This window comes from Amycolatopsis orientalis DSM 43388 (assembly GCF_000411975.1).
Taxonomy (GTDB): domain Bacteria; phylum Actinomycetota; class Actinomycetes; order Mycobacteriales; family Pseudonocardiaceae; genus Amycolatopsis; species Amycolatopsis orientalis_D.
Map to the genome: position 1 here is coordinate 1 of NZ_ASXG01000193.1, position 51,601 is coordinate 51,601.

At 70.4% G+C, this 51,601-nt stretch carries 46 protein-coding genes and 1 rRNA gene; 17 read left to right on the plus strand and 30 right to left on the minus strand.

Features of this window, described 5'->3' with window-relative positions:
- The 13 genes from L942_RS39270 to L942_RS39330 all read right to left on the minus strand — a co-directional run.
- Positions 1 to 61 (minus strand): 16S ribosomal RNA (locus tag L942_RS39270); the annotation flags it as partial.
- 364 nt (positions 62 to 425) lie between these two features.
- Positions 426 to 1,700 (minus strand): tyrosine--tRNA ligase, encoded by a 1,275-nt coding sequence (tyrS, locus tag L942_RS39275; protein ID WP_037370307.1) that lies wholly within the window; start codon positions 1,698 to 1,700, stop codon positions 426 to 428.
- A 32-nt stretch (positions 1,701 to 1,732) separates the two neighbouring features.
- Positions 1,733 to 2,368 (minus strand): DNA-3-methyladenine glycosylase, encoded by a 636-nt coding sequence (locus L942_RS39280; RefSeq protein ID WP_037370309.1) that lies wholly within the window; start codon positions 2,366 to 2,368, stop codon positions 1,733 to 1,735.
- A 44-nt stretch (positions 2,369 to 2,412) separates the two neighbouring features.
- On the minus strand, positions 2,413 to 3,828 hold the full coding sequence (gene argH / locus L942_RS39285; protein ID WP_037370312.1) for an argininosuccinate lyase: 1,416 nt from the start codon (positions 3,826 to 3,828) through the stop codon (positions 2,413 to 2,415).
- Positions 3,829 to 3,852: 24 nt separating this feature from the next.
- Positions 3,853 to 4,851 carry an argininosuccinate synthase domain-containing protein gene (locus tag L942_RS39290; protein ID WP_037370316.1) on the minus strand — a complete coding sequence of 333 codons (999 nt, stop codon included), beginning with the start codon at positions 4,849 to 4,851 and terminating at the stop codon, positions 3,853 to 3,855.
- Positions 4,848 to 5,348, minus strand: a complete 501-nt coding sequence (locus tag L942_RS39295) for an arginine repressor (RefSeq protein WP_009079593.1) — start codon at positions 5,346 to 5,348, stop codon at positions 4,848 to 4,850. Before L942_RS39295 ends, L942_RS39290 begins: the two co-directional genes overlap by 4 nt.
- Complete coding sequence (gene argF, locus L942_RS39300) at positions 5,345 to 6,271, minus strand: ornithine carbamoyltransferase (RefSeq protein ID WP_037370318.1); 927 nt, start codon at positions 6,269 to 6,271, stop codon at positions 5,345 to 5,347. Before argF ends, L942_RS39295 begins: the two co-directional genes overlap by 4 nt.
- On the minus strand, positions 6,271 to 7,476 hold the full coding sequence (locus L942_RS39305; protein ID WP_037370320.1) for an acetylornithine transaminase: 1,206 nt from the start codon (positions 7,474 to 7,476) through the stop codon (positions 6,271 to 6,273). The genes argF and L942_RS39305 overlap by 1 nt, the downstream gene beginning before the upstream one ends.
- On the minus strand, positions 7,473 to 8,411 hold the full coding sequence (gene argB, locus L942_RS39310) for an acetylglutamate kinase (RefSeq protein ID WP_037370323.1): 939 nt from the start codon (positions 8,409 to 8,411) through the stop codon (positions 7,473 to 7,475). Before argB ends, L942_RS39305 begins: the two co-directional genes overlap by 4 nt.
- The gene (gene argJ / locus L942_RS39315; RefSeq protein ID WP_037370326.1) at positions 8,408 to 9,568 is read right to left on the minus strand and encodes a bifunctional glutamate N-acetyltransferase/amino-acid acetyltransferase ArgJ; all 1,161 of its coding nucleotides are present in this window, start codon (positions 9,566 to 9,568) and stop codon (positions 8,408 to 8,410) included. Before argJ ends, argB begins: the two co-directional genes overlap by 4 nt.
- Positions 9,565 to 10,593, minus strand: coding sequence for an N-acetyl-gamma-glutamyl-phosphate reductase (gene argC / locus L942_RS39320; protein WP_037370328.1), 1,029 nt, complete (start codon positions 10,591 to 10,593; stop codon positions 9,565 to 9,567). The genes argJ and argC overlap by 4 nt, the downstream gene beginning before the upstream one ends.
- A 1,034-nt stretch (positions 10,594 to 11,627) precedes the next feature.
- The gene (locus tag L942_RS39325; RefSeq protein ID WP_037370331.1) at positions 11,628 to 12,104 is read right to left on the minus strand and encodes a hypothetical protein; all 477 of its coding nucleotides are present in this window, start codon (positions 12,102 to 12,104) and stop codon (positions 11,628 to 11,630) included.
- Positions 12,105 to 12,298: 194 nt separating this feature from the next.
- Entirely contained in the window at positions 12,299 to 13,900 is a 1,602-nt protein-coding gene (locus L942_RS39330; RefSeq protein WP_037370334.1) for an alpha/beta hydrolase, read from the minus strand.
- 130 nt (positions 13,901 to 14,030) lie between these two features.
- Here L942_RS39330 and L942_RS39335 point away from each other — a divergent pair, with 130 nt between their 5' ends.
- Complete coding sequence (locus L942_RS39335; protein WP_037370336.1) at positions 14,031 to 14,720, plus strand: DNA alkylation repair protein; 690 nt, start codon at positions 14,031 to 14,033, stop codon at positions 14,718 to 14,720.
- Between the two features lie 109 nt (positions 14,721 to 14,829).
- Here L942_RS39335 and pheT read toward each other — a convergent pair whose 3' ends face one another.
- The 7 genes from pheT to infC all read right to left on the minus strand — a co-directional run bounded on the left by pheT (position 14,830) and on the right by infC (position 22,394).
- Positions 14,830 to 17,400 (minus strand): phenylalanine--tRNA ligase subunit beta, encoded by a 2,571-nt coding sequence (gene pheT / locus L942_RS39340; protein ID WP_037370339.1) that lies wholly within the window; start codon positions 17,398 to 17,400, stop codon positions 14,830 to 14,832.
- The gene (gene pheS / locus L942_RS39345) at positions 17,400 to 18,455 is read right to left on the minus strand and encodes a phenylalanine--tRNA ligase subunit alpha (RefSeq protein ID WP_037370342.1); all 1,056 of its coding nucleotides are present in this window, start codon (positions 18,453 to 18,455) and stop codon (positions 17,400 to 17,402) included. Before pheS ends, pheT begins: the two co-directional genes overlap by 1 nt.
- A 1,249-nt stretch (positions 18,456 to 19,704) precedes the next feature.
- On the minus strand, positions 19,705 to 20,325 hold the full coding sequence (locus L942_RS39350) for a hypothetical protein (RefSeq protein ID WP_235079646.1): 621 nt from the start codon (positions 20,323 to 20,325) through the stop codon (positions 19,705 to 19,707).
- A 2-nt stretch (positions 20,326 to 20,327) separates the two neighbouring features.
- Entirely contained in the window at positions 20,328 to 21,116 is a 789-nt protein-coding gene (locus L942_RS39355) for a TrmH family RNA methyltransferase (protein ID WP_440201368.1), read from the minus strand.
- Between the two features lie 8 nt (positions 21,117 to 21,124).
- Positions 21,125 to 21,502, minus strand: a complete 378-nt coding sequence (rplT, locus tag L942_RS39360) for a 50S ribosomal protein L20 (RefSeq protein ID WP_009079612.1) — start codon at positions 21,500 to 21,502, stop codon at positions 21,125 to 21,127.
- A gap of 63 nt (positions 21,503 to 21,565) precedes the next feature.
- Positions 21,566 to 21,760: a 50S ribosomal protein L35 gene (gene rpmI / locus L942_RS39365; RefSeq protein ID WP_037370352.1), complete on the minus strand. Its 195-nt coding sequence runs from the start codon at positions 21,758 to 21,760 to the stop codon at positions 21,566 to 21,568.
- A gap of 79 nt (positions 21,761 to 21,839) precedes the next feature.
- The gene (infC, locus tag L942_RS39370; protein WP_182895384.1) at positions 21,840 to 22,394 is read right to left on the minus strand and encodes a translation initiation factor IF-3; all 555 of its coding nucleotides are present in this window, start codon (positions 22,392 to 22,394) and stop codon (positions 21,840 to 21,842) included.
- Positions 22,395 to 22,677: 283 nt separating this feature from the next.
- Between infC and L942_RS39375 the strand changes: the two genes are divergently transcribed.
- The 3 genes from L942_RS39375 to L942_RS39385 all read left to right on the plus strand — a co-directional run bounded on the left by L942_RS39375 (position 22,678) and on the right by L942_RS39385 (position 24,985).
- Positions 22,678 to 23,037, plus strand: coding sequence for a DUF1844 domain-containing protein (locus tag L942_RS39375; protein WP_037370356.1), 360 nt, complete (start codon positions 22,678 to 22,680; stop codon positions 23,035 to 23,037).
- Between the two features lie 305 nt (positions 23,038 to 23,342).
- Entirely contained in the window at positions 23,343 to 23,990 is a 648-nt protein-coding gene (locus L942_RS39380) for a GntR family transcriptional regulator (protein WP_369094769.1), read from the plus strand.
- Positions 23,987 to 24,985, plus strand: coding sequence for a 1-aminocyclopropane-1-carboxylate deaminase (locus L942_RS39385; protein ID WP_037370358.1), 999 nt, complete (start codon positions 23,987 to 23,989; stop codon positions 24,983 to 24,985). Before L942_RS39380 ends, L942_RS39385 begins: the two co-directional genes overlap by 4 nt.
- A 36-nt stretch (positions 24,986 to 25,021) precedes the next feature.
- Here L942_RS39385 and L942_RS39390 read toward each other — a convergent pair whose 3' ends face one another.
- Genes L942_RS39390 through L942_RS39400 form a run of 3 tightly spaced genes read right to left on the minus strand, consistent with a single transcriptional unit; the run spans position 25,022 to position 27,101 of the window.
- The gene (locus tag L942_RS39390) at positions 25,022 to 25,405 is read right to left on the minus strand and encodes a RidA family protein (RefSeq protein WP_037370359.1); all 384 of its coding nucleotides are present in this window, start codon (positions 25,403 to 25,405) and stop codon (positions 25,022 to 25,024) included.
- Entirely contained in the window at positions 25,405 to 26,163 is a 759-nt protein-coding gene (locus tag L942_RS39395; protein ID WP_037370361.1) for an IclR family transcriptional regulator, read from the minus strand. Before L942_RS39395 ends, L942_RS39390 begins: the two co-directional genes overlap by 1 nt.
- The gene (locus tag L942_RS39400) at positions 26,160 to 27,101 is read right to left on the minus strand and encodes a sugar kinase (RefSeq protein WP_235079647.1); all 942 of its coding nucleotides are present in this window, start codon (positions 27,099 to 27,101) and stop codon (positions 26,160 to 26,162) included. Before L942_RS39400 ends, L942_RS39395 begins: the two co-directional genes overlap by 4 nt.
- A 162-nt stretch (positions 27,102 to 27,263) precedes the next feature.
- Between L942_RS39400 and L942_RS39405 the strand changes: the two genes are divergently transcribed.
- The 8 genes from L942_RS39405 to L942_RS39440 all read left to right on the plus strand — a co-directional run bounded on the left by L942_RS39405 (position 27,264) and on the right by L942_RS39440 (position 37,226).
- Complete coding sequence (locus L942_RS39405) at positions 27,264 to 28,562, plus strand: amino acid deaminase (protein WP_037370363.1); 1,299 nt, start codon at positions 27,264 to 27,266, stop codon at positions 28,560 to 28,562.
- Positions 28,562 to 30,157, plus strand: coding sequence for an N-acyl-D-amino-acid deacylase family protein (locus L942_RS39410; RefSeq protein WP_037370365.1), 1,596 nt, complete (start codon positions 28,562 to 28,564; stop codon positions 30,155 to 30,157). The genes L942_RS39405 and L942_RS39410 overlap by 1 nt, the downstream gene beginning before the upstream one ends.
- Positions 30,154 to 31,545, plus strand: coding sequence for a GntP family permease (locus L942_RS39415; RefSeq protein WP_037370367.1), 1,392 nt, complete (start codon positions 30,154 to 30,156; stop codon positions 31,543 to 31,545). The genes L942_RS39410 and L942_RS39415 overlap by 4 nt, the downstream gene beginning before the upstream one ends.
- A 31-nt stretch (positions 31,546 to 31,576) precedes the next feature.
- Positions 31,577 to 32,710 (plus strand): lactonase family protein, encoded by a 1,134-nt coding sequence (locus L942_RS39420; protein WP_037370369.1) that lies wholly within the window; start codon positions 31,577 to 31,579, stop codon positions 32,708 to 32,710.
- A gap of 75 nt (positions 32,711 to 32,785) precedes the next feature.
- Positions 32,786 to 34,069: an extracellular solute-binding protein gene (locus L942_RS39425; protein WP_037370370.1), complete on the plus strand. Its 1,284-nt coding sequence runs from the start codon at positions 32,786 to 32,788 to the stop codon at positions 34,067 to 34,069.
- A 3-nt stretch (positions 34,070 to 34,072) separates the two neighbouring features.
- A complete protein-coding gene (locus L942_RS39430; RefSeq protein WP_037370371.1) occupies positions 34,073 to 34,993 on the plus strand; it encodes a carbohydrate ABC transporter permease in 921 nt (306 codons plus the stop codon).
- On the plus strand, positions 34,984 to 35,838 hold the full coding sequence (locus tag L942_RS39435; protein ID WP_037370372.1) for a carbohydrate ABC transporter permease: 855 nt from the start codon (positions 34,984 to 34,986) through the stop codon (positions 35,836 to 35,838). Before L942_RS39430 ends, L942_RS39435 begins: the two co-directional genes overlap by 10 nt.
- A gap of 2 nt (positions 35,839 to 35,840) precedes the next feature.
- Entirely contained in the window at positions 35,841 to 37,226 is a 1,386-nt protein-coding gene (locus L942_RS39440; protein WP_106965202.1) for a beta-N-acetylhexosaminidase, read from the plus strand.
- 69 nt (positions 37,227 to 37,295) lie between these two features.
- Here L942_RS39440 and L942_RS39445 read toward each other — a convergent pair whose 3' ends face one another.
- The 3 genes from L942_RS39445 to L942_RS39455 all read right to left on the minus strand — a co-directional run bounded on the left by L942_RS39445 (position 37,296) and on the right by L942_RS39455 (position 40,417).
- The gene (locus L942_RS39445) at positions 37,296 to 38,063 is read right to left on the minus strand and encodes an SDR family oxidoreductase (RefSeq protein ID WP_037370373.1); all 768 of its coding nucleotides are present in this window, start codon (positions 38,061 to 38,063) and stop codon (positions 37,296 to 37,298) included.
- An 84-nt stretch (positions 38,064 to 38,147) separates the two neighbouring features.
- The gene (locus tag L942_RS39450; RefSeq protein ID WP_037370374.1) at positions 38,148 to 38,816 is read right to left on the minus strand and encodes a response regulator; all 669 of its coding nucleotides are present in this window, start codon (positions 38,814 to 38,816) and stop codon (positions 38,148 to 38,150) included.
- The gene (locus L942_RS39455; protein ID WP_037370386.1) at positions 38,813 to 40,417 is read right to left on the minus strand and encodes a sensor histidine kinase; all 1,605 of its coding nucleotides are present in this window, start codon (positions 40,415 to 40,417) and stop codon (positions 38,813 to 38,815) included. Before L942_RS39455 ends, L942_RS39450 begins: the two co-directional genes overlap by 4 nt.
- A 163-nt stretch (positions 40,418 to 40,580) precedes the next feature.
- Here L942_RS39455 and L942_RS39460 point away from each other — a divergent pair, with 163 nt between their 5' ends.
- Positions 40,581 to 41,924, plus strand: coding sequence for a cation:dicarboxylate symporter family transporter (locus tag L942_RS39460; protein ID WP_037370375.1), 1,344 nt, complete (start codon positions 40,581 to 40,583; stop codon positions 41,922 to 41,924).
- A gap of 113 nt (positions 41,925 to 42,037) precedes the next feature.
- Here the strand turns inward: L942_RS39460 and L942_RS39465 are convergent, their stop codons facing one another.
- Entirely contained in the window at positions 42,038 to 42,439 is a 402-nt protein-coding gene (locus tag L942_RS39465) for a winged helix-turn-helix transcriptional regulator (RefSeq protein WP_037370376.1), read from the minus strand.
- Between the two features lie 116 nt (positions 42,440 to 42,555).
- Here L942_RS39465 and L942_RS39470 point away from each other — a divergent pair, with 116 nt between their 5' ends.
- Positions 42,556 to 43,992, plus strand: coding sequence for an MFS transporter (locus L942_RS39470; protein ID WP_037370387.1), 1,437 nt, complete (start codon positions 42,556 to 42,558; stop codon positions 43,990 to 43,992).
- A 17-nt stretch (positions 43,993 to 44,009) separates the two neighbouring features.
- Here L942_RS39470 and L942_RS39475 read toward each other — a convergent pair whose 3' ends face one another.
- Entirely contained in the window at positions 44,010 to 44,471 is a 462-nt protein-coding gene (locus L942_RS39475) for an SRPBCC family protein (RefSeq protein WP_037370377.1), read from the minus strand.
- Positions 44,472 to 44,582: 111 nt separating this feature from the next.
- Between L942_RS39475 and L942_RS39480 the strand changes: the two genes are divergently transcribed.
- Entirely contained in the window at positions 44,583 to 45,209 is a 627-nt protein-coding gene (locus L942_RS39480; protein ID WP_037370378.1) for a fibronectin type III domain-containing protein, read from the plus strand.
- A 70-nt stretch (positions 45,210 to 45,279) separates the two neighbouring features.
- Here L942_RS39480 and uvrA read toward each other — a convergent pair whose 3' ends face one another.
- Complete coding sequence (gene uvrA / locus L942_RS39485) at positions 45,280 to 48,141, minus strand: excinuclease ABC subunit UvrA (protein ID WP_037370379.1); 2,862 nt, start codon at positions 48,139 to 48,141, stop codon at positions 45,280 to 45,282.
- Positions 48,142 to 48,481: 340 nt separating this feature from the next.
- Here uvrA and L942_RS44035 point away from each other — a divergent pair, with 340 nt between their 5' ends.
- Entirely contained in the window at positions 48,482 to 49,177 is a 696-nt protein-coding gene (locus tag L942_RS44035) for an RNase H family protein (RefSeq protein ID WP_051166550.1), read from the plus strand.
- A gap of 471 nt (positions 49,178 to 49,648) precedes the next feature.
- Here the strand turns inward: L942_RS44035 and L942_RS39500 are convergent, their stop codons facing one another.
- Positions 49,649 to 50,479 carry a YwqG family protein gene (locus tag L942_RS39500; RefSeq protein ID WP_037370381.1) on the minus strand — a complete coding sequence of 277 codons (831 nt, stop codon included), beginning with the start codon at positions 50,477 to 50,479 and terminating at the stop codon, positions 49,649 to 49,651.
- A gap of 78 nt (positions 50,480 to 50,557) precedes the next feature.
- On the opposite strand from L942_RS39500, the gene L942_RS39505 reads away from it, so the two are divergent.
- Positions 50,558 to 51,235: an MBL fold metallo-hydrolase gene (locus L942_RS39505; RefSeq protein WP_037370391.1), complete on the plus strand. Its 678-nt coding sequence runs from the start codon at positions 50,558 to 50,560 to the stop codon at positions 51,233 to 51,235.
- Positions 51,236 to 51,601 lie beyond the last annotated feature (366 nt).

Genomic DNA, 51,601 nt, shown 5'->3' on the forward strand with positions numbered 1-51,601 from the left:
CTTGCATGTGTTAAGCACGCCGCCAGCGTTCGTCCTGAGCCAGGATCAAACTCTCCAACAATGTCTTCAAGTTCGATCGAGACTACTCTCAATCAATCATTCTCAAAGGAAACCCCGACGAGGGGGTTTCAAATAAGCTCTACTGGCTTAGTTCACTAGCACACTGTTGAGTTCTCAAGCAACACACCCCGCGACACACCCGACCCCCGCAAGGGCGAGCCTGACCGAAGCGGTCATTCCTAGCAGTTTTTGGTGGGACACCCACTCAATCACCCTAGAGGCGAGAGCTTGGTTCGTGTCCCGGCGGCCGCCCGATCTCCCTGGCGACTTGAAGAACTTTACACGCCCTCCCAGGGCCCGAAACAGGGGGGTCCCTTAACTGCGTTCCCGCAGGTCAGAGCCCCTGTTTCGGGCCTGGGCGGAGATCAGCCCCCGACGCGGACGCCGGCCACCGTGCGCTTGCCCTTGCGGACCACGAGCCAGCGGCCGTGGAGCGCGTCGGAAGCCGCGGGCTTCCACTCCTCGTCGGCGATCTTCACGTTGTTCACGTACGCGCCGCCCTCCTTGACGGTCCGCCGCGCCGCGCCCTTGCTGTCCACCAGTCCCCCGGCGAGCAGCAGGTCGACGATCGTCGCGTCGCCGGCGGGCTCAACCTTGCCGTTCGGGACCTCGGCCATCGCCGCGTCGAGCGTCGGGCCGTCCAGGTCGGTCAGCTCGCCGCGGCCGAACAGGGCCTGGCTCGCCGCGATGACCTGGCGCGTCTGCTCCTCGCCGTGCACCAGGTTCGTGAACTCCTCGGCCAGCCGCTTCTGCGCGGCGCGCAGGTGCGGACGCTCCTCGGTGTCCTTCGCCAGCGCGTCGATCTCCTCCCTGTCGAGGAAGGTGAACAGGCGCAGGTAGCGGACCACGTCAGCGTCGCCGACGTTCACGAAGTACTGGTACCAGGCATACGGCGAGGTCAGCTCCGGGTCGAGCCACACGTTGCCGCCGCCGGTGGACTTGCCGAACTTGCGGCCCTCGGCGTCGGTGACCAGCGGCGCGGTCAGCGCGTGCGCCGTCCCGCCCTCGACCCGGCGGATCAGGTCGACGCCGCCGACGAGGTTGCCCCACTGGTCCGAGCCGCCGACCTGCAGCTTGCAGCCGTGCTTGCGGTACAGCTCCAGGTAGTCCTGCGACTGCAGCAGCAGGTAGCTGAACTCGGTGTAGGACATGCCGTCGCCCTCGAGCCGGCGCTTGACCGTCTCGCGGTTCAGCATCACGTTCACCGAGAAGTGCTTCCCGACGTCCCGCAGGAACTCGAGCGTGTTCTGCTTCCCGGTCCAGTCGAGGTTGTTCACGACGAGCGCGCCGGTCGGCGAATCGTCGAAGTCCACGAACCGCTCCAGCTGCCCGCGGATTCGCCCGGCCCAATCCGCGACGACGTCCAGGGTGTTCAGCGTGCGCTCCCCGTTGTCGCGGGGGTCGCCGATCATCCCGGTGGCGCCGCCGGCCAGCACGATCGGCCGGTGCCCGGCGCGCTGGAACCGCTTGAGCATCAGCAGCGGGACGAGGTTGCCGGCGTGCAGGCTGGGCGCGGTCGGGTCGAAGCCGCAATAGAGCGTGAGCGGGCCGTGGTCGAGTTCTCGGCGCAGGGCGTCGATGTCGGTGGATTGCGCGATCAGGCCGCGCCAGGACAACTCGTCAAGGATGTGCTCACTCACACCTGTAGATGATCCCCCACCAGGTCAAACGACTATCCCGCGGGTCGCACCTGCCGGCGCTTCCCGCCGCGGCGGTAGGTCGAGACGGCTGGTGAGCCGTCGATCCAGAACCGCCACGGCGTGTCCATCGCCATCGCGACGCCGACGCGCGGGCCGGTGCGCACGTTGTCCGCGGGCACGCGCTCGCCGACGAGCAGCCGCACCGGCGATTCGGGGTCGGTGAGGTCGAGGCCGTTCTGCTCGCGGGCGAGGCCCAGCACCGAGGTGAGGATGGCCGGGCCCTTGGCGAGTTCGCCGTTGCCGCGCGCGTTCGGCCGCCGCTTCCGCACGACGTCCGCGCCCTCGACGACCTCGCCGGCGCGCAGCAGCACCGCGCCCGGCTGGCCGTCCTCGGTGCCGACGACGTTCGCGCAGAAGTGCATGCCGTAGACGAAATACACGTAGAGGTGCCCGGCCGGACCCCACATCACCGCGTTGCGCGGCGTTTTCCCGCGGTAGCAATGCGAAGCGGGATCGTCGAGCCCGCGATAGGCCTCGACCTCGACGAGCCGCACCCCGACCCGGCCTTCGGGCGCGTCGGCCTCGAGGACGGCACCGAGCAGCAGCCGAGCCAAGTCGACCGGGTCCAGTGCCAGTTCTTCGCGCCGGAACAACCGGTCCACACGCACTCCCCTCGTCAAGCCGCCAGCCTAACCAGCGGCCCGACGACAGATCACTTCAGCCACTGCCGATGCGCCGCGACCCGCTCGACCAGTCGCTCCCGCTGCTCTGCGACCCGGTCCGGCGCGGTGCCGCCGCGCGCGTCGCGCGAACGCACCGAGCCCTCGACAGTCAGCACTTCGCGCACCGCGGGCGTGAGCGCCGGGTTGATGGCCTGGAACTCCTCGTCGGTCAGCTCGTCGAGCCCGACCCCGCGTGCCTCGGCGACCCGCACGCTCTCCCCCGCCGCCTCGTGCGCGACGCGGAACGGCACGCCCTGGCGCACCAGCCATTCGGCGATGTCGGTGGCCAGCGTGAACCCGGCGGGGGCCAGTTCGGCGAGCCGATCGGTGTGGAAGGTGAGCGTGCCGAGCATCCCCGCGATCGCCGGGAAGAGCAGTTCCAGCTGTTCGACCGAGTCGAAGACCGGTTCCTTGTCCTCCTGCAGGTCGCGGTTGTACGCGAGCGGCTGGGCCTTGAGCGTGGCGAGCAGGCCAGTGAGGTTGCCGATCAGCCGGCCGGCCTTGCCGCGGGTCAGCTCCGCGACGTCCGGGTTCTTCTTCTGCGGCATGATCGAGCTGCCGGTGGCCCACGCGTCGTCCAGCGTGACGTAGCCGAATTCGGCGGTGTTCCAGATGATCACCTCTTCGGCGATCCGCGACAGATTGACCGCGAGCATCGCGACGGCGAAAGCGAACTCGGCGACGAAATCGCGCGAGGCGGTGCCGTCGATCGAGTTCTCCACGCTGGTGTCGAAGCCCAGTTCGGCGGCCACGGCTTCCGGGTCGAGGCCGAGCGACGAACCGGCGAGCGCACCCGAGCCGTACGGCGACTCCGCGGTGCGGGCGTCCCAGTCGCGCAGACGGGAGACGTCGCGCAGCAGCGACTGGCCGTGGGCCATCAGGTGGTGCGCCAGCAGAACCGGCTGCGCGTGCTGCAGGTGGGTGCGGCCGGGCAGGATCGCGTCCGGATGCCGGGACGCCTGCGACACCAGCGCGTCGATCACGTCGAGCGTGCCCGCGACCACCCGGCGCGCGGCGTCGCGCAGCCACATCCGGAACAGCGTCGCGACCTGGTCGTTGCGGGAACGGCCGGCGCGCAGCTTGCCGCCCAGTTCGGCGCCGGCGCGTTCGAGCAGACCGCGTTCGAGCGCGGTGTGCACGTCCTCGTCCGCGATCGTCGGGGTGAAGGCGCCGGACTCGACGTCCCGCGCCAGCGTGTCGAGCGCGTCGAGCATCCCGGCCAGTTCCGCTTCGGTGAGCAGGCCCGCCTTGGTGAGCACGCGGGCGTGCGCGCGCGATCCGGCGATGTCGTAGGGCGCCAGGCGCCAGTCGAAGTGGGTCGAGGCGCTCAGCGCCGCCATCGCCTCGGCCGGCCCGCTGGCGAACCGGCCGCCCCACAGCTGCACCGGCTGGTCTTTCCCGCTCACGTTCTGCCTCTCTCGTCCGGCGTCTCAGGACGCCTGGGTGCTCGGATGCTGGGTGCTCCCCAGCGGAGTCTGCCCGGTCGCCGGCCGGTACCGCCGTCCGACCGGGCGAAGCCGCCTCCCGGGGAGGCCGGCGACGGTCGCGCTGCCCGCGTGCAGCACCAGCCGCACCTCGCCGGACACGCTCTCCTGCGCGCGCCGCACGAACGCGTCCAGCGGCTCGCGCAGCGGCGAGAACCAGAGTCCGTCGTGGACCAGCTCGGCCCACCGGCGGTCGACGCCGCGCTTGAACCTCGCCAGATCCCGGTCCAGGGTGACCGATTCCAGCTCTTGATGCGCGGCGACCAGCACCGCCGCGCCCGGTGCGTCGTGGCTGCCGGCCAGCTCGAACCGGCCGACTCCGTGCACGCCGGCCCGGTGGCCGAGCCGCTGCACCGCCTCGGCCACGCTGACCGTCTCGCCGTCGACCGCGACCGGCACGCCCTGTTCGAAGGTGACGACGACCTCGTCCGGCATGCCGAGGTTCACCACGGCGTCCTCGGTGCAGCGGTAGCCGGAGGTCGCGGCTCGGCCCCACAACGTGCGGCTCGTCGACAGCTCCTGCTCGCCCTGCACAGAGAGTTCGACGATTTCCAGGTCTGGCGCGAGGGTCGCGATCATGCTGGACAACGCGTCTCCGCCGCTATGCGCGACGGCGGACGCGTTCCGGTCTTTCGCGGTCGCGACAAGCTGGCTCGCCAGCAACGGCCGCGCCAGCGCCTCGACCAGCGGATGCCGGTCCAGGATCAGCGCATTCGCTTGCAGGGCAGGCAAACAGTAGCCGTTAGCGAATTCCTCGCGGACGTCCACGACGACGATCTCCGCGGCTCCGTCGGCCGTCGCCTGCCGCCGGAGTGCGCACAAATCCACGTCGCCGGCACCGAAGTCCGCCGCTACCGCGATCACTTCGCCTTGTCCGGCAAGCAGATTCAGCACCGCTGAGGAGCCGTGCCCGCCCGGGTAGGCGAGCACGACCCGCCGGGTCACGGCTCGTCCCCTTCCGCCGAACCTTGCGCGAGCGCGGTGAACCGTTCGGCGAGGTCCCGACCGGTGAGCGGCTCGCGGGCGATGACCGCCACCGTGTCGTCGCCCGCGATGGACCCGACGACCTCTTCCAGCGCCGCCCGGTCGATCGCGCTCGCGAGGAACTGCGCGGCGCCCGGCGGCGTGCGCAACACGGTGAGGTTGCCCGAAGAATCCGCCGACACCAGCAGTTCGGCGAGCAGCCGGGACAACCGCGAGGTGCCGCCCTGCACGCCGCGCACCGGGCTGCCGTCCTCGGGGATGACATAGACCGGCGCGCCCGAGTCGGCTCCGCGCAGCTTGACCGCGCCGAGTTCGTCGAGGTCGCGCGACAGCGTCGCCTGCGTGACCTCGATTCCCTCGGCGGCCAGCAACCGCGCCAGTTCCGTCTGGCTGCGGATGGCCATCGTGGACACCAGTTCGGTGATCCGCGCCTGGCGCCCGACCCGGCTGCTGGTCATCGGCCGTTCTGCCCGAACAGCCAGACCAGCAGCGCCTTCTGCGCGTGCAGCCGGTTCTCGGCCTCGTCCCAGACCGCGCTGGCCGGGCCGTCGAGCACCTCGTCGGTGATCTCCCAGCCGCGGTGCGCGGGCAGGCAATGCAGCACGATCGCCTCGTCGGCAGCGCGCTTCAGCAGGTCGGCGTTGATCTGCAGGGCGCGGAACGGGCCGACCCGGTCGAGACCGTCGTTCTCCTGCCCCATCGACGTCCAGGTGTCGGTGACCAGCACGTCCGAACCCTCGACGGCCTCGTGCGCGTCGGTGTAGACGGTCGCGCTGCCGCCGGTTTCCGCGCCGCGCTTCTTGGCATCGAGCATCACCTGCTGGTCGGGCTGGAAACCTTCCGGCGACACGACGCGCACGTTCATGCCGGCTGTGGTGCCGCCGAGCAGCAGCGAATGCGCCATGTTGTTGGCGCCGTCGCCGAGGTAGGTCAGCGTGAGCCCGGCGAGCTTGCCCTTGCGCTCGCGGATGGTCATCAGGTCCGTGAGCACCTGGCACGGGTGGAACTCGTCGGTGAGCGCGTTGATGATCGGGATCGACGCCACCGACGCCATCGAATCGATGCGTTTCTGCGCGAAGGTGCGCCACACGACGGCGTCGACGTAGCGGGACAGCACGCGCGAGGTGTCCTCGATGGTCTCCTCGCGGCCGAGCTGCATCGAACGGCCGTCGACGATCACCGGATGCCCGCCGAGCTGGCTGATGCCGACCTCGAACGAGAACCGGGTGCGCGTGGAGTTCTTCTCGAAGATCGCGGCCACAGTGTGCCCGGCCAGCGCCTTGGTGCCGAGCGGGTCGGCTTTCAGCTGGTCGGCCAGGTCGAGCAGGGCGGCCTGCTCGGCAGGGGTGACATCGTCGTCGCGGAGGAAGTGGCGGGGCATCAGTCGGATTCCTTCGTGGTGGTGGAGTCGAGCGCGCCCGGGAGGGCGGAGAGGAAGCCGCGCGCCTGCTGCTCGTCGAGCACGAGCGGCGGGGCGAGCCGGACGGTGTCCGGGGCGACCGGGTTGACGAGGTAGCCCGCGTCCTGCGCGGCCTTCGCGACGGCCACGGAAACCGGTTCCCGCAGTCCGATGCCGAGCAGCAGCCCCGCGCCGCGGACGCCGGAGACGAGCGGGTGGCCGAGCGCCTCGACCCCGGCGGCGATGTCCTTGCCGAGCGCGGATACGTGGCCGAGCAGATCGTCCCGGGCGATCGTGCGCAGCACCGCCAGCCCGGCCGCGCAGCACACCGGGTTGCCGCCGAACGTCGTGCCGTGCTGGCCGGGCTTGAGCAGGTCTCCCGCCGCGCCGACACCGATCACCGCACCGAGCGGAAGCCCGCCGCCGAGGCCCTTCGCGAGAGTGATCACGTCGGGCACGACCCCGGCCTGCTGGAAGCCGAACCAGGTGCCGAGCCGGCCGATCCCGGTCTGCACCTCGTCGAGCACGAGCAGCGCCCCGACGGCCTTCGTGATCTCGCGGGCGGCCTGCAGGTAACCGTCCGGAGCCGGAATCACGCCGGCCTCGCCGAGCACCGGCTCCAGGAAGACCGCAGCGGTCTCGCCGTCCACGGCGGCCCGCAACGCTTCCACGTCGCCGTAGGGAACATGCGTGACGCCCGGGACCAGCGGCTCGAACGCCTCGCGCTTCGACGGCTGCCCGGTGAGCGACAGCGCGCCCATCGTGCGTCCGTGGAACGCGCCCTCCGCCGCGACGACCTTGTTGCGCCCGGTGAGCCGGGTGATCTTCAGCGCGGCCTCGTTGGCCTCCGCGCCGGAGTTGACGAAGAGGACTTTGGCTTGCCCGGTCAGGCCCGCGACGTCGAGAAGGGTTTCGGCGAGTTCGACCGCGACCGGGTTCACGTACAGGTTCGACGTGTGTCCCAGCGTCGAGATCTGCTCGGTCACCGCACGGACCACCTCGGGGTGGGCGTGGCCGAGCGCGTTCACTGCGATGCCGCCGACCAGGTCGACGTACTCGGTGCCGTCCGCGTCCCACACTCGCGCGCCTTCGCCGCGCACCAAGGTCAGGCCGGGGGTTCCGTAGTTGTCCATGACGGCCGACTGCCAGTGCTGCTGACCGTCCGCATTGGACTTGAGGGTAGTCACGCGTGCTCCGTTCCGGAGGGCGCTGCCTCGGGCAGCACCATGGTCCCGATGCCGCGCGAGGTGAAAACCTCGAGCAGCACCGAATGGGCGAGCCTGCCGTCGATGACGTGGGCGCCGCGCACGCCGCCGCGCACCGCGCGCACGCACGCTTCCATCTTCGGGATCATGCCGCTGGCGAGGTCAGGCAGCATGCGTTCGAGACGGTCGACGGGAATCCGGTCGATCAGCGACGACCGGTCGGGCCAGTTGGCGTAAAGGCCTTCGACGTCGGTGAGCACCACGAGCTTCTCCGCGCCGAGTGCGGCGGCGAGCGCGCCCGCGGCCGTGTCGGCGTTGACGTTGTGCACCACGCCGTCGACGTCGGGGGCCACCGTGGACACGACTGGGATGCGCCCGGCGTTCACGATGTCGAGCACCGCGTCCGGGTTCACCTCGGCGACCTCGCCCACGAGGCCGATGTCCACCTGCTCACCGTCCACAGTGGCCTGTTTGCGCTCGGCGGTGAACAGCCGCGCGTCCTCGCCGGAAATGCCGACCGCGTACGGGCCGTGCGCGTTGATCAGGCCGACCAGCTCGCGGCTGACCTGCCCGACCAGCACCATCCGCACGATGTCCATGGTCTCCGGCGTCGTGACGCGCAGCCCGCCCTTGAACTCCCCCGGCACGCCGAGCCGGGACAGCATCGCGCTGATCTGCGGGCCGCCGCCGTGCACGACGACCGGGTGCAGGCCGGCCAGCCGCAGGAACACCATGTCCTCGGCGAACGCGGCCTTCAGCTGGTCGTCGATCATCGCGTTGCCGCCGTACTTGACCACGACAGTCGCGCCGTGGAAACGCTGCAGCCACGGCAGCGCTTCGATCAGCACCCCGGCCTTCTCGGCCGCGCTGGCGAGCCGTTCGTCGGCGGAGACGAGCCGCCTTTCGGTGTCGGTCATGACGAATACGCGCTGTTCTCTTCGACGTAGGCGTGCGAGAGATCGGTGGTGTAGATCGTGGCTTCGCCGGAACCGACGCCGAGATCCACGACGATGTCGATGGCGCGCCCGGACAGGTCGGCTGCCGACCGGTCTTCAGCCGTCGTGCCGCGCGCGAACAACGTGACGCCGTTGATGGCGATCGACACCGTCTCCGGGTCGATCCGCGCCGGTGCGCGGCCGAGCGCCATCGCGATCCGGCCCCAGTTGGGATCGGACCCGAACAACGCTGTTTTGACGAGGTTGTCCTCGGCGATGGTCCGGGCCACCACAATCGCGTCGGCCTCGGACGCAGCGCCCTTCACCGTGACGTCGACGTCCTTGGTGGCACCTTCGGAATCGGCCCGCAGCTGCAGCACCAGGTCATGGCTGACCTTGGTGAGCAGCTCGGTCAACTCGGCTTCGGTCGGCTCCACGCCGCTCGCGCCCGAGGCGAGCACGAGCACCGTGTCGTTGGTCGAGGTGCCGCCGTCCACGTCGAGCCGATCGAACGTGACGTGGGTAGCGGCGCGCAGCGCACGGTCGAGAGTTTCCTTGTCCACCACGGCATCAGTGGTCAGCACGGACAGCATGGTCGCCAGATTCGGCGCGAGCATTCCCGCGCCCTTGGCGAATCCGCCGACGCTCCATCCGGATTCGTGCTGGGCGAACGCCTGCTTCGGCTTGGTGTCAGTGGTCATGACCGCGGTGGCCGCGTTGAGCGCCGCTTCCGGACCGGCGTCCAGCGCCTTGACCGCACTGTCCACACCGGACAGAACCGCGGGCATGGGCAACCGCTCGCCGATCAGCCCGGTGGAACACACCGCGACCTCGATCGCCCCGGTGCCCAGCACTTCGGCGACCTTCTCCGCCGTGGCGTGCGTGTCCTGGAACCCGCCCGGCCCGGTGGCCGCGTTCGCCCCGCCGGAGTTGAGCACGACGGCCTTCAGCTTCTGCTGCTTCAGCACTTCCTGCGACCACAGCACGGGCGCGGCCTTGATCACGTTCCGGGTGAACACGCCCGCCGCGACGTCGAGCGGGCCGTCGTTGACGACCAGCGTGAGGTCGAGCGCGCCGGAGGCTTTGATCCCGGCGGCCACGCCAGCGGCGCGGAATCCCTTCGGTCCGGTGACGGTCACGGTGCCACTCCCACGGTGGAAAGTCCGGTGGCCTCGGGGAAACCGAGCGCCAGGTTCATCGATTGGACGGCACCGCCCGCGGTGCCCTTGGTGAGGTTGTCGATCGACGTGACGACGACCAGCCGGCCCGCGTCGGCGTCGATCCCGAGCTGGAGCTGCACGTTGTTCGAACCGACCGTGGCGGCAGTCGTCGGCCAGGTCCCTTCGGGCAGCACCTGGACGAACGGCTCAGCGCCATAAGCCTTCTCGTAGACGGCGCGTGCCGCGGCTTCGTCGACTTCGCCCGCGAGCTGCGCACTCGCAGTCGTGAGAATGCCGCGCGGCATCGGCGCGAGCACAGGCGTGAACGAAACCGTGACCGGTTTGCCCGCCGCCGCGGACAGGTTCTGCACGAACTCCGGCGTGTGCCGGTGCGCCCCAGCGACGCCGTACGCACTCGCGTTGCCCATGACCTCGGACCCGAGCAGATTCGGCCGAAGGCTCTTGCCCGCGCCTGACGTCCCCGTCACCGACACCACGGTGACCGCGGGTTCGATCAGCCCCGCCGCCAACGCCGGCGCCAACGCCAGCGACCCGCCGGTCGGGAAGCAGCCGGGAACCGCGATCCTCTTGGCCCCCACGAGCTTCTCGCGCGCCCCGGGCAGCTCGGGCATTCCGTACGGCCACTGCCCCGCGTGCTCGCCGGAATACCATCGTCGCCAGTCCGCCGCGTCCGCGAGGCGGTGGTCGGCCCCGAGGTCGACCACGAGCACGTCCGGCCCGAGCTGAGCCGCGATCTCGGCCGAGTGGCCGTGCGGCAGAGCCAGGAACACGACGTCATGGCCCGCGAGCGTCTCCGCGTTCGTTTCGAGCAGCACCCGCCCGGCAAGCGGAACCAGGTGTGGCTGGTGGGTGCCCAGCGTCGCCCCGGCACTGCTCGCCGCCGTGAGAGCGCCGATCTCGACCTCGGGATGGGTCAGCAGCAGGCGCAGCAGTTCGCCGCCCGCGTACCCGCTGGCACCGGCTACCGCGATCTTCACCGTCATACGCATGATTATGCACGAGCGTGCAAGCTCAAACAAAGAGGGTTTGCTCACCCTGTCCGTCCCCTCCCCAGGACTTCCGCGGATTTCCCTGTATTCCGCACGTGGTTTCCGTCGCCGAGGCACGCCGGACCAGCCCGATCGCTGGCGTGTCGGCACTGGTCGTCAGCGGACGCTAAGCAACCGGCGAGACGCGGTGACTCCCTGATCCCGCGATCCCACCTCCGAGCCACTCGGGCAAGCAGGCCTTCCCACCGCGCGGGTCGGCGGGCTGTATAGCTGCCTTGCCACGCGACCCTTTTCGACGGCACGGACGGGCGCGTGAGCGCTCGCCGCTCGGACCGTCCAGCCGCACGAGCGACCGCGCGGTGTCTCAGCCACGCAGACTCGCGAGCCGCACGCGGGGGCCGCACGGTTGCTCGGCCACCCGGGCTCTTCAACCGCACAGGGCACCCGCCCAGTTGCCCGCCCTGTCGGACTCGCCAGTCCTCTCCAGCCGCACGCGGCGGCTGCGCGGTCCTTCGGTCACGACGACTCTTCGCGCACCGAATGGCCGGCACCTGGTCAGCGCGTCCGCCACCTCACTCCAGCACACAGGCCATCCGGCCACCAGCGTCTGCGTTGCCCACCGGCAGGCCACCCGGGCTAACCGCACCGCTCAAGCGGCGGACCGTTCGCACCCACCGCGACGCCCAACGACCGGATCGCCCACGCCAAGCGCAACACCCGGCGAAAGACCGCCCGCGACGCTGACCGACCGAACCCGCCCTCCGGCACACCATCCGGCGAACCCGCAAGCCGCGAAGTCCCACGACAGGTCGCCCCGGGATCCCGAGCGTCCAGCCGCCCCGAACCCGCCCACCGGCACACCATCCGGCGAACACACAAGCTGCGCCGTCCCGCAACAGGTCATCTCGGAATCCCGAGCGTCCAACCGCCCTGGACCAGCTCTCCGACCAGCACCCAAGCCGCGAAGTCCCGTGCGCGAGCAACGCCACGCCGGGTCCGCCTCGGCCTGCGAACCCGGCGGGCACCCCTCAGTCCGCTCCTTCCTCCGCGTCGCGGAGACTCGGCGGGGTCGGCAGATGGTTTCCCGGATGTTCCGGATCGCAGCCGACCCGGGGCAAGCGCGCCCGGATCCCGCCTGGCGTCCGCGCGAAATGGCGGGCCAGCTCGGCCACCGAATCCCCGGCGAGCCAGCGGGCCTCCAGATCCGCGTCCATCTCGTCGGTCCACGGTCGCCCCTGCTGAGCCGGGCGTCCGCGCGATCTTCGCCGCGAGCCGCCGCCCGCGAAAGTGCGCAGGCTCGTGTCGAGCAGCTCCGCGACAGTCGCCACCGACGCCACGTCTAGTTCGAGTCTGCCCTCGACGACAGGCTCGCCGTCCGGCCGCTCGCCGCCGACCGTGACGGTGACTCGTTCCGGCTCGCCGTCCTCGGTGCGAGTGATGACGGCGACCTGGTACTGGACATCTCCTGACCGGACCTCGGTCCGGTGCTCCTGAATGATCGTCATGGCCGCGAAGGTATCCGCGACCCCCGACAATTTTCGATCACTTAACGCGATCGGGTGACTGCGGTCCGAAATTGTCAGACCCCCGCCGTAGCGTCCCTGGCGACCCGTAAAACGACCGAGGGGGATCGGTGGACCAGCGGAAAAGAACAATGCCCCGGCCTGGCGGACCAGACCGGGGCACCACGAAGAACAGCTCACAACCGCAGCAGCCCGGCAAGCAAACTCTGCTTCTCCTCCGCCGCGGCCTTCGCCTGGGCGTCGGCTTTCTGCTGCGCGCCGGAAGCGACCGGAGCCGGAACCGGCTGCGGCACCGCGGCGCACTGGACGTCGGAGCGGTCGGCTCGCACGCGCTTCGGGAGAGCGCCAGTGGCGAGGTAGTCCGCGACCCGGTCGTCCACGCACGAGACTCCGGAGAGCGATCCGGCGTGCGTCGTCCCGCCGGGCGCGCTGATAAGGCTCGAACGCGGGTAGCGCTTGCGCACTTCGAGACTGCCCGAGTACGGCGTGGCCGCGTCGAGTTCCTCGCTGATCAACAGCGCGCCGCTCGCCTTCGACCCGTCGATGGCCACCGGCTTGCCCGGCTTCGCGGGCCAGTTCAGGCAGGTCGCGTTGTACCAGGTGTTGCTCCAGGTCTCGAACGGCGCGCGCGAGTGGGCTGCCCAGGCATCGCGACGCCAGCGGTCCCAGTCCTGCGGCCACTGCGCATCGGTGCACTGCACCGCGTTGTACACCGCGTAGCCGTTGTCGTCGCCGGGCGCGTTCGACTTGTCGTACAACGCTTTCAGCGTCTGCCAGTCGCCCCGGTGCACCCATCCGTCGAACGCCTTGGCCATGTCCTCCCAGCCGAACACGTAGTAGCCGGCCTGCAGGAAGACGTCGGTCCACTCGTCGCCGCCGATCACGCCGCCCGCCGGGGCGCGGTCGAGTTTCCGCTGCTGCGCGTACCAGAGCTGCTCGACCGCCGAGCCGGTCTTGCCGAGGTGGTAGACGTCGTCGTACTTCGCGAGCCAGTCGAAGTAGATCTTGATGTTGCGGTCGAACGCGACGTCCTGGTCCAGATTGGCGTCGTACCAGACCTTGCGCGGGTCGACGTTCCCGTCGAGCACCATCCGGCGCATGCGGTCCGGGTACAGCGTGCTGTACACCTGCCCGAGGTAAGTGCCGTAGGAGAATCCGTAGTAGTTGATCTGCTTCTGGCCCAGCGCCTTGCGGAGGCTTTCCATGTCCTGCGCGACGTCCGTGGTCTTGATGTGCTCGAGCAGCGGGCCGTTCTTCGCGCATGCCTCGGCGTAGCTCTTCGTCCGGGCGCGCCAGGTCGTCTCCAGTTGCGGAGTCTTCGGCACGTATGCCGGGCGGGCGGGGGCGAAGTAGTTCCCGTCGCACGTGAGAGCCGGTTTGCTGGAGCCGACGCCGCGAGGATCGAAGCCGATCCAGTCGTAGCTGTCGCCGGCGTGCTTGGGCACGTTCCGGCCCAGCACCGAAAGACCGAGCCCGGACCCACCGGGCCCGCCCGGGTTCACCAGCAGCACGCCTTGGTACTTCGCGGTTTTGTGCTTCACCCGGGAGACGGCGATCTGCACCGTCTGGCCCGACGGCTGCGCGTAATCCATCGGGACCACAAGGAATCCGCATTCGGCTCCCGCCTTGGCGAGGCCCGGTGCGGTGCACGGTCCCCAGTTGATCGGCGGCGGCACGTAGCCCGGCCCTTCGGGCTGCACCGCGGTGGCGGCGGGGGCGACAGCCAGTGTTCCGGCCGCGACAGCGGCGGCGGCCAGCGCGGTGACGATTTTCCTCACAGTGGTCCTTTGCGTCCGACGGCAACCAGGGCTCGTCGAAGCTACCGGCTGCGCGGCAGAATCTCGGTTCCCGACACGAGCCGCGCTGTCCCCCGATCGTCGGGATCCGAGACGACGGAGGTGGTCCTCAATGGATGCGGGCGCAGCGTTGATCACGGCGGTGCGGGCCGGGCTCGCCGAGCTTGCCGACCCGGTCAAAGCACCGGAAATGCAGGCGTACATGAAGTCCGCGATGCCGTTTCGCGGCGTGCCGAAACCGCCGCGCGGCACGCTCATGAAGACGGTCCTCGCCGAGCATGTTCTGCCCGATCGAGTGACATACACCGAGACCGTGCTCGCGTTGTGGCGGGAAGCGGAATACCGCGAGGAGCGGTACGCGGCGATCGACCTCTCCGGGCACCGCGCCTATCGAAGGTGGCAGGACCCGGAACTGCTGGAGATGTACGACGAGCTGATCGTCACCGGGGCGTGGTGGGACTACGTCGACGAGGTCGCGATCCGCCGCGTCGGGCCGATCCTGCGCGTGCACCGGGCGGCGGTCACGCCGATCCTGCGGCGCTGGATGACCGACGCTGATCGCTGGCGGCGGCGAACCGCGGTGATCTGTCAGGTGAGCGCGAAGGGCGAGGTGGACCAGAAGCTGCTCGCCGACGCGATCGAGGCGAACCTGGAGGACCGGGATTTCTTTCTGCGCAAGGGGATCGGCTGGGCGCTGCGGGATCACGCGCGTGCCGAGCCGGAGTGGGTCCGCGCGTTCGTCCGTGCCCACCCGGGGCTGTCCCCGCTGTCCACTCGGGAGGCGATGAAGCACCTCAGCTGATCTGAAGCACGTACCAGGACAACGAAAGGAGGGATGCCATGACACCAGCGCTCCCCCGCCCCGGCTGACCGGCCGGTCGGCCGGAGCGCGGGGCGGGGACAGCGTCGGGTCAGGCGCGGAGCGTCGCTCCGAAGCGTTCGCCGGCGGCGGCAACCGCCGCGTCGCGGGCCTTGGTGGCCTCGTCGACGGTGAGGGTGCGGTCCGCGGCGCGGAAGCGGAGCTTGTACGCCAGGGACCGCTTGCCTTCGCCGAGCTGCTCGCCGGTGTAGACGTCGAAGAGAGTGATCTCCTCGAGCAGTTCGCCGGCTCCTTCGCGGAGCACGTCGGCGAGGTCGGCGGACGGGACGTCCGTGCCGACGACCAGGGCGACGTCCAGCAGCACCGGCGGGTAGGCCGAGATGCTGGGCGCCGGACGGGAGTCGGGCAGCGGGATCGCGTCCAGGTCGAGTTCCATGGCGACCGTCCGCGGCGGCAGGCCGAGGGCCTCGACGACCTTCGGGTGCAGCTCGCCCGCGTGGCCGACCGGCCAGTCGCCGACGCGCAGCTGGGCGCAGCGGCCCGGATGCCACGGCAGCAGGTCGGCGGCCTGCACCGTGAGCTGCACGCCGGACGCCTCGGCCACCAGGCGCGCGGCCTGCACGGCGTCGGCCCAGCCGGCCTGGCCGCCCTTGCCCCACCAGCCGGCGCGCGGGCGCTGGCCGCTGAGGACGACGGCGACGTGCACCGGCTGCGCGGGCACGGCGGCCTCCAGCACGGCGAGTTCCTCGTCGCTCGGGCGGTGCTCGACGCCGAGGTCCGGGACCTTGAGCTGGTTCGGCTTCGGCAGCACGACCTGGCCGACGTGGAACAGCGACACGTCCTTCAGGCCGCGGGAAACGTTGCGCTGCAACGTCTCCAGCAGGCCAGGCAGGAGAGTGGTCGCCATGCGGTCGTGGTCGGCTTCGAGCGGGTTCTGCACGCGCACCGTGGTGCGGCGGATGTCGTCCTCGGGCAGGCCGAAGGCGTCCCACACCGCGTCGCCGACGAACGGGAACGGGCGCACCTCGACGTAGCCCGCCTCGGCGAGCGCGCCGGACACCGCGCGGCGGCGGCGCTGCGCGTCGGTGAGACCGCGGCCCGCGGGGGCGGCGGGCAGGACCGACGGGATGCTGTCGTAGCCCTCGAGCCGCAGCACCTCCTCGACGAGGTCGGCCGGCTGCACGAGGTCGCCGCGCCAGCTCGGCGGGGTCGCGGTGACCAGGCCGACGCCCTGGTCGCTCGTGCTGAGCTGGACCTTGCAGCCGATCTGGCCGAGCCGCCGCACCGTGACGCCGCGTTCGTAGCGCACGCCGGCGACCTGGTCGGGCAGGTTGATCGGCATGGTGACCGGAGGGTGCGGAGCGACGCCGCCGACGTCGGTGCGGCCCGGGCGGATCGCGCCGTCGCCGTACTGGCGCAGCAGGCGCGCGGCGAGTTCCACCGCGGCCGCGCACAACGCCGGGTCGGTGTAGCGCTCGAAGCGTTTCGCCGCCTCGGAGAACAGCTTGTGCCGGCGTGCGGTGCGGCTGATCGACGCCGGGTTCCAGTGCGCCGCCTCGAGCAGCACGTCCGTGCTCTCCGGCGTGATCTCCGTGCTGGCGCCGCCCATGGTGCCGGCGAGGGAGATGACGCCGCTGTCGTCGGCGATCACGATGTCGTCCGCGTCGAGGGTGCGCTCCACGTCGTCGAGCGTCGTGAGCTTCTCCCCCGCCTTCGCGCGGCGCACCACCAGGTCGCCCTGGACGGAGCTGGTGTCGAACGCGTGCAGCGGGTGGCCGAGTTCGAGCATCACGTAGTTGGTGACGTCGACCGCGAGCGAGATGGACCGGATGCCGGCCAGCATCAGCCGCCGGCGGATCCGCCACGGCGTCGGCGCGGTCGCGTCGAGGCCGGTGACGCGGCGGAGCACGAACCGCGGGCAGCCCTCGGGGTCCTCGACGCGGACCGGCCACGCCTCGCCCTCGGCTTCCGGGAAGTTGTCGAGCATCGCCGGGTCGCCGAACGGCACGTCGAGCGCGTTCGACAATTCGCGCGCCAGGCCGCGGATCGACAGCGCGTAGCCGCGGTCCGGGGTCGGCGTGACCTCGATGACGGTGTCGTCGAGGCCGAGCAGGTCCTTGGCGTCGTCGCCCGGGCTCGCCGTGCCCGGCGGGAGCACGAGGATGCCGCTGTGGTCGTCGCCGAGGCCGAGTTCGAGCGCCGAGCAGATCATGCCGTCGCTGATCTTGCCGTAGGTCTTGCGCGCCGAGATCTCGAAACCGCCCGGCAGGACCACCCCCGGCAGCGCGACCACGACCAGGTCGCCCTCGGCGAAGTTGGTCGCGCCGCAGATGATGCCGCGCGTCTTGATGCCGTGCGGGCCCTCGTTTTCGAGCGGGCCGTCGTCCTCGTCTTCGTCCTCTTCGGACAGTTCCGCGGCGTCGGGCTCCGGGTCGGGTTCCTCGCCGACCTCGACGCGGCAGAACCGCACCGGCTTCTTGAAGCCGGTCAGCTCCTCGATCTCCGCGACGCGGCCTACCACGAGCGGGCCGGTCACCGGGCCGAGCTCGCTCAGCTCGTCTACCTCGATCCCGATCCGCACGAAGGCGTCGGCCAGGTCCTGCGGCGTGACGTCGGCATCCACTTCGAGATGCTCGGTCAGCCAGCTCACCGGGACTCGCACTACGCCTCCGTTCCGAAGGGAAGGGTGAACCGGACGTCGCCTTCGACCATGTCGCGCATGTCCGGGATGCCGTTGCGGAACTGCAGGGTCCGCTCGATGCCCATGCCGAACGCGAAGCCGGAGTAGACCTCCGGGTCGACGCCGCAGGCGCGCAGCACGTTCGGGTTGACCATGCCGCAGCCGCCCCATTCGACCCAGCCGGGGCCGCCCTTCTTCTCCTCGAACCAGACGTCGACCTCCGCCGACGGCTCGGTGAACGGGAAGAAGTGCGGGCGCAGCCGCGTTTTGGAGCTCTCGCCGAACATCGCGCGGGCGAAGGCGTCGAGTGTGCCCTTAAGGTGCGCCAGGGTGAGACCCTTGTCGACGGCGAGGCCTTCGACCTGGGTGAACACCGGCGTGTGCGTGGAGTCGAGTTCGTCGGTGCGGTAGGTGCGGCCCGGGCATACGACGTACACCGGCAGGTCGCGGTGCAGCAGGCTGCGGGCCTGCACCGGCGAGGTGTGGGTGCGCAGCACGAGGCCGGAGCCTTCCTCGCCGACGTAGAACGTGTCCTGCAGCTGGCGCGCCGGGTGGTCCTTGCCGAAGTTGAGCGCGTCGAAGTTGAACCACTCCGCCTCGAGCTCGGGTCCTTCGGCGACCTCGTAGCCCATGGCGACGAAGACGTCGGCGATGCGCTCGGACAGCGTGCTGATCGGGTGCCGGGCGCCGCGCGGGACCTGGTCCCACGGCAGCGTGACGTCGACGGCCTCCTCGCGAAGCACGCGCTCGTCGCGCTCGGCCTGCAGCGCCGCGCGGCGCGCGTCGAACGCGGACTGCACCGCCTGGCGGGCCTCGTTGACGCGCTTGCCCGCGTCGGCCTTTTCCTGCTTCGGCAGCGCGGCGATCTCCCGGCGCGCCAGCAGCACCGGCGACTGGTCCCCGAGATGGGCCGGTTTGACGGCGGCGAGCGCGTCCAGGTCGGCCGCGCCGGCGAAGGCGTCCTCGGCCGCCTTGATCGCCGCGCGCAGGGTCTCCGGTGCGAGCACGTCGACCGGCTTTTCTGTGGCTCCGGACATGACTCCTCGGCGTCCGCTGGGACTGGTGTTGTCGGCGGCACGCGGGCATGCCGCCGCACGTGCACATCGGGCAGCTCAGTCTAGGGGATCGGGCGCCGGGCCCAGCCGCTCACCCTCCGCTTCCGGAGCGCCCGCGCCGGATCCGCCCTGTGATCACGACCGACCGTCGCCGCGGACCCGAACGGAGGTCAGCGAATCAGGTGAGGACGGCCCCTCCACCGAACTTGCCACGAATGCCGTTCCGGGTCTCCGCCCGATCGGTCAGCCGGAGCGGCTTCGGCGGTACGTCGCGGAGAGAGCGGGGGCGCGGGAGCGACCGCACATCGCGGGGCGGAGCGGACTCGGGGCCAGGGATCGCGGCGGCGGCGAGGCGCGGTGGGGGTCGTGCAGACAACGCGGGGACGGCGGAGCGGAAACCGCTTGCCCAAGCGGGACCCGGTCCGCAGCGGAAGTCGCTGACGTAGCAGCTCGCGCTTCTCCGCACGAGCCGATCGCCTGCGGGGAAGTCACTGGCACGGCAGCTCAGGCGCAGCCACATGGCACCGCTCCAAGAAGCCCAGCAACACGGCCGTGGCGGCTCGCGCTTGCCCACACGAGAGCCGATCCCCAGTGCGAATGTCACTCGCACGGCGCGCAGGCGCAGCCACCGACACCCGCCCCGACAACAGAGCCATGTCAGCTCACGCGCGGGGCCGCGCGACACCCTCCAACAGGCCCAGCATCACAGGCGCGGCGGCCCACGCTCGCCCACACGAGAACCGATCACCAGCGCAGGTAGTAACTCGCACGGCAACCCATGGGCAGCCAGGCAACACCCCTCCAATAGCGCAGCCATGCCTGCTCACGCTCGCCTACCCAAGAGCCGATCCCCAGCGCGAAAGTCACTCGCACGGCAACCCACGCTCGGCCACGCCGCAGCCGCTCCACAGCGCGAAAATCACTGGTGCCGCAGCCAGCACGGCGGGATCGCTGGCAGACAAGCAAGCCTGCTCGCGACCTGGCAAGCCGCTCAACCCAACCGAACGGACAGCGCAGCCGAAGCGGCTCGCGGACGGGAGCTAGTGACGCAGCCAGCACGGCGCGATCGCTGGCCGGCACGCAAGAACTGTTCGCGACCTCGCAAGTCACTCAACCCAGCCGAGCGGACAGCGCAGCCGAAGCAGCTCGCGGACGGGAGCTGGCACCGCAACCAGCAAAGCCCGCGTCCCAAAGCAGAAGACAGTCTCAAAGCCGATGATGAGAGCCGGGATCAGAGTCGGAAGAAGGTCGTCACCTGGTCGAAAAGATCGTCTTCCGTCGTCGTGGTGTCGACCTCGATCGCGCGCAATCCGAGCCGCGCCGTTTCCGGCCGGAGGCGGGTCGTGAACAGCCGGTCTCGTTCGGCCAGGTTGCGGGCGGCCCGAGCGGGATCGCTCGTTCGCCGCACGAACTGCTCCCCCGGTGCGCTCCGGCCCTCGATCGCCGTGTGGCGGAATTCCGGGGTCGGCAGCAGCCAGACCGCGCGGTCCGCATCGTTCAGCAGCGGTTTGACCAGGTGCGGCAGCAGCCGGAAACCGTCGACGACGCACGGGTTCGGCGGGAGGGCGAGGAGGTCCTCGACGATCAGCCCGAAGCCCTCGCCGCGGAACCAGGGGAAGGTTTCCAGCATGACGTCCGGGGAACGGCGCACCCAGCGTTCGTCCATGTCCATGGCCAGGAACGCGTGCAGCAGCGGAGCCGTGGCCGGGGTCGTGCGGGCGGCGTGGGCGCGCATGGCGTCGTCGGTCGCGTAGTGGTGCCAGCCGCGGCTTGCGGCCAGGCGGCGGGCGATCGTGGATTTGCCCGCGCCGGGTGCGCCGCCGATCCAGAAGACGTGCTGGAGGTCCGGCACGGTCAGCGGTGCGCGGCCATCGCGGCGGTGTAGACGCAGACCGCGGCGGCGGTCGCGAGGTTGAGGCTTTCAGCCTTGCCGTACAACGGGATCCGGACGGCTTCGTCGACGGACGACAGGACGTCCTCGGGCAGGCCGTGCGCCTCGTTGCCGAAGATCCACGCCACTGGGGCTCCGAAGTGGACAGTCTCCAGCGACGTCGAAGCGTAACCGTGCGCGGCAAGGGTGCGCAGGCCGGCGGAGCGCAGGGCGGTCAGGACCGACGGGATGTCGCGGGCGCGGGCCAGCGGGACGTGGAACGTCGAGCCGGCGGCGGCGCGGACGCTCTTTCCGTTGTGCGGGTCGACAGTGTCGCCAGCGAGGACTACCGCGTCGGCGCCGGCGGCGTCGGCTACGCGGATGACTGTGCCCGCGTTGCCGGGGTCGGCGACGTCCACCAGGACCACCACCAGACGGGCCGCGGCCAGGACTGTCTCCAGTGGACGGTCGACCAGCGAGCAGACCGCGATGATTCCTTGCGGGGTCACGGTTTCCGACAGGCCCGCGGCCGCGCGTTCGGTGATCGGCGACACGCGCGGGGCGGCCTCCACCAACGCGGGGTGGGCGGCGGCGGCGCGTTCGGTCACGAAGAGTTCGTGGACCGTCCCATAGGAGAGCGCCGAGGTGACCGCGTTGACCCCTTCGGCCAGGAAGCGGCCGGTTTTCTCCCGTTCCGCGCGCCGGGTCAGTTTGCGCGCAGCAACGACCCGGGGGGTCCGTTCGGTGAACGGATCCGCCCCGGGCCGGAAAATGCCGCTGGTCAGGCCGACTTCGCTTCGCCGGTCGTGACGTTCGCCTTGGCGAGCTCGGCGAGCGCGGTGAAGGCGGCCGCGTCGTTGACCGCGAGGTCCGCGAGGATCTTGCGGTCCACCTCGACACCGGCGGCCTTCAGGCCCTGGATGAACCGGTTGTAGGTGACGCCGTTGGCGCGAGCGGCCGCGTTGATCCGGGTGATCCACAGCTGGCGGAAGTCACCCTTGCGCGCGCGGCGGTCGCGGTAGGCGTAGTTGAGCGAGTGGAGCGTCTGCTCCTTGGCCTTGCGGTACAGCCGCGAACGCTGGCCGCGGTAACCGCTGGCCAGTTCGAGAGTCGCGCGACGCTTCTTCTGGGCGTTGACCGCCCGCTTGACGCGTGCCACTGGTCCATCCTGTCGAATTCGGGGGGTGCGAGGACCCCGGGGTGGTCGGGAAAGGGTGCGGCCTCAGCGGGCGAGCAGGCGCTTCACGCGGCTGACGTCGTTCTTGGCGACGTCGGTGGTGCCCTCGAGGCGGCGGGTGAGGCGGTTGGACTTCTTCTCCATCAGGTGGCGGCGTCCGGCCTTCTGACGGCGCAGCTTGCCCGACCCGGTGATCCGGATCCGCTTCGACGTGCCGCTGTGCGTCTTCATCTTCGGCATGGTTGTTCGTCCTCTTCCGTGCGGCGGCACACCGGAGAACCCGGTGTGCCGCTGACTGTGCTGGTCGGCGCGAGGCGCGCTACGCCTCGGGAGCCGGTTCGGCCTTGACGGCCTTCGGCTTCACGTTCTTGTGCGGGGCCAGCACCATGATCATGTTGCGTCCGTCCTGCTTCGGCGACGATTCCACGAAGCCGAGCTCGGTGACGTCGTCGGCGAGCTTCTGCAGGAGCCGGAAGCCGAGCTCCGGCCGGGACTGCTCGCGGCCGCGGAACATGATCGTGACCTTGACCTTGTTGCCCGCCGCCAGGAACCGCGACACGTGACCCTTCTTGGTCTCGTAGTCGTGCTGGTCGATCTTCGGCCGCAGCTTCTGTTCCTTGATGACGGTGAGCTGCTGGTTGCGGCGGGACTCGCGGGCCTTCTGCGCGCTCTCGTACTTGAACTTGCCGAAGTCCATGAGCTTCGCCACGGGCGGGCGGGCCTGCGGGGCCACCTCGACGAGGTCGAGATCCGCCTCCTGCGCAAGCCGCAGCGCATCCTCGATCCGGACGATGCCGACCTGCTCGCCGTTGGGGCCGACGAGCCGGACCTCCGGCACCCGGATGCGTTCGTTGATGCGTGTCTCGGAGCTGATGGGGCCTCCTTGGTCCGAGTGATGTTTTCTCGCTTCGACCTGGTGCCCACACGATTCAGGCCCCGCCGCCGGCTGCTGCCGGTGCACGGGGCCCGCTCTGTCTCCGATCGCGTCCGGCCCGACGGCCGAACGCTTCGCTTCCGCAGTACGCTGCCGGGACGGCAGTGGACCACTTCGGCGAGACCGGACCCGGACACCTCAGGCGGTGACGCGGGTGGGAGCGGGGCTCCACTTGCCGCCCCCGATCGCTCGGGAGCTGGTCGCACGTGGAAGGGTACCAGACGTGTCTGAACAACCATCGCCACCGCCCCCGTATTCCCCCGACGACCGCGGGCTCGAGGAGATCCCGAGCGTCGAGGTGATCAGTCGCGCCGCGGTGATGCTGCTGTCCGCGGGAGCCGAGCGCCTCGGCCTCGCCGACGCCGACCCGGAGAACTCCCCGCACCGCGACCTCGACGAGGCGCGCCGCCTCATCACCGCGCTCGCCGGGCTCGTCACCGCCTCCGCGGAGTACCTCGGCCTGCACGCCGGGCCCCTTCGCGACGGACTGCAGTCGCTGCAGAAGGCGTTCCGCGAGGCGTCGGTCGTGCCGGACCCGCCGGGCCAGGGGCCGGGCGAGAAGTACACCGGGCCGGTTTACTGAGCCGGAAGAACCGCACGAAGACCCGCTCTTGGGCATCGCCGGGCGGGTCTTCGCCGTTTCCGGGGACGGCGCGACCGGCCATGCGCGGCCGGGATCCGGCAATGCCGTCGCCGCTCCACGACGCCGGAAGCGCTCCGGATAGGTACGCGAGGGTCGCCTTGAGGGAACCAGAGACCGTGGAGGAGCCCTTCACGGACGGCCCGACTGCACCGCATCCGCCGCGGAGAGGCCCTCGCACAGCCTGGACCCGCACCTGCCGCACGAAGGCATTGTTCCGAGGCCGCCCGACATCTAACATGTTAGATGTGAGTGCACTCCCCAAGGTCTCCCGGCCGCTGCTGCGCGACGAGGCGTACGAGCGCATCCGGCACGCCATCATCGACGGCAGCCTCCCGCCGGGCACTCCGCTGCGCGACGCCGACCTCGCCGAGCAGCTGGGACTGTCCCGCGCCCCGGTCCGGCAGGCGCTGCTGCGGCTGGCCGAGGATCGGCTGGTGGTGTCGAAGCCGCAGAGCTACACGAGGGTCGCCGAGTTCGACGCCGATGACGTCCGCGACGCGGTCCGGCTCGTCCGGGCGCTGCACGAGCTGGTCGTGCGCGAGGCGCTCCCCCGGCTCGGCAAGCCGCAGATCGCGGCGATGCGGGAAGCCAACCAGAGGTTTCGCGCGGCCGTCGCCGCCGGGGACGTCGGCAAGGCGATCGAGGCGGACGACGAACTGCACGACATTCCGGTGCGCGCGTGCGGCAACCGGGCGGTCGCGGCGACGCTCGACCGGTACACGCCGCTGCTGCGCCGTCTCGAATACGCGCGGTTCAGCTCGCTGCCCGCGCATCGCTCGGTCACCCGGCACGACGAGCTCATCGCCGCGCTCGAAGCCGGCGACGAGGCCGCTGCCGCACAGCTCACTTCAACGATTTGGACCGACCTCGAAGCCCTCCTGGAGGACGCGTGAGCCTGGCTGATTTCCCCCGTTTCCCGTTGCTCGCCGGGCCTTCCCCGGTGCACCGGCTGGAGCGGCTGACCGAACACCTCGGCGGCGCGACCGTCTGGGCCAAGCGCGAGGATCTCAACTCCGGACTCGCCTACGGCGGCAACAAGACGCGCAAACTGGAGTACCTCGTCGCCGACGCGCTCGCCCAGGGCGCGGACACGCTCGTCTCGATCGGCGGGGTCCAGTCGAACCACACGCGGCAGGTCGCGGCCGCGGCGGCGCGGGCCGGGATGAAAGCCGTGCTGGTGCAGGAAAGCTGGGTCGACTGGCACGATCCGCTGCACGACAAGGTCGGCAACATCCAGCTGTCGCGGATCCTCGGCGCGGACGTCCGGCTCGTCGACGCCGGGTTCGGCATCGGCTTCAAGGAGAGCTGGGAGCGGGCGCTGGCGGAGGTCGAGGAGGACGGCGGCACGCCGTACGCGATCCCGGCCGGCGCTTCGGACCACCGGCTCGGCGGGCTCGGGTTCGCGAACTGGGTGCTGGAGCTGGAAGAGCAGGAACGCGAACTCGGCGTTTTCTTCGACACCGTCGTGGTGTGCTCGGTCACCGGCAGCACGCAAGCGGGGATGATGGCCGGAGTGGCCGTATGCGGGAAGCCGCGGCGGATCCTGGGGATCGACGCGTCGGCGAAGCCCGACGAGACGCGCGAGCAGATCGGCCGGATCGCGAAGAACACGGCGGAGCTGATCGAGGCCGGGCCGGTCGAAGACGTGGTTCTCGACGAGCGTTATCACGCGGGCGTCTACGGGATTCCGGACGAGCAGACGCTCGACGCGATCCATACTGCCGCGCGGCTGGAAGGCATGATCACCGACCCGGTGTACGAGGGCAAATCGATGGCCGGGCTGATCGACCTCGTGCGCACCGGTGAGATCGCGAAGGATTCGAACGTGCTGTACGCGCATCTCGGCGGGCAGCCCGCGATCAACGCGTACACGAGCGTGCTCGGCTGAACCGGGTGCCCGGCCGAGGCCGGGCACCCAGCCGGCTCAGTCCAGGACAGCGAGCACGTCGATCTCCACCAGGAGACCGGCGGGCAGCCCCACGTACACCGTGGTGCGGGCCGCGTACGGGGCTTCGCCGATCAGCTCGTTGTAGACCTCGTTGAACGCGGCGAAGTGGCTCGTGTCGGTGAGGTACACACGCACCATCACCGCGTCCGCGAAGCTCGAGCCCGCCTCTTCGAGCAGCGCGTTCAGGTTCTTGAACACCTGCCGGGTCTGGCTCACGACGTCGTCGCCGACGATCTCGCCGGTGGCCGGGTCGAACGCGACCGCGCCGGCGACCTGGAGGATGTTCCCCTTGCGGACGGCCTGCGAGAAGTTCGCCGGCGGCTTCGGCGCGTTCTCGCTGGTGATCGCCGTCTTGCCCATCATTGCCCCTTTCCGTTCCCCGTCCATCCACTGTGGACGGAAGCTTCCTCGGCGGCGGCCAGCAGCTCGGGCACGAGCGCCAGCAGCCCGTCGTAGTCCAGCAGCACCTTCGGCACCGACATCGACGCCGCGGCGAGCACTTCGCCGCCCGCGCCGCGCACCGGCGCGGAAATGCAGTGGATGAAGTCCTCGTGCTCGGCATTGTCCACGGCGTACCCGCGCTCAGCGACCTGGTCGAGTTCGGCCAGGTACGCCTCGGGCGTGGTGATCGTGTTGGCGGTGAGCACGACGTAGTCGATCGAGCGGGCGATCTCCTCGCGTTTCGCCTTCGGCATCGCCGCGACGAGCACCTTGCCGACCGCGGTGCAGTGCAGCGGCGCGCGTTTGCCGACCCGCGAATACATCCGGACCGCGTGGTGCCCCTCGAACTTGTCGATGTACACCACCTCACCGTCCTCATAGGACGCCAGGTGCACGGTGTGCCCGGTGCGCGAGTTCAGCGCGGCGAGCGCGTCGTGGGAGCTGCGCCGGACGTCGCGGTCCTCCAGCGCCTGGTTGGCGAGGTCGAAGAGCGCGCTGCCGAGCCGGTAATGCCGGGCTCCTTCGCGCCGCACGAAATGGTGTGCTTCGAGGGTGCGCAGCAGCCGCAGCACGGTCGTCTTGTGCACGCCGATCTCTTCGGCCAGCTCGTCGAGCGTCTTGCCGCCGCGCGCGAGACCGCTCAGCAGCGTCAGCGCGCGGTCGAGACTTTGACTCACGTGACCACCAGTCCCTCCCCGGTGAGCCGGACCGAACCCCAGCTGTCGGCGTCCGCCTGCACCAGTTTCGTCACGACGGCCTCGGCCAGCGGCGCGCCGACGTCGTCCTGAGTCAACAGTGTCGCCGCGGCTTGCAGGTGGCCGCGCCGGAGCCGGGTCAACGGGTCGGCTCCGCGCAGGGTCGCGGCCAGGAATCCGGCGGCGAAGGCGTCCCCGGCGCCGACCGGTTCCACGACATCGACCCGCAGCGCGGGCGAGAACAGCGGTTCGGCCGAACCCTCGACGAGGGTCGCGCCGCGTTCGCCGTGCTTGACCACCAGCGTGCGCGGGCCGGGCAACAGAGCGCGCAGCTTCGCCGGATCGCCGGTGCCCCACACGCGTTCCGCCTCGTCGTCGCCGGTCAGCACCAGATCGGCCTTCCCGGCCAGTTCGGCGAGCACGGACTGGTCGCGGCCGGCCCACAGCGCGGGGCGGTGGTTCACGTCGAACGACACGAGCAGATCGCCGCGCGGACGGTCGAGCAGCGCGCGGACGAGCGCGAGGCAGCTGTCCGAAAGAGCGGGCGTGATCCCGGAAAGGTGCAGCACTCGGACGCCGGAGAAATCGAGCCGGGACACCAGCTCCGGACCCATGCCGGACGCGGCGGAACCCGCGCGGTAGTAGCGGACGGGACTGCCGCCCGCACCGCTTTCCTTCACGTACAGGCCGGTCGGGCGGGCCGGGTCGACCACGACGCCGCGGACGTCCACGCCCGCCGCCGCGATCTCGCGGACGAGCGCGCGGCCGAACGGGTCGTCCCCGACCGCGCTGACCCATCCGCTGGGCACGCCGAGCGCGGGCAGGTGGCACGCGACGTTCGACTCCGCGCCGCCGACGGTGCGCAGCCAGGTGCGCACCTCGTCCGGCGGGCCGGGTTCGGCGGGCACGAACAACGCCATCGACTCGCCGATGCAGAGCACTTCAGGCGGCACTCCTGGCGACGCTGTCGGACTGCTGGTCACTGACGTTCCTTCCCCGTTGACCTGTGGCCACCCGGATGCTACACCTAGGCAACGCATTTTGCGCAACGTCCGTTGCAAGATACGCAACCGAGGTCCCAGATGAACAGCAACGCCGCTCTCACCGCCGCCGTCCGAGCCGGGCGCGGCGAACGGATCGACTGGCGCTTCCGCGCCCTCCCCCCGGCCCTGTCCGGACTCACGCTCGACGAAGCCGCGGCCCGCCGCGCGAAGCTCTTCGACGACGGCTTCTTCGGTCCGTTCGTGGTCCTCGACGCGGCCGCGCTGGAGCACAACCTCGCCACCATGGCCCGCTGGTGCGCCGAACGCGGCATCGCGCTCGCGCCGCACGGCAAGACGACGATGGCGCCGGAGCTGTTCGCCCGGCAGCTGGAGCACGGCTCGTGGGGCATCACCGCGGCGAACGCCGGGCACGTGCGGATCTACCGCGCGTTCGGCGTGTCGCGGATCTTGCTGGCGAACCAGCTCGTGGACCCGGCCGCGCTGCGCTGGCTGGCCGGCGAGCTGGCGGCGGATCCGGATTTCGAGTTCGTCTGCTGGGTCGACTCGGTGCGCGGCGTCGAGCTGATGACCGAAGCGCTCGCTGGTGCCGAGCGGCCCGTCGACGTGCTGGTGGAGTTGGGCGGCGAAGGCGGCCGCACTGGGGTCCGGGACGCCGCGACCGCGCTGGCCGTGGCCGAAGCGGCGGCGAAGAGCCCGGTGCTGCGTCTGCGCGGCACCGGCGGGTACGAAGGCGCGCTCTCGCACCACACCGACGAAGCTGCGCTGGCGAAGATCAGTTCCTATGTGGACACTCTGCGCGACGCGACGATCTCCTTCGCGGAGAAGGGTTTGCTCGCCGCCGGTCCGGTGTACGTGACCGCCGGTGGCAGCGCGTACTTCGACCGCGTCGTGGACGAGCTGACCAAGCCGTGGCCGGACGGCCTCGAGGTGGTCCCGATCCTGCGCAGCGGCGCGTACCTGACGCACGACGACGGCTTCTACCGCGAGATCTCGCCGCTTGGCGAACACCCGCGCATCGCTGGCGTCGACAGCTTCCGTCCGGCGCTGCACGCGTGGGCGCAGGTCACGTCGAAGCCGACGCCGAAGCTGGCGCTGCTCACCGCGGGCAAGCGCGACCTGCCGTTCGACGAAGGCATGCCGGAGCCGCAGTTGCTGCGCAAGGACGGCGTGGTCACCGACCTGACCGGACACACCGTCCCGAAGCTCAACGACCAGCACGCGTTCCTCGAGCTTCCCGAAGGGTCGCCGGTCGAGGTCGGCGACTGGGTTCGGCTCGGCCTGTCGCATCCGTGCACGACGTTTGACAAGTGGTCGTTGCTCCCGGTTGTCGACACCGACGGCGAGACGGTCGTCGACTTCGTCCGGACGTGGTTCTGATGGACCTCGTGATCCGCGGCGCGCGCGTCGCCGACGGAACCGGGGCTCCGCTGGAAATCCGCGACGTCGGGATCACCGGCGACCGCATCGCCGACGTGGCCGCGCCGGGAGAACTGACCGCGCCGCGCGTGCTCGACGCGACCGGCCAGGTCCTCTCCCCCGGCTTCATCGACATGCACTCGCATTCCGACCTGCAGCTGCTCGCCAACCCGGACCACCTCGCGAAGATCAGCCAGGGCGTCACCACCGAGGTGCTCGGCCAGGACGGTCTCTCCTACGCACCGGTCAACGACGAGGTGCTCGCGAGCCTGCGCCAGCAGCTCGCCGGATGGAACGACGACCCGGCGGGCTTCGACTGGAACTGGCGCTCGGTCGGCGAGTACCTCGACCGGCTCGATCAGGGCATCGCGACGAACGCCGCGTACCTCGTCCCGCAGGGAACGGTGCGGATGCTCGTGGTCGGCTGGGAAGACCGGCCCGCCACCGACGCCGAGCTGGCTCGGATGCGGGAACTGATCGCGACCGGGCTGGCCGAAGGCGCGTTCGGCCTGTCGTCCGGGCTCACCTACACGCCCGGGATGTACGCGACCACCGAGGAACTGGTCGAGCTGTGCCGCGTGGTCGGCGAGCGCGGCGGTTACTACAGCCCGCACCACCGCAGCTACGGCGCGGGCGCGCTGGAGGCGTTCGCGGAAATGGTCGACGTCTCCCGCCGCTCCGGCTGTCCCCTCCACCTCGCACATGCGACGATGAACTTCTCCGTCAACAAGGGCAAAGCGCCGGATCTGCTGCGGCTGCTGGACAACGCGCTCGACGACGGCTGCGACATCACCCTCGACACCTACCCGTACCTGCCCGGCGCGACCTACCTGTCCGCGCTGCTGCCGAGCTGGGCCACCGAAGGCGGTTTGGAACCGACCCTCGCCCGGCTGTCCGATCCGGACACTCGCGAACGGATCCGGGCGGAGATCGAGGAGTCCGGTTCGGACGGTGCGCACGGCGTGCCGATCGACTGGGACGCCATCGAAATCAACGGCGTGCGCCGCGAGGAAAACGCCGCGTTGGTCGGACACAGCGTCCTCGCCTCTGCACGCAAGAACGGGAAAACCCCGGCAGAGCTGTATTTCGACACCCTGATCGACGAAAAGCTCGGCACGTCCTGCCTGATGCACGTCGGGCACGAGGAGAACGTGCAGGCGATCATGCGGCACCGCACGCACACCGGCGGCTCGGACGGCCTGCTGGTCGGGGCGCGGCCGCATCCGCGGGCATGGGGCACCTTCCCGCGCTACCTCGCCCGCTACGTCCGGGAACTGGGCGTTCTCGAACTGGCCGACTGCGTCGCGCACCTCACCGGGCGCGCGGCACGGCGGCTGGGGCTGTCCGACCGGGGCCTCGTCCGGCCCGGTCATGCCGCCGACCTGGTGCTGTTCGACCCGGACACGGTCGCCGACACCGCGACGTTCGACAATCCGCGGCAACCGGCCGCGGGCATCTCCCACGTCTTCGTGAACGGCGTCGCCGCACTCGAAGACGGGTCCCCCACCCGCGCGCTCGCCGGGCATTCCCTTCGCCATCCCGGGAGTCGACGATGATTCACTGGCTGCAGACCAGCACGGCCGGGCTGCTCACCCTGGCCGCGGTGTCCATCGCGGTGCTGCTTTTCCTCATCATCAAGGTGAAGGTCGAACCGTTCATCGCCTTGATCGTGGTGGGGCTGCTCACCGCGCTGGCCGCGGGCGTGCCGGTCGGCACCCTCGTCGGCACCGCGCAGAAAACGTCGGATTCGCTGCTGGAGAAGGGCTTCGGCAGCATTCTCGGGCATATCGCGGCGATCATCGGGCTGGGCACGCTGCTCGGTTCGATCCTGGAGAAATCCGGCGGCGCGCGCGTGCTCACCGCCGCGCTGCTGCGGACGTTCGGCGAGAAACGCGCGCCGCTCGCGATGGGTCTTTCCGGTCTGATCTTCGGCATCCCGGTGTTCTTCGACATCGGGATTTTCGTGCTCGCACCTCTGGTGTACGCGGCGGCGAAACAAGGCGGCCGGTCGATCGTGCTGTACGCGATGCCGTTGCTGGCCGGGCTTTCCATCACGCACGCCTTCATCCCGCCGCACCCGGGACCGGTCGCCGCGGCCGGGCTGCTGCACGTCGATCTCGGCTGGCTGATCCTGATGGGCGCGGTCTGCGGCATCCCGGCCTGGTTCATCGGCGGCATCCTGTACTCGACGTGGATCGGCAAGCGGGTGAACGTGCCGCTGGCCGAGGACTTCGCGAAGCTCGCCGGCGAAGAAGGCGAACAGGAAGGCCCCGCGCCGTCGCTCAAGCTGGTCGGCGGCATCATCGCGGTGCCGCTGGTGCTGATCCTCGTCGGCACCTTCGGCAGCATCCTGCTCCCCAAGGGATCGACCGGCGCGGGCATCGCGGCTTTCCTCGGCACGCCGGCCATCGCGCTGACCATCGCGACCCTGCTCGCGTCGTGGCTGCTCGGCCGCCGCCGCGGGATGAGCGGCGCGGATCTCGCCCAGCTTTCCGCCACCGCGCTGCGCCCGGTCGCGATGATTCTTCTCGTCGTCGGCGCGGGTTCGTTCTTCGGCGCGGTGCTGTCCGCGACCGGCATCGGCAAAGCCGTGGCCGGTTCCCTCGGCGACGCCGGGCTTCCGGTGCTGCTGGCCGCGTACATCATCAGCTGCGGCATGCGCATCGCGCAGGGTTCCGCGACGGTCGCGATCGTGACCACGAGCGGGATCGTCGCGCCCACGGTGATGGAACTGCATTATTCCCAGGCGCAATTGGCGCTGGTGGTGGTCGCGATCTCGGCCGGGTCGATCATCGCCTCGCACGTGAACGACGGCGGATTCTGGATCGTGTCGCGGTATTTCGGCCTCACCGTGACCCAGACCCTGAAAACCTGGACCGCTTTGGAAACAGTCCTTTCCCTGAGCGGTTTCGGTGTGGCAGCATTGGCGATGGCATTGGTCTGAACCACATCGGCACAGGTTCCGGGGGTATTCGATGACCGAGATTTCCCGTCGCACGTTCGTCGGAGCAGTCGGCGCGGCCGGGGTCGCCGCCGTGGCGGGCGCGCAGCTCGCCGCCGCGGCACCCCGGCCGCGGGCGGCCACGACGGTGTACGTCGGCAGCTACACCAGCAGCTCACCGGCCGGCCACGGGCTGGACGTCACCGCGCGAGCGACGGGAAGCCCCGCGCTCACGCCGGTGCGCACGGTTCCGAAGCTGACCGACGTCTCCTGGTTCGACCGGACTCGCGATGGCCGGATCCTGTACGTCACCAACGAAAACGAAGGCGCGGAGACCGGTACGGTGTCCGCGTTGGACATCTCCGACCCGACCCGGCCGAAGCCGCTCGGTTCGGTGTCCTCGCAGGGCGGCTCGCCCACGCACCTTTCGGTGCACCCGAGCCAGAAGTACGTGCTGGCCGCCAACTACGACTCCGGCAGCGTCGTGGTGCTGCCGATCAAGTCCGGCGGCAAGCTCGGCGCGGCCACCGATCTGCAACAGCACCAAGGCAAAGAACCGCACGCGCACCAGGTGGTCACCGACCCGTCCGGCAAATGGGTGCTGGCGGTCGATCTCGGCACCGACTCGGTATACGTCTACTCGTTCGACACCGGCAAGGGAAAACTGAAGCTGCACCAGCAGATCACGCTTCCCGCCGGGGCCGGTCCGCGGCACCTCGCGTTCCACCCGAACGGCAAGTTCGCTTACGTCGCCCAGGAACTGCGGCCGGAGATCACCGTCGCCAGCTGGGACGCGGCGGCCGGCACGCTCCAGCCGATCGCCGTCGTTCCCGCCGTTCCGCCGGGCAGCACCGGCGACCTGTTCCCGGGCGAGATCACCGTGTCGCGCGACGGGAAGTTCGGTTACGCCACCGTGCGCGGCCCCAACACCGTCGCCACCTTCACCGTCGCGGACGGCGGAGCCAAGCTCACCCTGGCCTCCTCGGTGCCGTCCGGCGGGAACTGGCCGCGGCATTTCGCACTGGACCCGGGCGAAAACTGGTTCTACGTCTCCAATCAGCGCTCCGGCACCGTCACCTGGCTGCCGCGCGACCCGGCCACCGGCCTGCCCGGCAAGCCCGCGGGATCGCTCGCGGTGCCCAGCGTCAACTCTGTCTTCTTCGTCTGAGAAAAACCGGGGCTGGCACGCCGCACAGCCCCGCCTTTCCCGGTCTCCGACCGGTCCCCGCGACAGGAGTCACCGATGAAGCTGCGTTCTGTCCTGCCCGCTGTCGCCACGCTGGCGTTGCTCGCCTCGTGTGCACCGGCCCAATCCGGCCCGGCCGCCTCCGGCGGAAACCAGACCGACGGCACGCTCCGGGTCTGGCTGTTCGACGAAGCGAATCGCGCGCCGAAAGAGGCCGCGGTCAAGGAAGCGATCACCGAGTTCGAGGCGAGCCACGCCGGCGTGAAGGTCGACGTGCAGTGGGTCCCGGTCGAGGGCCGCGCGGACAAGTTCTCCGGCGCGTTCAACGACCCCTCCAACGCCCCCGACGTCGCCGAGTTCGGCAACACCGACGTCGCCAGATACGCGCAGACCGGCGCGCTGTCCGATCTGACCAAGGACATCGCGAACTGGTCGGACGGCAAAGACCTGCTCCCGTCCGTTGTGGACACCGCGAAAGCGAACGGCAAGATCTACGGCATCCCCTGGTACACCGGCATCCGCGCGTTGTACTACCGCACCGACGTCTTCGCCGAGCTCGGCCTCAAGCCGCCGGCGACGCTGGCCGAGCTGACCGAGGACGCGCGCAAGATCCGCGCCGCCAAGCCCGAGCTGTACGGCATCGCCACCGGCGGCAAGTACACCTACGCGATGCTGCCGTTCCTCTGGGCCAACGGCGGCGAGCTGGCCAAACCGGACAACGGCAAGTGGACGTCCACTGTGGACTCTCCATCGGCCAAGGCCGGCGTCACCGCGTACGCGAACCTGCTCAAGGACGACATCTGCCCACCCGCGGCCTGCGCCAACCTCACCGGCACGCAGAGCGTCACCGCGTTCGCCGGCGGCAAGGCGGGCATGGTGATCGGCGGCGACTTCAACCGCAAGGCCGTCGAGAAGGGCGCGGTCAAGGGCAAGTACGCGATCATGCCGCTGCCCGGCACCGCTCCCGGCTCGATCGCGCCCGCGTTCGCCGGCGGCAACCTGCTCGGCGTGTTCGGCGCGAGCCAGCGCCACGGTCTCGCGGTGCAGTTCGCCGAACTGCTGGCCGACGTCAAGTACCAGGAGAAGATGTACGCGGCAATGGGCAACCTGCCCACGCTCGCGGCGGTGCAGAAGAAGCTCGCCGCCAGCGACCCGAGCCTGAAAGCGTTCGTGGACACCCTCGCCGCGGGCACGAAGTTCGTGCCCGCCACCCCGGCGTGGTCCAAGATCGACAGCCAGAACGTCCTGCCCACCGCCGTGCAGCAGATCGCCACCGGCGGCAAGGACGCGAGCGCCGCGCTGGCCGACGCGGCCGCGGCGATGAACAAGAACTTCGGCTGAGCCGTGGCCGCCGTTCGTTCCGCGACCGTTCGCCGCGACGGCCGCGCGGCGCTGCTGTACCTGCTGCCCGCCGGCATCCTGCTCGGCGCGCTGCTGGTATACCCGATCTACCAGCTGGTCGTGATCTCGCTCTACGACTACGGCCAGCCGCAGGCGGCGGGCGCGGCCCCGCTGGTGTTCCTCGGGCTCGACAACTACGTCAACCTGCTCGCGGACGGTCAGTTCTGGACGGTGCTCGGCAAGACCGTCGGGTTCGCCGCCGCGTGCGTGGTCGGCAGCCTGGTCGTCGGCACGGCGCTGGCCGTGCTGGCGAGCCGGGTCCGCGCGCTGCCGCGCACGCTGCTGTTCCTGGCCGCGCTCGGCGCGTGGGCGACCCCGGCGATCGCCGGCTCGTACGTCTGGCTGTTCCTCTTCGACACCGATTTCGGCCTGGTCAACGAGGTGCTCGCGGGCCTCGGGTTCAGCGGGATGGCGCACCATTCCTGGACGTTCGGCGCCTTCGGCACGTTCGGGCTGGTCGCCGCCGAGGTGATCTGGTGCTCGTTCCCGTTCGTGATGGTGACCATGTACGCCGGGATCAGCGCGGTGCCGAAGGAGACGCTGGAGGCCGCCGCGCTCGACGGCGCGTCGGTCTGGCGCACCTCGTGGTCGGTGGTCCTGCCCGCGGTGCGGCCGCTGCTGACCATCGCGACCGTGCAGTCGATCATCTGGGACTTCAAAGTGTTCACCCAGATCTACGTGATGACCAACGGCGGCGGCATCGCCGGGCGGAACCTGATCCTCAACGTCTACGCCTACCAGCAGGCGTTCGCCGGGCAGGAGTACGGGCTCGGCTCGGCGATCGGGGTCGTGATGACCTTGCTGCTGCTGTCGATCACCGGACTGTACGTCCGGTCCCAGCGCCGGAGTGCCGCATGGCTCTGAAAGTCCGCCGCCCCGCGCGGCTCGCCGCCGAGATCGCGACCGTGGTGATCGCCGGGATCGTCGCGTTCCCGCTGTACTGGATGGTGCTCTCGGCGTTCAAACCGACCGGGGAGATCCAGTCGGCGCATCCGAAACCGTGGACGTTCGCGCCTTCGCTGGACAGTTTCCAGCGGGTGCTCACGGTTTCCGGCTTCGGCCGGTACTTCCTCAACAGCCTCGTGGTGGCCGTGGTCGTGGTGCTGCTGTCCCTGGTGTTCTCGTTCCTTTCGGCGGTGGCGCTCACGCGGTTCCGGTTCCGCGGCCGCGGCGTGCTGCTGGTGATGCTGCTGGTGGCGCAGATGGTGCCGGTGGAGGCGCTGACCATCCCGCTGTTCTTCCTGATGCGCTCGGTCGGCGGCACGGTGCCGGCGTTCGGGCTCAACGAACTGGGCTCGCTCGTGCTGGTGCACCTCGCGTTCAGCCTGCCGTTCGCGATCTGGATGCTGCGCGGGTTCGTCGCCGCGGTGCCCGCCGAACTGGCGGAAGCGGCCACTTTGGACGGTGCGTCGCGGATGCGGTTCACCTGGCAGATCCTGTTCCCGCTCGTCGCGCCCGGGCTCGTGGCGGTGAGCGTGCTCGCGTTCATCCACGCGTGGAACGACTTCCTGTTCGCCAAGACCTTCATCATCTCCAAGACCGAGAACCAGACTCTGCCGCAGGCGATCCTGGTGTTCTTCAAACCGGAGGACACCGACTGGGGCGCCGTGATGGCCTCGTCCACCCTGATGACGATTCCGGTGCTGGTGTTTTTCGTGCTGGTGCAACGGAAGCTCATCGGCGGGGCGGCCGGGGCCGTGAAGGGATGACCATGTCCGGTTTCGACACCCTCCTCCCCCGTCCGGTGTCCGCGGAAACGGCTCCCGGCGCCTGTCCGTGGCCCGTTCCCGTGGAGGTGCGGACAGCGGATTTGCCCGCCGAGGGTTATCGGCTGCACATCAGGCCGGACGGCGTCACGCTCGAAGCAGCCGACGCGGCGGGCGAGTGCTACGGCCGGCAGACGCTGCGCCAGCTGGCCGGTCCGGACGCGTTCCGTGCCGCTTCGATCCACAATGGACCGGTCGAGCTGCCGTGCGGGACGATCACCGACTATCCGCGTTTCGCCTGGCGCGGCTGCCTTTACGACGTCGCCCGGCATTTCCGGACGAAGGCCGAGGTGCTGCGGTTCGTCGACCTGCTGGCCGCGCACAAGCTGAACGTGCTGCACCTGCACCTCACCGACGACCAGGGCTGGCGGATCGAAACACCGGAATTCCCCCGGCTTACCTCGGTCGGCGGCTGGCGGAAGTCGTCCATGGTCGGCAGGCACGACGGCCCGGAACGCGACGGCCGCCCGCACGGCGGTTACTACCCAGTGGACGACCTCCGCGAGATCGTCGCGTACGCGGCGACGCGAGCGGTCACCGTGGTGCCCGAAGTGGACCTCCCCGGCCACGCCCGCGCCGCGATCACCGCATATCCGGAACTCGGCCCGGCCAGCGAAACCCCTTGGGAGGTCTGGACTTCCTGGGGCATCAGCACTTCACTGCTGGATCCGTCGGAGTCCACTCTGGACTTCTTCCGCGCCGTTTTCGACCACGTGCTGGACATCTTCCCGTCCCCGGTGATCGCGCTCGGCGGCGACGAGGTGCCCGGCGTCACCGAAGCGCACCACCGGTTCGTCCGGGCGATCGCCGACCACCTCGTCGCGCGCGGCCGCACGCCGATGGGCTGGGACGAGGTCCTCGACGGCGGCGACCTGCCGAAGATGGTGATCGGCGTGTGGCAGGACCGCGAACGCGCGTCGCTGGCGGCGAAGGGCGGCCACGAAGCAGTGCTCTGCCCCGAGGACGGCGTGTACCTCGACCACCGGCAAAGCGACCACCCGGACGAACCCGTCCCGGTCGGGTACCGGCAGGATCTCGAGCACTTCTACGCTTTCGAACCCGAGTCCGGGCCGCACGTGCGCGGGGTCCAGGCGCAGCTGTGGTCCGAGCACCTGGACACCGTGCGGCGGACGGACTACGCGGCCTTCCCGCGGCTGTCGGCGTTCGCCGAGGTCGCGTGGAGCAGCGGACCGCGCGACTACGCGGAATTCCTGCCCCGGCTGCGGGACCACCACCTGCCGCGGCTGGACGCGCTCGGCGTGGAGTACCGGCCGCTCGACGGGCCGCGTCCGTGGCAGACCCGGCCGGACGCACCGGGCCGCCCTCGCTGATCATTGCTGTTCTTGTTCTCCGCGAAGCGGCTCGGCTTCGGCGGGCCCGAAGCCGAGCCGTATAGGGCGTTATACGCCAGCCGGGCCGAGGAAAGTCCCGCCCGTTGCGTCGACGACCTGCCCGGTGACCCAGCGCGAGTCCGCCGAGGCGAGAAACGCGACCACGTCCGCGATATCGGTCGGGTCGGCCACCCGCCGGAGCGCGGACGCGGCCGCCGTTCCCGCCCGCATCCGCTCGTCAGCGAACAGGTGCGCGGTGCGGTCGGTGGGCGTCGGGCCGGGGGCGACGCCGTTCACCGTGATGCCCCGCTGCCCGAGTTCCTGCGCCAGGCTGCGGGTGAACACGTCGAGCGCGCCCTTCGTCATGCTGTAGGCCAGCTCGAACGGCAACGCGATCCGCGTGTCCGCGGACGAGATGTTGACGATCCGGCCGCCGTCTCGCAGCACCAGCAGCAGACGCTGCACCAGGAAAAACGGTGCCTTCACGTTCACCGCGAACACCCGGTCGAACTCCTCCGGCGTCGCCGAGGTGATCGAACCGGCACCGGTCGCCGCGTTGTTGACCAGGATGTCGAGCGCGACCTCGCCGGTGCGCTCGCGCAACTCGGCTGCGAGACGGTCGAGCAGCGCATCCGCGTCCCCGTCCACGCCCAGCGTCGCCTGGACCGCGAACGCCTGCCCGCCGTTTGCCTCAATCGCCGCGACGGTGTCCTTGGCTGCCGCTTCGTCGCTGCCGTAGTGCACGGCGACCAGCGCGCCGTCCTGCGCCAGCCGCGTCGCGACGGCCCGGCCGATGCCCTTGCCGCCGCCGGTGACCAGTGCGGTCTTCTGCGTCATTTCTTGCTCCCCTTGAGTGGTGAACTTCGATGTCCACACCTTCGGGGAGCCCGCTTACCGTCCGCGCACGAAGCGCTGACGGGCTCAGCCAGGTTTCAGCCGGTACCAGACCTCCGGCCGTCCGACCTGCCCGTATCGCGGTTCGCGCTGCGCCAATCCGTTGTCCGCCAGGTACTCCAGGTACCGCCGCGCGGTGACCCGCGAAGCTCCGATCGCGCTCGCCGCACCCCCGGCGGAGAGCCCTTCACCGGCCCCGGCGAGCGCGTCGGTGATCGCGTCGAGCGTCTCCGCGCTCATGCCCTTCGGCAGCGGCGCGGCCTCGGTGGTGCGCAGCGTGCCGAGCGCGCGATCGATCTCCGCCTGCCCGCTGACCTCGCCGGACGCCTCGCGGAACGACGCGTAGCGCTCCAGTTTGTCCCGCAGCGACGCGAACGTGAACGGCTTCAGCAGGTACTGCACGACCCCGACCGAGACCGCCGCCTTGACCAGCGCGAGGTCGCGCGCGGACGTGACCGCGATGACGTCGATCGGCAATCCGGCCGCGCGCAGCGAACGGCAGACGGCGAGGCCGTGCGTGTCCGGCAGGTAGAAGTCCAGCAGCACCAGGTCGACCGGTTCGCGCTCGCAGAACCGCAGCGCCTCGCCGCCCGAATGCACCACCCCGGCGACGACGAACCCGGGCAGCCGCTCGACGTACAGCCGGTGCGCCTCGGCCGCCACCGGCTCGTCCTCCACCACCAGCACCCGGATCACGCCGGCACCTCCTGTCTCGGCAACCGTACGGTGAACACCGCGCCGCCGTCGCGTCCGACGTCGATGGTGCCGTGGTAGCGCCGGACCGCCTGCACGACCAGCGCCAGCCCGAGACCGTGCTCGTCCCCGGCCTTCGTCGACCAGCCCCGGCGGAACATCTCCCCCACGGCCTCTTCCGGTACGCCCGGACCGTTGTCCGCGACGCGCAGCAGCAGACCGTCCTCTTCGGACCGCGCGGTGACCACCACCGACGGCCGCGCGACGGATTCCCGCACCACCGCGTCGATTCCGTTGTCGATCAGGTTGCCGAGGATCGTCACCAGGTCCCGTCCGGCGACGCCGGGGCCGAGGTCGTCGATCATCGTGTCCGGCGTGATGGTGAGCTCCACGCCGCGTTCGCTCGCCTCCGCGGCCTTGCCCAGCAGCAACGCGGCCAGCACCGGTTCGGCGACCGCGGTCATCACGCGGTCGGTGAGCTCCTGCGCCAGCGCGAGTTCGGCGGTCGCGAACTCCACGGCGTCCTCGGGCCGGCCGAGTTCCACCAGCGACACGACGGTGTGCAGCCGGTTCGCGGCCTCGTGCGCCTGCGACCGCAGCGCTTCGGCGAGGCTCCGCGCCGTGGTCAGCTCGCCGGTGAGCGTCTGGAGTTCGGTGTGGTCGCGCAGGATCACGACGGTGCCCTGCGCGCGGCCGCCGGAGCTGACGAGCGTCGTGCTCACGACCAGCACCCGCGAGTCCGTCAGGTGCAGTTCCTCGGTGCGGTTCTCCGGCGCGGTGAACGCCGCCGTCAACTCGGGCGACAACCCCAGCTCGGCGAGCGGCTTCCCGACCGGGTCGCCGGTGAGCCCGAGGAGCGTGCGGGCGCCGTCGTTGCACAGCCCGACCCGTCCGTCGCGGCCGACCAGCAGCACGCCTTCGCGCACCGAATGCAGCACCGCTTCGTGGTACTCGAACAGATTGCTCAGCTCGGCCGGCGCGATGCCGCGCGTCTGCCGTTTCAGCCGGGCGCTCACCAGCCAGCCCCCGCAGGCGCCTACGAGCAATACTGCCGCCGCGACGCCGAGCAGCGGCCAGACGCGGTCTTGCAGTTCGGCGGAAATCGCCGCGATCGTGATGCCCACCGCGACGAGCGCGACCACCCGGTGCTGTGCGTCGAACACTGGCACCACGACGCGCACCGACGGGCCGAGCGAGCCGGTGTAGGTCTCCGACACGACGCCGCCCCGCTGCGCCGCCTCGATGTGCCCGAGGAACCGCTGGCCGATCAACGCCGGATTCGGGTGCGTGTAACGGATTCCTTGCGGCGACATGATCGTGACGAAGTCGACGCGCGTGTCCGCGAGCACCCGCTGCGCGTACGGCTGCAGCGTCGCGGTCGGGTCGGCGGTGGCGGCTGCGCGCGCGACGTCCGGCGCGTCGGCGATCGACCGGGCCACCGCGAGCGACTGTTCCCCGGCCCGGTCGGTCGTGGTGCGCCGGGCGTCGAGGTAGGCGATAGTGATCCCGCCGGAGACGAGCACGAGCAGGATCGCCAGCTGCAGCACCAGCAGCTGACGGGCCAGGCTCCAGCGGCTCGTCCGGATCCGAGGTGTCGGGGGCACCCGCTCATACCAGCACACGCGCGGGTCCGGCAGCACTCCGGCGCCGTCGCCGGGAAGTCCACACCGGACTCCTTCCGCCGCGAACTCAATGAACACAACGGTGACGCCGGTCATAACGCCCCGCATAGTGACCCGCGTTCCCCCCACCGAGCTGGAGGCAACGGTGCCTACACCGACCCCCGAAACGGCCGCGCCCAAGCGCGACCGCACGCGCTACCTGTACCTGGCCGTGATCGCCGCCGTCGTCCTGGGCGTCGCGGTCGGGCTGCTCTGGCCGTCCGCCGGCAAGAGCCTCGCCCCGCTGGGCACCGGCTTCGTCAACCTGATCAAGATGATGATCTCGCCGATCATCTTCTGCACCATCGTGCTGGGCATCGGCTCGGTCGCGAAGGCGGCGAAGGTCGGCAAGGTCGGCGTCACCGCACTCGTGTACTTCATCGTGATGTCGACGTTCGCGCTCGCGATCGGGCTCGTCGTCGGCAACCTGCTGCACCCGGGCACCGGCCTGCACCTCAACCCGGCCGACGTGTCGAAGGTGCACCAGCAGGCCAAGGGCGAGGGCGGCGTCGACTTCCTGCTCGGCATCATCCCGAAGACGTTCGTGTCCGCGTTCACCGAGGGTGAGGTGCTGCAGACGCTGCTCGTGGCGCTGCTGGCCGGGTTCGCGCTGCAGAAGCTGGGCAAGCGCGGCGAGCCGATCCTGCGCGGCATCGAGCACATCCAGCGGCTGGTGTTCCGCATCCTGTCGATGATCATGTGGGCCGCCCCGGTGGGCGCGTTCGGCGCGATCGCCGCGGTGGTCGGCGCGACCGGCTGGGGCGCGCTGCGCAGCCTGCTGGTGATCATGCTCGGCTTCTACCTGACCTGCCTGGTGTTCGTGTTCGGCGTGCTCGGCGCGGTGCTGTGGCTCGGCGCGCGGGTCAACATCTTCAGCCTGCTGCGCTATCTCGGCCGCGAATTCCTGCTGATCCTCTCGACGTCCTCTTCGGAGTCCGCGCTGCCGCGGCTGATCGCGAAGATGGAGCACCTCGGCGTCAGCAAGCCGGTCGTCGGCATCACCGTGCCCACCGGGTACTCGTTCAACCTCGACGGCACCGCGATCTACCTGACGATGGCGACGCTCTTCATCGCCACCGCACAGGACCAGCCACTCGCGCTCGGCGAGCAGATCACCTTGCTGCTGTTCATGATCATCGCTTCGAAGGGCGCGGCGGGCGTGAGCGGCGCCGGCATCGCGACGCTGGCCAGCGGCCTGCAGTCGCACCGTCCGGAACTCGTCGACGGCGTCGGGTTCATCCTCGGCATCGACCGGTTCATGTCCGAGGCCCGCGCGCTGACGAACTTCGCCGGCAACGCGGTCGCGACCGTCCTCATCGGATCGTGGATGAAGGAATTCGACCGCGACCGCTCGCGGCAGGTGTTCACCGGCCAGGCACCATTCGACGAAGCGACCCTGCTCGACGAGAAACCGGCCGAAGCCGCTCCGCCCGTCCCGGCGAACGCCTGAGACCCGGTCCGCGCCCGGGCCCCTTCCCTCCGGGTGCGGACTGTTCGGCGCCGCGGCCGTGCGCGTCCCCCGTGCGCACGGCCGCGGCGCCTCTCCAGATCAGCAAGCAGAATTCAGCAAGCGGTGCGGCCGTCGTAGCTCTGCCGCGAAACCGCGATCGCCTCGCGGTGCCGCTCCGCCCAGTCCACGAGCCCGGACAGCGAGTCGTACAGCTCGCGCGCCATTTCGGTGGCCTCGTACTCGACCCGCGGCGGCACCGTCGGATACACGGTGCGCTTCAGCAGGCCGTCGCGTTCCAGATTCCGCAGCGTGAGCGTGAGCATGCGGCGGCTGATCCCCTGCACCGAGCGTTCGAGCTCGGTGAACCGCACCGGGCCGCGCGTCGCCTCCAGCAGGATGCCGATCACCCACTTCCCGCTGATCCGGTTCACGACCTCCATCACCGTGCACACCGCGAATTTCGCCGGGTCGAAATCCGTGGCCTCGTCGGTCACAGCGATGTTCCCCTGGGACATGAAAGTGCCTCCTTCCGCGGTGCTCCATGGTCACACATGATGGGCACTGTAACAAGAGATGCCCTGGCTCCGACCAGCGGAAACTCTCCCCTGTGCTGGTTATGGAGGACTTTGTCATGCCCGAAACCGCTCGGCACCGCGGCGCGGCGCTCGCCGTGCTGTCCGCCGCCTCGCTGATGGTGGTGCTGGACAGCTCGATCGTCGCGGTCGCCCTGCCGGTGATCCAGACCGACCTGGGCTTCAGCGCACCCGGGCTGGCCTGGGTGGTCAACGCCTACCTTGTCGCGTTCGGCGGCCTGCTCCTGCTCTCCGGCCGCCTCGGCGACCTGGTCGGCCGGCGGCGGGTGTTCCTCGTCGGCCTCGTCGTGTTCACCGCCGCTTCGCTGGCCGCCGGTCTTTCGCCGAACGCCACCACGCTGGTCATCGCGCGGTTCGTCCAAGGCGTCGGCGGTGCCCTGGCGTCCGCTGTGGTGCTGGGCATGATCGTGACGCTCTATCCCGAGCCGCGCGCCCGCGTCCGCGCGATCGGCGTGTACAGCTTCACCCAGGCCGCGGGCGCGTCGATCGGCATGGTCGCCGGCGGCGCGCTCACCCAGGGCCTCGACTGGCACTGGACCTTCTACCTCAACCTGCCAATCGGCATCGCGGCGCTTGTCTTGACTCCGCTGGTCGTCGCCTCCGACCGCGGCCTCGGCCTCCGCACCGGCATCGACGTCCTGGGCGCGCTGCTGGTCACCGCCGGGGTGATGCTGCTGGTGCTGGGCATCGTGCAAGCCGGCGACTCCGGGTGGACCTTCCTGACCGTCGCCACGCTGGCCGCGGCGGTCGTCCTGCTCCTGCTGTTCCTGCTGCGCCAGGCCCGCACGCGAACCCCGTTGCTGCCGCTGCGTTTGCTCCGCGTGCGCGCGATCAGCGGCGCCAACCTCACCATGATCGTGATGGTCGCCGGGTTCCTGGGATTCCAATTCGTCACCGCGCTGTACCTGCAGCAGGTCCTCGGATTCGACGCGCTCACCACCGGCTTCGCGTTCGTCCCGACGCCGGTCATGATCGCCGCTTTCTCGCTCGGCCTCGCCGACTGGCTGAACACCCGGTTCTCCCCGCGCGCGGTCCTGGTCGCCGGATTGCTGACGACGTCGGTCGCTTTCCTGTACCTGACCCAAGTCCAGACCTCAGGCGGCTACGCCCTGCACGTGCTGCCGTCGCTGATCCTGATGGGCGCCGGGGCCGGGACGGCGATCCCGGCGCTGGTGGGCTTGGCGATGTCCGCCGCGACGCCCGACGACTCCGGCGTGACCTCGGGGTTGATCACCACGACCCAGCAGGTGGGCGGCGCGCTGGGAACCGCCGTGCTGGCCACCGCGGCGGCGACCCGGACTGCCGAGCTGCTGGGCGGAGGCGTCGCGGAAAAGGAGGCGCTGGCGTCGGGATTCCGGGTGGCTTACGGCTTCAGCGCCGGGTTGACCGCCCTCGCCGCGATCCTCGCCGCGGTGCTCCTGGGCCGCCGAGCCGCGTCCGCACCGGCCGCCGCGCCCGAACCGGTCGCCCGCTGAGCCGGGGTCCTGGCCGGCTACTTCGCCGCGAGGTAGCCGGCCAGCCCGTGGTGGCCGCGGCGCATCATCCACGCGTGGTTGGCGCGGAAAAACGGCCGGGCGACGATGTCCAGCCGGCGCAGCAACGGTTTCCGCACCTGGACGTGCTGCGTGATCTCCAGCCGGGAACCGCCGTCCTCGGCGTGGATCGCCCCGGCGAGCACCCCGTCGAGGTCGCCGCTCAGCCGGACGCGCACCCGCAGCCCCGCCGCGTCCTGCTGCTCGCGGTGCATCGCGACGACGATCCGGTACGGCAACCGGGACCGGCAGACGATCTGCGCGGTGTCGTCGTCGACCTGGCGCACCGACTGGACGTCCGGCCACCACCGCGGATAGGACTCCAGGTCGACGATCGCGTCGAACACCCGTCCCGGGAGGGTCGGCAGCCACCAGTCGCTCCGGAACGAGTACTCGGCGTCTCTCTTCTTCTCGAGGACCACAGCCGCCCCTCTCCCGATCAGCGGAACGCGTGCTTGTCGATCTTGGCCGCCGTTTCCTAGGCTGGCCACCCCTTGGGTACGCCGCCGCCTGAACCGTCGAGGAGGCTTGCCGTGCCGACAATCGCCCGGACCGCCCTCGCCGCGGCACTCGCCGCGACGCTGGCCGCCTGCGGTTCCGCGCCGCCGCCGGCCGCTCCCGCCTTCACCGCGACCCTCACCTCGCCCACGAACGTCGTCCTGCACTGGCCTGCCGACCCGGCCGCGGCGGGCTACCTCCTCGAATACGCCAACGCCGCCGACGGCCCGTGGACCGCGCTGCAGTACCTCCCGCGCGACCAGACTTCTTATACCCACCCGAATCTGATCCCGGAAACGCCGTTCTACTACCGGATCCGCTCTTTCGCCGGTCCGGTGTCGGCGACCGTGACGCCCGGCGGCGCTGCCTCGCCCGATACCGCCGTCCCGCCGTCCGCCCCGGGCGACTTCACCGCTGCCCCCGCGCCGGACCAGAGCCTGCACTTCGCCTGGACCGACCGCACGGCCGGCGAAGCCGGTTTCCTCCTGGAAATCCGCCGCCCCGGCGCCCCGGACTTCACCCCGGTCGAGGTGACCGATCCCGACGCGACGCACTGCGCGCTGTCTCTCCTGCCCGGCGAACAAGGCTCGGCTTTCCGGATCCGCGCCCTGTCCTACGGCCCGCTCTCCCCCGTCGTCGAACGCACCACCGGCAAGGTCTGACCCCCGCGCGGCGAAGAGCCGTCCGGTCCCGGGACCGGACGGCTCTCGTGGGCTCGCGTCACCGCGGGGATCAGGCCGGGTTGAGCACCTGCGCGAGGAATTCGCCGGTGTAGCTGCCCTCGGTGGCCGCGACCTGTTCGGGCGTTCCCTCGGCGATCACGGTGCCGCCGCCGGAGCCGCCTTCCGGGCCCATGTCGATGATCCAGTCGGACGTCTTGATCACGTCCAGGTTGTGCTCGATCACGATCACCGTGTTGCCCTTGTCCACCAGCCCATTGATCACGCCGATCAGCTTGCTGATGTCCTCGAAGTGCAGGCCGGTGGTCGGCTCGTCGAGGATGTAGACGGTCTTGCCGGTGGAGCGCTTCTGCAGTTCGCTCGCGAGCTTCACGCGCTGCGCCTCGCCGCCGGACAGGGTCGGCGCGGGCTGGCCGAGGCGGACGTAGCCGAGGCCGACGTCGACGAGGGTCTGCAGGTGCCGGTGGATCGCCTTGATCGGCTCGAAGAACTCGGCCGCCTCCTCGATCGGCATGTCCAGCACGTCGGACACCGTCTTGCCCTTGTAGTGCACCTCGAGCGTTTCCCGGTTGTACCGGGCGCCCTTGCACACCTCGCACGGGACGTAGACGTCCGGCAGGAAGTTCATCTCGATCTTGATCGTGCCGTCGCCCGCGCACGCCTCGCAGCGGCCGCCCTTGACGTTGAACGAGAAGCGGCCCTGCTGGTACCCGCGGACCTTCGCCTCGGTGGTCGCCGCGAACAGCTTGCGCACGTGGTCCCACACGCCGGTGTAGGTGGCCGGGTTGGAGCGCGGCGTGCGGCCGATCGGCGACTGGTCGACGCGCACCAGCTTGTCGACGTTGCCGAGGCCGTTGACCCGGGTGTGGCGGCCCGGGACCTGGCGCGCGCCGTTGAGCTTGTTCGCCAGCACCTGTGCGAGGATGTCGTTGACGAGCGTCGATTTGCCCGACCCGGACACGCCGGTGATCGACACGAGGCAGCCGAGCGGGAACGACACGTCGATGCCGCGCAGGTTGTGCTCGCGCGCGCCCACCACGGTGAGCTGCCGCTTCTTGTCCACCGGCCGCCGGATCGCCGGCACCTCGATCTGCCGCCGCCCGGACAGGTACGCGCCGGTGATCGAGTCCTTGTTCTTCAGGATCTTCTTGTACGGGCCGCTGTGCACGATGTGCCCGCCGTGCTCGCCCGCGCCCGGGCCGATGTCGACCACCCAGTCGCTGGCCCGGATGGTGTCCTCGTCGTGCTCGACCACGATCAGCGTGTTGCCGAGGTTGCGCAGCCGGGTGAGCGTCTCGATGAGCCGGTGGTTGTCGCGCTGGTGCAGGCCGATCGACGGCTCGTCCAGCACGTACAGCACGCCCACGAGGCCGGAGCCGATCTGCGTCGCCAGCCGGATGCGCTGCGCCTCGCCGCCGGACAGGGTGCCGGAGGCGCGGTCGAGCGAAAGGTAGTTGAGGCCGACGTCGAGCAGGAAGCGCAGCCGCGCCTGGATCTCCTTCAGCACCGCGCCCGCGATCATCGCCTCGCGCGGGCCGAGGACCAGCTCGTCGAGGAACTCCGAGGCCTCCGCGATGGACAGCGCGCAGACCTCGGCGATCGACCGGTCGCCCTGCGTCGCGTGCTCCAGGGTGACCGCGAGGATCTCCGGCTTGAGCCGCGTGCCCTGGCAGGCCGGGCACGGCACCTCGCGCATGTAGCCCTCGTACCGCTCGCGCATGTACTCCGAGTCGGTCTGCTCGAGGCGGCGTTCCAGGAACGGGATCACGCCCTCGAAGGCCGCGTAGTACGAGCGCTGCCTGCCGTACCGGTTGCGGTAGCGGACGTGCACCTGCTCGTCGACGCCGTGCAGGACCGCCTTCTGCACCCGGGCGGGCAGCCGCCGCCACGGCGTGTCCATGCGGAACCCGACCGCCTCCGAGAGCGATTCCAGCAGCCGCAGGAAGTAGTCGGCATTCTGTCCGCCCGCCCACGGCGCGATGGCCCCCTCGGCGAGCGACAGCTCGTCGTCGGGCACCACCAGTTCCGGGTCGACCTCCTTGCGGATGCCGATGCCGGTGCACTCCGGGCAGGCGCCGTAGGGCGAGTTGAACGAGAACGACCGCGGCTCGAGGTCCTCGATCGCCAGCGGGTGGCCGTTGGGGCAGGCCAGGTTCTCGGAGAAGCCGCGCACGCGGTGCGGGTCGTTCTCGTCGAGGTCGACGAAGTCGAGTTCGACCAGGCCGTCGGCCAGCCGCAGCGCCGTTTCCACCGAGTCGGTGAGCCGCTGCCGGGCGCTGGTCTTGACCGTGAGCCGGTCGATCACCACGCCGATCTGGTGCTTTTCCTGCTTCTTCAGCTTGGGCGGGTCGGTGAGCGGGTGCACCGTGCCGTCGACCACCACGCGCGCGTAGCCCTGCTGCTGCAGGTTCTGGAACAGGTCGAGGTACTCGCCCTTGCGGCCGCGCACGACCGGGGCCAGCACCTGGAACCGCGTGCCCTCGGGCATTTCCAGCACCTGGTCGACGATCTGCTGCGGCGTCTGCTTGCTGATCGCCTCGCCGCACTTCGGGCAGTGCGCCTTGCCCGCGCGGGCGTAGAGCAGCCGCAGGTAGTCGTAGACCTCGGTGATGGTGCCCACGGTGGACCGCGGGTTGCGCGAGGTCGACTTCTGGTCGATCGACACCGCCGGCGAGAGGCCCTCGATGAAGTCGACGTCCGGCTTGTCCATCTGCCCGAGGAACTGCCGCGCGTACGCCGAAAGCGACTCCACGTACCGCCGCTGCCCCTCGGCGAAGATCGTGTCGAAGGCCAGGCTCGACTTGCCCGACCCGGACAGGCCGGTGAACACGATCATGCTGTCGCGGGGCAGATCGAGATCCACGCCGCGGAGGTTGTGCTCGCGCGCTCCGCGAACAACGAGGCGATCAGCCACGCCTTCGTCCCTTCCGTCGTTCTGCTCGGTGGCCCGCCGGGAGATCCGGTGCCGGCGGGCGTGCCCAGGGTAGGGACGACCACCGACAAAAACCGGACCGCACGTGTTCTGCCTGGGGTTTTCCGCTCTCCGGGGGCCGGGGGAAGCGGCCCGCGGCGGGGTCGCCGGACGCTGTCGGAGGCCCCGCGCGGCAGAGCGGATGCGCTGGCTGGCCCGGTTCCACGATACAGGTCGGCGAAGGCCGCCCGGCCCGGGTGCACGGGCCCCGGGAACCGGCGCGGCGCAGGGCGTTCCGGCGGGTTTCGCGAGGAGCGGCGGGCGCGGCCGATACGTTGGCGGGGTGGCGAGCGACGAAGCCGGAGCAGTGCGGATCTACGCGGCGGGGAGAGGCGGCGACAGCCCGGGGCCGGGAGGCTGGTCCGCGCTGCTGGCCTACGGGGACCATCGGAAAACCCTCACCGGCGGGGCCGCGGACACGACCGCCGACCGGATGGCGCTGACCGCGGCCGTCGAAGCACTCGAAAGCCTGAAAAGACCGGTCCGCGTGCACCTCTACAGCGACAGCGAGTACCTCCGCACCGCGCTGGACGCCCCCGGATCCGACGAACTCCTCCCCCGGCTCCGCACCTGCGCGGCCCGGCACCGGATCGCCTGGCGCACCGCCGAGGACCCGGCCGCCCGCGCCCAGCTCGCCGAACTGGCCGACCTCGCGACCGCCGCCCGCCCCGCCGGACGGCCGCCCGCGCCGCCGGAGGACGACGAGTGCCGGCACGGCATGACGAAGGCCTACTGCGCCGACTGCCGCCAGCTCGCCGCGGGAGTGCTGCCGACCGGCTACCGCACGGCGGGCGGCAGCGCGTACCACAACGACGCCGACTGCTACTGGCTGCGCAGGGGCCAGCAACGGCAGGAGCGGATGGGCCGCGACACCCACGAGATCGTCCGGATCGCCTGGGCCTCGGTGCTCCCGGGCGAACTCGAACCGTGCGAGCACTGCTGCACGACGGAATGGCTGAACCGGCACCGGCGCGGTTGAGGTTTTGCCCGGTCGGCGTGGCGCACCGGACCCGATCGAACCGGCCCGCCGCGAGGTCGTCCACACGGGCCAGCCGATATGGAACGCCCACACCGCCCGGCGCAACACCCGCACTGACACAGCCCACCCACTCCGCATCACGCACCGAACCCGGCCTGCCGCGAGATCATCCACGCCAGCCAGCACAGAACGCCCCCTCACCCCGCGCGACACCCCCACCCGACACGACCCAGCACTCACCCGCTCTGCATCACGCACCGAACCCAGCCGAACCCGCCCGCCCAAGGTCATCCAGCACGCCGACATCACCCCACACGACGCTCACATCCGCGCGGCTCAGGGCCGACCCGCTCTGCCTGACAAACCGAACCCGGCCAGCCGCGAGATCATCCACGTGGCCCAGCCAGCACAGAACGCCCACCTCACCCCGCGCGACCCCGCGCGACACCCCCACCCGACACGACCCAGCACTCACCCGCTCTGCATCACGCACCGCACCCGGTCGAACCGGCCAGCCGCGAGGTCGTCTTCGCGGACCAGCCAGTACAGAACCCCGACATCACCCCAGCTGAGGCCCGCGTCGCCGTCGCTGTCGATCTGGGCTAGCAAGGCCCAGCGCAGCGCCTCGTCGGCGAGGTCCGATTCGGCGGCGTCGTCGGGCAGCACCGCGGCGGCGACCTCGTCCTCCGGCGGGCCTTGGACCGGCCAGGAGCAGCCGCCGATCTGGTGGTACGGCGCGGCGGACGATTCCCGGAGCAGGTCGTAGAACTCCTCGGACCAGTTCTCCGGGTCGGAGAGCGGAAGCCCGTCGCGGGCGAGCGTGCGGCGCAGCACTTCCTGCTCGGAGTTCGGGAACGTGCCGGCGATTTCCCCGGACACCTCCAGCCGCGGATAGACCTCGACGCCCTCCGGAGCGGCGCGGTCCGCGGTCTCGGCGCCGGCCGGGACGAACACGACCGCGCCGAGGGAGGTCAGATCGACCGGTCCCTGCGCCTCGAACCAGTCGTCGCAGTAGAAGAACAGCAGCGAACCCGACGCGGGCAGCTCGATCCCGCCGGGCACCCGAGGAAGCGCGGCGCAGTCCACGGACGCGACGAAGTTCATCGGCAGCTCGCCGCGCCACACCGGCCACTCGACGTCCGCGGGCAGCGCGGGAGTACCGCCGAGACAGCCGACGCGTACGCCGTTCCCGCTGGTGTTCAGCCGCACGGCGGGCCGGAACACGGTTTCCCATGCCTCCGCGACGTCCGGCGGAAGGTTCTCGCGCGCCAGCTTGGCGAGCGGGTCGATCCAAGAGGTCATGGGAAGATCTTGACAGCAGGCACCGACAAAAACGGCCACGTGGCCGCCGCACGGGTGACCCGGCTACGGTGGGACCTCGTGAACATCGCCGACACATACACCGGACACGTCGAACCGGGCGGCGACGCCGCCCGCCGGACGCTGGACGGCCTCACCATCACCAAGCTCTCCGTTGGCCCGATGGACAACAACGCGTATCTGCTCGTGTGCCGCGAGCAGAACGAAGCCCTGCTGATCGACGCGGCCAACGACCCGGAACGCATCTCGGACCTGATCGGCCACGGCCCCGACCGGCCCGCGCTGCGCACCGTCGTGACGACCCACCAGCACGCCGACCACTGGCAGGCGCTGGGCGCGGTGGCCGGAGCGAACGGCGCGAACACCGCGGCGCACCCGCTGGACGCGGAACCCCTGCCGGTCCCCCCGGACTTCCTGGTCGAACACGGCGACACCCTGAAGGTCGGCGCGGTCACCCTCGAGGTGATCCACCTGCGCGGCCACACGCCGGGCTCGATCGCGCTGCTGTACCGGGATCCGTCCGGCCACCCGCACCTGTTCACCGGCGATTCGCTGTTCCCGGGAGGGGTCGGGAAGACGTCGTCGCCGGAGAACTTCACGTCGCTGCTGGACGACGTGGAGACGCGGATTTTCGGCGAGCTGCCGGACGACACGTGGTTCTACCCGGGGCACGGCGACGATTCGACTCTGGGCGAGCAGCGACCGCATCTGAAGGAGTGGCGCGAGCGCGGCTGGTGAAGCAGCGAGGCGAACGGGGCTGTCTCCGCGAGGCGGCCCCGTTCGCCGTCGGCGCCGCGGCTCGGAACAGCCCCGGTTCGAGGTGCATCCGCCCCCGAGCCTCCCACCACGACAGCGCTGCTCGCGGCACCGGCCCAGGCTGTGTCGCGAGCAGCGCCGGATTGCATCGCGCCAGTCAGATTATGCGCGTCGCATTTCTGTTTCTCCTGAGACGCCAATCCCAGAACACCTCAGCAATCGGACTAACACAGTTCGGCCGAATGGCGCATTATGTTTCCGCTTCTCCGTCCATTGGCCAAGCGAGGTTCTAGTACTCCAGCTGTAGTTCGTGATCTTGCTGGAGGGGTCGTGTGAGACGGGTGCGGC

Coding starts and splice junctions, on each gene's coding strand:
- L942_RS39425 (WP_037370370.1), top strand. CDS start 32,786: ATGAAGCTGCGTTCTGTCCTGCCCGCTGTCGCCACGCTGGCGTTGCTC.
- L942_RS39335 (WP_037370336.1), top strand. CDS start 14,031: ATGGATGCGGGCGCAGCGTTGATCACGGCGGTGCGGGCCGGGCTCGCC.
- L942_RS39445 (WP_037370373.1), bottom strand. CDS start 38,063: ATGACGCAGAAGACCGCACTGGTCACCGGCGGCGGCAAGGGCATCGGC.
- pheS (WP_037370342.1), bottom strand. CDS start 18,455: ATGTCCGGAGCCACAGAAAAGCCGGTCGACGTGCTCGCACCGGAGACC.
- argC (WP_037370328.1), bottom strand. CDS start 10,593: ATGACGGTGAAGATCGCGGTAGCCGGTGCCAGCGGGTACGCGGGCGGC.
- L942_RS39410 (WP_037370365.1), top strand. CDS start 28,562: ATGGACCTCGTGATCCGCGGCGCGCGCGTCGCCGACGGAACCGGGGCT.
- argB (WP_037370323.1), bottom strand. CDS start 8,411: ATGACCGACACCGAAAGGCGGCTCGTCTCCGCCGACGAACGGCTCGCC.
- L942_RS39440 (WP_106965202.1), top strand. CDS start 35,841: ATGTCCGGTTTCGACACCCTCCTCCCCCGTCCGGTGTCCGCGGAAACG.
- L942_RS39325 (WP_037370331.1), bottom strand. CDS start 12,104: ATGACGATCATTCAGGAGCACCGGACCGAGGTCCGGTCAGGAGATGTC.
- L942_RS39500 (WP_037370381.1), bottom strand. CDS start 50,479: ATGACCTCTTGGATCGACCCGCTCGCCAAGCTGGCGCGCGAGAACCTT.
- argF (WP_037370318.1), bottom strand. CDS start 6,271: ATGCCCCGCCACTTCCTCCGCGACGACGATGTCACCCCTGCCGAGCAG.
- L942_RS39295 (WP_009079593.1), bottom strand. CDS start 5,348: ATGACCAGCAGCCGGGTCGGGCGCCAGGCGCGGATCACCGAACTGGTG.
- L942_RS39400 (WP_235079647.1), bottom strand. CDS start 27,101: ATGGCGTTGTTCGTGCCCGCCGAACCCGGCCCGCCGGACGAGGTGCGC.
- L942_RS39390 (WP_037370359.1), bottom strand. CDS start 25,405: ATGGGCAAGACGGCGATCACCAGCGAGAACGCGCCGAAGCCGCCGGCG.
- L942_RS39415 (WP_037370367.1), top strand. CDS start 30,154: ATGATTCACTGGCTGCAGACCAGCACGGCCGGGCTGCTCACCCTGGCC.
- rpmI (WP_037370352.1), bottom strand. CDS start 21,760: ATGCCGAAGATGAAGACGCACAGCGGCACGTCGAAGCGGATCCGGATC.
- L942_RS39465 (WP_037370376.1), bottom strand. CDS start 42,439: ATGTCCCAGGGGAACATCGCTGTGACCGACGAGGCCACGGATTTCGAC.
- L942_RS39405 (WP_037370363.1), top strand. CDS start 27,264: ATGAACAGCAACGCCGCTCTCACCGCCGCCGTCCGAGCCGGGCGCGGC.
- L942_RS39470 (WP_037370387.1), top strand. CDS start 42,556: ATGCCCGAAACCGCTCGGCACCGCGGCGCGGCGCTCGCCGTGCTGTCC.
- L942_RS39435 (WP_037370372.1), top strand. CDS start 34,984: ATGGCTCTGAAAGTCCGCCGCCCCGCGCGGCTCGCCGCCGAGATCGCG.
- L942_RS39420 (WP_037370369.1), top strand. CDS start 31,577: ATGACCGAGATTTCCCGTCGCACGTTCGTCGGAGCAGTCGGCGCGGCC.